Origin of the sequence: Millisia brevis NBRC 105863, from assembly GCF_001552615.1 — a bacterium.
GTDB classification, from domain to species: domain Bacteria; phylum Actinomycetota; class Actinomycetes; order Mycobacteriales; family Mycobacteriaceae; genus Millisia; species Millisia brevis.
On sequence record NZ_BCRN01000020.1, the window covers coordinates 1 to 57,671 of the forward strand.

50 protein-coding genes, 2 tRNA genes and 1 pseudogene (1 of these 53 running past the window's edge) are annotated in these 57,671 nt (G+C 69.0%); 35 read left to right on the top strand and 18 right to left on the bottom strand.

Annotation, left to right across the window (positions count from 1 at the left end; genetic code table 11):
* Positions 1-161: 161 nt before the first annotated feature.
* Both MB1_RS25315 and MB1_RS21665 read right to left on the bottom strand, forming a co-directional pair.
* Positions 162-2,600: a CHAT domain-containing protein gene (locus tag MB1_RS25315; protein WP_084352417.1), complete on the bottom strand. Its 2,439-nt coding sequence runs from the start codon at positions 2,598-2,600 to the stop codon at positions 162-164.
* A gap of 687 nt (positions 2,601-3,287) precedes the next feature.
* Positions 3,288-4,265, bottom strand: coding sequence for a nucleoside hydrolase (locus MB1_RS21665; RefSeq protein ID WP_066912726.1), 978 nt, complete (start codon positions 4,263-4,265; stop codon positions 3,288-3,290).
* 382 nt (positions 4,266-4,647) lie between these two features.
* Between MB1_RS21665 and MB1_RS25320 the strand changes: the two are divergent.
* From MB1_RS25320 to MB1_RS21680, 3 genes and pseudogenes are all read left to right on the top strand, one after another.
* Positions 4,648-4,797: pseudogene (locus tag MB1_RS25320) on the top strand (DUF4244 domain-containing protein); the annotation flags it as partial.
* 55 nt (positions 4,798-4,852) lie between these two features.
* On the top strand, positions 4,853-5,233 hold the full coding sequence (locus MB1_RS21675; RefSeq protein WP_066912728.1) for a TadE family type IV pilus minor pilin: 381 nt from the start codon (positions 4,853-4,855) through the stop codon (positions 5,231-5,233).
* Positions 5,230-5,622 carry an Rv3654c family TadE-like protein gene (locus MB1_RS21680; RefSeq protein ID WP_066912615.1) on the top strand — a complete coding sequence of 131 codons (393 nt, stop codon included), beginning with the start codon at positions 5,230-5,232 and terminating at the stop codon, positions 5,620-5,622. Before MB1_RS21675 ends, MB1_RS21680 begins: the two co-directional genes overlap by 4 nt.
* A 46-nt stretch (positions 5,623-5,668) precedes the next feature.
* On the opposite strand, the gene MB1_RS21685 is transcribed toward MB1_RS21680, so the two are convergent.
* On the bottom strand, positions 5,669-6,319 hold the full coding sequence (locus MB1_RS21685) for an ACT domain-containing protein (RefSeq protein ID WP_066912617.1): 651 nt from the start codon (positions 6,317-6,319) through the stop codon (positions 5,669-5,671).
* 275 nt (positions 6,320-6,594) lie between these two features.
* Between MB1_RS21685 and gatC the strand changes: the two genes are divergently transcribed.
* Positions 6,595-6,894, top strand: coding sequence for an Asp-tRNA(Asn)/Glu-tRNA(Gln) amidotransferase subunit GatC (gatC, locus tag MB1_RS21690; protein WP_066912619.1), 300 nt, complete (start codon positions 6,595-6,597; stop codon positions 6,892-6,894).
* 23 nt (positions 6,895-6,917) lie between these two features.
* Complete coding sequence (gene gatA, locus MB1_RS21695; protein WP_439646969.1) at positions 6,918-8,438, top strand: Asp-tRNA(Asn)/Glu-tRNA(Gln) amidotransferase subunit GatA; 1,521 nt, start codon at positions 6,918-6,920, stop codon at positions 8,436-8,438.
* Here the strand turns inward: gatA and MB1_RS21700 are convergent.
* Together MB1_RS21700 and MB1_RS21705 are read right to left on the bottom strand one after the other, a co-directional pair.
* A complete protein-coding gene (locus tag MB1_RS21700) occupies positions 8,357-9,742 on the bottom strand; it encodes an alpha/beta-hydrolase family protein (RefSeq protein WP_169801717.1) in 1,386 nt (461 codons plus the stop codon). The genes gatA and MB1_RS21700 overlap by 82 nt on opposite strands.
* Positions 9,743-9,828: 86 nt before the next feature.
* Entirely contained in the window at positions 9,829-10,455 is a 627-nt protein-coding gene (locus MB1_RS21705) for a hypothetical protein (protein WP_157084248.1), read from the bottom strand.
* Between the two features lie 107 nt (positions 10,456-10,562).
* Between MB1_RS21705 and MB1_RS21710 the strand changes: the two genes are divergently transcribed.
* The 9 genes from MB1_RS21710 to gatB all read left to right on the top strand — a co-directional run bounded on the left by MB1_RS21710 (position 10,563) and on the right by gatB (position 22,581).
* Positions 10,563-11,765: a sensor histidine kinase gene (locus tag MB1_RS21710; protein ID WP_066912625.1), complete on the top strand. Its 1,203-nt coding sequence runs from the start codon at positions 10,563-10,565 to the stop codon at positions 11,763-11,765.
* 93 nt (positions 11,766-11,858) lie between these two features.
* On the top strand, positions 11,859-12,521 hold the full coding sequence (locus tag MB1_RS21715; protein ID WP_066912628.1) for a response regulator: 663 nt from the start codon (positions 11,859-11,861) through the stop codon (positions 12,519-12,521).
* Positions 12,522-12,711: 190 nt separating this feature from the next.
* Positions 12,712-13,743, top strand: coding sequence for a 6-phosphofructokinase (locus MB1_RS21720; RefSeq protein WP_066912630.1), 1,032 nt, complete (start codon positions 12,712-12,714; stop codon positions 13,741-13,743).
* 58 nt (positions 13,744-13,801) lie between these two features.
* On the top strand, positions 13,802-14,620 hold the full coding sequence (locus MB1_RS21725; RefSeq protein WP_066912632.1) for a HugZ family pyridoxamine 5'-phosphate oxidase: 819 nt from the start codon (positions 13,802-13,804) through the stop codon (positions 14,618-14,620).
* 177 nt (positions 14,621-14,797) lie between these two features.
* Complete coding sequence (locus MB1_RS21730; protein ID WP_066912634.1) at positions 14,798-16,303, top strand: cytochrome ubiquinol oxidase subunit I; 1,506 nt, start codon at positions 14,798-14,800, stop codon at positions 16,301-16,303.
* Positions 16,304-16,375: 72 nt separating this feature from the next.
* Positions 16,376-17,461, top strand: coding sequence for a cytochrome d ubiquinol oxidase subunit II (gene cydB, locus MB1_RS21735; RefSeq protein WP_066912636.1), 1,086 nt, complete (start codon positions 16,376-16,378; stop codon positions 17,459-17,461).
* Complete coding sequence (gene cydD, locus MB1_RS21740) at positions 17,458-19,155, top strand: thiol reductant ABC exporter subunit CydD (protein WP_066912638.1); 1,698 nt, start codon at positions 17,458-17,460, stop codon at positions 19,153-19,155. Before cydB ends, cydD begins: the two co-directional genes overlap by 4 nt.
* A gap of 74 nt (positions 19,156-19,229) precedes the next feature.
* Entirely contained in the window at positions 19,230-20,996 is a 1,767-nt protein-coding gene (gene cydC, locus MB1_RS21745; RefSeq protein ID WP_066912731.1) for a thiol reductant ABC exporter subunit CydC, read from the top strand.
* An 88-nt stretch (positions 20,997-21,084) separates the two neighbouring features.
* The gene (gene gatB / locus MB1_RS21750) at positions 21,085-22,581 is read left to right on the top strand and encodes an Asp-tRNA(Asn)/Glu-tRNA(Gln) amidotransferase subunit GatB (protein ID WP_066912642.1); all 1,497 of its coding nucleotides are present in this window, start codon (positions 21,085-21,087) and stop codon (positions 22,579-22,581) included.
* Positions 22,582-22,665: 84 nt separating this feature from the next.
* Here the strand turns inward: gatB and MB1_RS21755 are convergent, their stop codons facing one another.
* A complete protein-coding gene (locus MB1_RS21755) occupies positions 22,666-23,850 on the bottom strand; it encodes a PQQ-dependent sugar dehydrogenase (RefSeq protein ID WP_084352407.1) in 1,185 nt (394 codons plus the stop codon).
* Positions 23,851-24,130: 280 nt separating this feature from the next.
* Here MB1_RS21755 and MB1_RS21760 point away from each other — a divergent pair, with 280 nt between their 5' ends.
* A complete protein-coding gene (locus tag MB1_RS21760) occupies positions 24,131-24,886 on the top strand; it encodes a DoxX family protein (RefSeq protein WP_066912644.1) in 756 nt (251 codons plus the stop codon).
* Between the two features lie 94 nt (positions 24,887-24,980).
* On the opposite strand, the gene ilvD is transcribed toward MB1_RS21760, so the two are convergent.
* The 6 genes from ilvD to MB1_RS21790 form a co-directional block, all read right to left on the bottom strand.
* Complete coding sequence (ilvD, locus tag MB1_RS21765; protein ID WP_066912647.1) at positions 24,981-26,822, bottom strand: dihydroxy-acid dehydratase; 1,842 nt, start codon at positions 26,820-26,822, stop codon at positions 24,981-24,983.
* A 17-nt stretch (positions 26,823-26,839) separates the two neighbouring features.
* Entirely contained in the window at positions 26,840-27,361 is a 522-nt protein-coding gene (locus MB1_RS26130) for a PH domain-containing protein (protein ID WP_169801718.1), read from the bottom strand.
* A gap of 82 nt (positions 27,362-27,443) precedes the next feature.
* The gene (locus MB1_RS21775) at positions 27,444-28,133 is read right to left on the bottom strand and encodes a metal-dependent transcriptional regulator (RefSeq protein ID WP_066912651.1); all 690 of its coding nucleotides are present in this window, start codon (positions 28,131-28,133) and stop codon (positions 27,444-27,446) included.
* 41 nt (positions 28,134-28,174) lie between these two features.
* Positions 28,175-29,209: an ABC transporter ATP-binding protein gene (locus MB1_RS21780; RefSeq protein WP_066912653.1), complete on the bottom strand. Its 1,035-nt coding sequence runs from the start codon at positions 29,207-29,209 to the stop codon at positions 28,175-28,177.
* Positions 29,193-30,740, bottom strand: a complete 1,548-nt coding sequence (locus tag MB1_RS21785; protein ID WP_218000293.1) for an ABC transporter permease — start codon at positions 30,738-30,740, stop codon at positions 29,193-29,195. Before MB1_RS21785 ends, MB1_RS21780 begins: the two co-directional genes overlap by 17 nt.
* A gap of 8 nt (positions 30,741-30,748) precedes the next feature.
* Positions 30,749-31,807 carry an iron ABC transporter substrate-binding protein gene (locus MB1_RS21790; RefSeq protein ID WP_066912655.1) on the bottom strand — a complete coding sequence of 353 codons (1,059 nt, stop codon included), beginning with the start codon at positions 31,805-31,807 and terminating at the stop codon, positions 30,749-30,751.
* A 106-nt stretch (positions 31,808-31,913) separates the two neighbouring features.
* Here MB1_RS21790 and MB1_RS21795 point away from each other — a divergent pair, with 106 nt between their 5' ends.
* The 10 genes from MB1_RS21795 to MB1_RS21840 all read left to right on the top strand — a co-directional run bounded on the left by MB1_RS21795 (position 31,914) and on the right by MB1_RS21840 (position 42,448).
* The gene (locus MB1_RS21795; protein ID WP_066912657.1) at positions 31,914-32,507 is read left to right on the top strand and encodes a response regulator transcription factor; all 594 of its coding nucleotides are present in this window, start codon (positions 31,914-31,916) and stop codon (positions 32,505-32,507) included.
* Positions 32,508-32,572: 65 nt separating this feature from the next.
* The gene (locus tag MB1_RS21800) at positions 32,573-33,853 is read left to right on the top strand and encodes a sensor histidine kinase (protein WP_157084250.1); all 1,281 of its coding nucleotides are present in this window, start codon (positions 32,573-32,575) and stop codon (positions 33,851-33,853) included.
* 283 nt (positions 33,854-34,136) lie between these two features.
* Positions 34,137-36,089: an acetolactate synthase large subunit gene (locus MB1_RS21805; protein WP_066912661.1), complete on the top strand. Its 1,953-nt coding sequence runs from the start codon at positions 34,137-34,139 to the stop codon at positions 36,087-36,089.
* Entirely contained in the window at positions 36,086-36,589 is a 504-nt protein-coding gene (gene ilvN / locus MB1_RS21810) for an acetolactate synthase small subunit (protein ID WP_066912662.1), read from the top strand. Before MB1_RS21805 ends, ilvN begins: the two co-directional genes overlap by 4 nt.
* A 61-nt stretch (positions 36,590-36,650) precedes the next feature.
* A complete protein-coding gene (gene ilvC / locus MB1_RS21815) occupies positions 36,651-37,652 on the top strand; it encodes a ketol-acid reductoisomerase (protein WP_174531994.1) in 1,002 nt (333 codons plus the stop codon).
* Between the two features lie 154 nt (positions 37,653-37,806).
* Positions 37,807-38,280: a hypothetical protein gene (locus MB1_RS21820; protein ID WP_157084252.1), complete on the top strand. Its 474-nt coding sequence runs from the start codon at positions 37,807-37,809 to the stop codon at positions 38,278-38,280.
* 130 nt (positions 38,281-38,410) lie between these two features.
* Complete coding sequence (locus tag MB1_RS21825) at positions 38,411-38,872, top strand: hypothetical protein (RefSeq protein ID WP_066912668.1); 462 nt, start codon at positions 38,411-38,413, stop codon at positions 38,870-38,872.
* Positions 38,873-39,069: 197 nt separating this feature from the next.
* Positions 39,070-39,522: a hypothetical protein gene (locus MB1_RS21830; RefSeq protein ID WP_157084254.1), complete on the top strand. Its 453-nt coding sequence runs from the start codon at positions 39,070-39,072 to the stop codon at positions 39,520-39,522.
* A 240-nt stretch (positions 39,523-39,762) separates the two neighbouring features.
* Entirely contained in the window at positions 39,763-41,358 is a 1,596-nt protein-coding gene (gene serA, locus MB1_RS21835; RefSeq protein WP_066912672.1) for a phosphoglycerate dehydrogenase, read from the top strand.
* A gap of 76 nt (positions 41,359-41,434) precedes the next feature.
* Positions 41,435-42,448, top strand: coding sequence for a 3-isopropylmalate dehydrogenase (locus MB1_RS21840; protein ID WP_066912736.1), 1,014 nt, complete (start codon positions 41,435-41,437; stop codon positions 42,446-42,448).
* A gap of 23 nt (positions 42,449-42,471) precedes the next feature.
* On the opposite strand, the gene MB1_RS21845 is transcribed toward MB1_RS21840, so the two are convergent.
* Positions 42,472-43,752, bottom strand: coding sequence for an MFS transporter (locus tag MB1_RS21845; protein WP_157084256.1), 1,281 nt, complete (start codon positions 43,750-43,752; stop codon positions 42,472-42,474).
* A gap of 92 nt (positions 43,753-43,844) precedes the next feature.
* Here MB1_RS21845 and MB1_RS21850 point away from each other — a divergent pair, with 92 nt between their 5' ends.
* From MB1_RS21850 to MB1_RS21865, 4 genes are all read left to right on the top strand, one after another.
* Complete coding sequence (locus MB1_RS21850) at positions 43,845-44,666, top strand: fumarylacetoacetate hydrolase family protein (protein ID WP_066912674.1); 822 nt, start codon at positions 43,845-43,847, stop codon at positions 44,664-44,666.
* Positions 44,663-46,189 (top strand): glutamate--tRNA ligase, encoded by a 1,527-nt coding sequence (gene gltX / locus MB1_RS21855; RefSeq protein ID WP_066912676.1) that lies wholly within the window; start codon positions 44,663-44,665, stop codon positions 46,187-46,189. The genes MB1_RS21850 and gltX overlap by 4 nt, the downstream gene beginning before the upstream one ends.
* Positions 46,190-46,323: 134 nt before the next feature.
* Positions 46,324-46,395 (top strand) — tRNA-Gln (locus MB1_RS21860).
* Positions 46,396-46,487: 92 nt separating this feature from the next.
* Positions 46,488-46,560 (top strand) — tRNA-Glu (locus tag MB1_RS21865).
* Between the two features lie 147 nt (positions 46,561-46,707).
* On the opposite strand, the gene MB1_RS21870 is transcribed toward MB1_RS21865, so the two are convergent.
* Positions 46,708-47,412: an IclR family transcriptional regulator gene (locus tag MB1_RS21870; RefSeq protein ID WP_066912679.1), complete on the bottom strand. Its 705-nt coding sequence runs from the start codon at positions 47,410-47,412 to the stop codon at positions 46,708-46,710.
* 132 nt (positions 47,413-47,544) lie between these two features.
* On the opposite strand from MB1_RS21870, the gene leuC reads away from it, so the two are divergent.
* The 3 genes from leuC to MB1_RS21885 all read left to right on the top strand — a co-directional run bounded on the left by leuC (position 47,545) and on the right by MB1_RS21885 (position 50,496).
* Positions 47,545-49,005 carry a 3-isopropylmalate dehydratase large subunit gene (gene leuC, locus MB1_RS21875; protein WP_066912681.1) on the top strand — a complete coding sequence of 487 codons (1,461 nt, stop codon included), beginning with the start codon at positions 47,545-47,547 and terminating at the stop codon, positions 49,003-49,005.
* Between the two features lie 62 nt (positions 49,006-49,067).
* Positions 49,068-49,655, top strand: coding sequence for a 3-isopropylmalate dehydratase small subunit (gene leuD / locus MB1_RS21880; protein ID WP_066912684.1), 588 nt, complete (start codon positions 49,068-49,070; stop codon positions 49,653-49,655).
* 166 nt (positions 49,656-49,821) lie between these two features.
* Positions 49,822-50,496: an HU family DNA-binding protein gene (locus MB1_RS21885; protein WP_066912686.1), complete on the top strand. Its 675-nt coding sequence runs from the start codon at positions 49,822-49,824 to the stop codon at positions 50,494-50,496.
* Between the two features lie 73 nt (positions 50,497-50,569).
* Here MB1_RS21885 and MB1_RS21890 read toward each other — a convergent pair whose 3' ends face one another.
* From MB1_RS21890 to cofC, 3 genes are all read right to left on the bottom strand, one after another.
* Entirely contained in the window at positions 50,570-51,529 is a 960-nt protein-coding gene (locus tag MB1_RS21890; RefSeq protein WP_066912688.1) for an NUDIX hydrolase, read from the bottom strand.
* A gap of 3 nt (positions 51,530-51,532) precedes the next feature.
* Complete coding sequence (locus MB1_RS21895; protein ID WP_066912691.1) at positions 51,533-53,752, bottom strand: RNA degradosome polyphosphate kinase; 2,220 nt, start codon at positions 53,750-53,752, stop codon at positions 51,533-51,535.
* 90 nt (positions 53,753-53,842) lie between these two features.
* Positions 53,843-54,595 carry a 2-phospho-L-lactate guanylyltransferase gene (cofC, locus tag MB1_RS21900; protein WP_084352411.1) on the bottom strand — a complete coding sequence of 251 codons (753 nt, stop codon included), beginning with the start codon at positions 54,593-54,595 and terminating at the stop codon, positions 53,843-53,845.
* A 118-nt stretch (positions 54,596-54,713) separates the two neighbouring features.
* On the opposite strand from cofC, the gene MB1_RS21905 reads away from it, so the two are divergent.
* Positions 54,714-55,712, top strand: coding sequence for an NAD(P)H-dependent glycerol-3-phosphate dehydrogenase (locus MB1_RS21905; RefSeq protein WP_066912740.1), 999 nt, complete (start codon positions 54,714-54,716; stop codon positions 55,710-55,712).
* Positions 55,713-55,778: 66 nt separating this feature from the next.
* Positions 55,779-56,897: a D-alanine--D-alanine ligase family protein gene (locus MB1_RS21910; protein WP_066912693.1), complete on the top strand. Its 1,119-nt coding sequence runs from the start codon at positions 55,779-55,781 to the stop codon at positions 56,895-56,897.
* A gap of 48 nt (positions 56,898-56,945) precedes the next feature.
* Here the strand turns inward: MB1_RS21910 and MB1_RS21915 are convergent, their stop codons facing one another.
* Positions 56,946-57,554 (bottom strand): DUF3515 domain-containing protein, encoded by a 609-nt coding sequence (locus MB1_RS21915; protein WP_066912695.1) that lies wholly within the window; start codon positions 57,552-57,554, stop codon positions 56,946-56,948.
* A 75-nt stretch (positions 57,555-57,629) separates the two neighbouring features.
* Between MB1_RS21915 and MB1_RS21920 the strand changes: the two genes are divergently transcribed.
* Positions 57,630-57,671: the start of a thiamine-phosphate kinase gene (locus tag MB1_RS21920; protein ID WP_066912697.1), read on the top strand. The gene runs 984 nt beyond the window's last position; only the first 42 of its 1,026 coding nucleotides appear in the window; it begins with the start codon at positions 57,630-57,632; its stop codon lies off the right edge, out of view.

Below are 57,671 nucleotides of genomic sequence, written 5' to 3' on the forward strand. Positions count from 1 at the left end.
TCCCTGAGCCATGCTGCAACTCCTAGTGCGATGATTTGGCGATCGGTGTTCTTGCCTTAACGGCGGCGTTTGTGCGAGGCAATACTAGGCGGAAGGTCATGTGGAGGCAGTCAGTTTTGTCGCTGCTGAAGCTATTTGGGAGTGAGTCGCTTGGGACCGACTCACGTAATCTCTGGAGGAGTTCGCGCAGTTCCCGTCAGGTTTCCGTAGCAGAATGCAGAGTAGGCCAACCAGCTTGGGTCGGCGCCGTCAGTTCGGTCGCGTGCGGCTATCCTGGCCCTGCGTAAGGCTGATGGTACAGCTTCTCCGTTGATCGCTACTTTGAAAAACTCGTCCGCAAATATCCGGGCGACGGTTTCAGTAACCGGCCATCTTGTTCCGATGAATCCCGCTGCTCCCGATCTAAGGAGTTGCTCTGCCCAGGTGATTTCGCCTGTAATGCTTCGCTCGGTACTCGACGTATTGCAAGCATTCAGAAATACGAGTGAACCGATAGGGAATCTACTACTTACGCACAAGTCAGTGAGGGTGATTGCAGATTCTCTGTTAGGATCGTCGGTTTCCAATTCCAGCCGGCCGGTGAGCGCGTCTATTCGTCCGTCTGTGGCTAAGTACCAGATTCCAGTGTTGCTCTGGGCCCAGGATTCAAGGAACTGTCCTCTGGTTAATGGTACTTCATGCAGAGGCACCGGATGTATATGTGTTTCTATTTTCTGTTTGTCCTTTAGGAAGCGATCAGTTTTGACGGAGAACTCTGCGCCACTGCCTCCCTTAAATGCTCCGTAGACCGCTTCCAGGTAGAAGACTTCAGGAAGGGTACCTGAGTATGGGTAGACCGAAACATCGAACTGCTCCGCTAGATGCCGCGAACGGCCGTCCTTGGTTACTAGAGCGAGTTCCCACGGCATCGTGAGGTCATTGGTCAAGATGGAGAGGCTTGTAATTCCAGAATTTGTCGCACTTTCTAAGTATTCTTGCACTCGTGTGTCGACCAACATTTGCGTTATTGCTTGCGCTAAGCGATCGACCTGCAGTCCTAGATTGTTTTGATTAGTTTCATATGCCGATCTTATCCTTTCGATTTCGCCTTGCACGTATATCTTAGGGTTCGACTGTACCTGCAATCTTAGGAGTTCGTCTTGTCTAAATCCAAGCGACTCGCAAGTAGCAGTGAATACCCACTCAGTTCCCTGGTCTAGTATTGTGAGCGAGGCGGCACCAGGGTCACTGGCAGGTGTCGACGCAATGGTTTCCTTTTTCTCCACCAGTATCTGAGTTTTACTGTTGGGGTCGACGGCACTCATGATCTCGATCTCAGCGCTGTATCCGAAAGGTGCGGATCCGGGTGCGGAAAGGCTCACCCGAACCGTAGCTATGGGTGCATATCTCATGACAGTGAACTTTGCAATGGAACAGGCCATTTCGCCATCTCTGTTAGCAATTGTTGTTACAGTTTCTATAGCCACAGGTGGTTCGGCGTAGTAGGAGATGTCTGTTTCAGGCCCATCTGTTGCGATGTCCATTGCCATTACGATGATTTGAAATGATTTTCCTTCTACAGCGTGGTCATCATGGATAATCGTGAATCGGCCAGTCTCTGATTGTTCAATCTTGGTGAGGCCTCTGAGAGACGCAGTCGGTGCCGTTTGTTGAGGCAACAGGAAGTCAACTGCTGAGATAGAATCTAGCGTCTTTTGTAGAATATCTACCGAGTGCGCCTTTTCGGTGATCTCGACTATATCCATAGCTGAACCGATAGCCTCACGCCTATAGTCGGGGTCGCGAGTAGCTATCGATAAAGCAATGCATGTCTCGTTTAGTTGGCGAAGAAGTGTTTCTCGGTGAGTATTCGATCCTTCCGGGGCCTTAGCTTTGGCGAGCATTCGATGGGCATCCATATACAGCCGGAGTGAATCATGCTCTGTTTCGGCCGTTTCTGCAGCTCTTAGGAGCACCCATACATAGTTGCAGAGAGCGACGTGGCTCTCCAGCAGTTGATCCTGAAGTCGTATATTGTATTGGATGAGCCGTCTGTAAAGTTGAATTATTGGAGGGTGATGGTTCGGGAGATCGGCCCACGGCTTTGCTATTTCGCTTATGAACCACTCAGCGTCCTGGTCCTTAACTGTGTATGCCTCTGCAGAGGAGGTTGTGAATGTATCGTTGGTGCCTGTGTTGTTTGTAATGGCTACGAGTGTAATTAGGGCTACATCGCTAGTGTGTCTACGGAAGTGTAGAATACCGGACAGGTTTGGGTGACGAATTGGATGACCGCCGGTTGATTCAAGATATCGTAATGATAACGTTGCCAATGCCGGTAACTCCGGGTATCGCTTCGCTATGTGGCGGACGAGTCCTCCATTAATCTTCGATAGATTTCCCCTCTTGGAAATGTTCCAGTTCAGTTTTGTTAAGGCCTGACAGGCCTCGGTCAGATCGGCGACATCGAGAGACTGCAGTATTTCCTCATCGTGGACTGAGCTAGCGAGCGCATTGATGCTCATTGTGGCTTCTTCGATTTCTATATTCTTCCGGGCTAACAGCTTTTGGATCTTTTCGATCGAGGCCATTATCGCGGCAATGCTATTCCCTGCTGACATCTCGGTAGTTTCCTATTTAACTAGCTTTTCAATCTATGTACCCGTAGCCCGGACCAGTCGGGTGCCTGGGATCCGGCACTTACGTGACATCAGGCTCCGGTTCTGGGGTGTAGTAGGTCCCTGTCGGTTCGGTTCTGGATTGGATTCGACGTAGTGGTCACTCGCTGCAAGTTGCATTCTGGTCCTGCGGCTCCGACTGTTGGCTACGTTCGGTTGAGTCATCGGGGCGTGGAGGGTGCCGGAGGCTCCCTGCGTTTCGCCGGACTGACGTGATTGTAGCCTTCCGGAGGCTCGATGACATTGCTATGGAACCGCGCCTTTCTGTATCCGACGTAGTGTAGCCGGTGATTCATTTCTTAGGTCTGGCCAATCCCATTGCCTCTGTTTCGAGTATCCGATCGTTGTCATGACTGGAATGATAGGGCTTGCGGGCACTTCCGGTTGTAGAGATGGCGCGGAGGACATGGAGGCGGATTCGGGTCTGGAACTTCCGGCTGACTCGCCTCCTTCCTGACTGTTGGCTCGCATCGAAGGCTGCTTTGCGGCATTAGCACTCTATGTCTAGAGACTGGATCTTGTCGATTATGCCGTTCGTTAGCGACCGAAAGGGTCCGCTAAGCGATCAGATGCTGGTCGTGTCTGAGCATCGGGTTGCGCAGGGGCGCCGTGTCGACAGCACTCCGTAAGTCATTTCTGCAGGTTTACTTCAAAGTCTGTATTGGCTATCAGGCGGTCCAGCAGGTGCGGAGCGAACGGATCGGCGATGTCGAGCACCACGCGGGTATTGCCGCCGGGCACATCGGCGTAGCCGTCCGGCCCCTCGGTCAGTTCGCAGATCGTGCGGCCACGATCGAGACCGTCGGAAACGTCGACCGTGACCGGGACCGTCGGTCCGGAGGTGACCTCGATCGTTCCGCAGGCGAGCGCGGCGGCCAGCGGGTCGTGCAGGGCACAGCGACGCTCACCCAAGACGCCCGCGTAGAAGTCGAGGTAATAGTCGAGCATGTCGGCGACGCTGCGCAGCATCGCGCTCGATGCCGCTCCGAGTTCGGCGCGCTCCGCGTCCCCGAGGGTGTGCTGCATGGTCAGGTCCAGCGGTGCCAGGGTGATATGCCAGGAGGCGGCGAAGACCGCGGCCGCCGCCTCCGGGTCGTTGTGAATATTCGCTTCCGACACGGCAGTCACGTTGCCGGCCCGCAGGACCGCGCCGCCCATGACGATCACGTCGTCGATGCGGCCGGGAAGAGTGGGATCCAGGTCGAGTGCCACCGCGAGGTTGGTCAACGGCCCGATCGCCAGAATGCGCAGCGTGCCCGCGTAGCGGTGGGACAGCGCGATGATCATCTCGGCGGCCGACTCCGGAATCGGGTCCAGCGACGACGGTTCGAGCGTGACGTTGCCGATTCCGTTGCGCCCGTGGACGTGCGGCGCGCCGCCCCGGTACTCCCCGACCTCCGGATCGTACGCCCCGACCGCCACCGGGATCTCGGGATGGCCGGCCAGGTGCAGCAGGTCGAGGGCATTGCGCGCGCCGGTCACCGAGTCGATGTTGCCGCTGACCGTGCCGATGCCCACCAAGTCGATCTCCGGGGAGTTGAGCAGATAGGCCAGCGCCAGCGCGTCGTCGATGCCGGGGTCGGTGTCGAGATACAGCGGAATGGGCACGAAGGTCAACCTAGCGGCCCGGCCGGGGGATCGCAGCGGACCGAGCTTGCGAGCGGCGCCTCGCGCGGGCGGATTGTAGAGACTCGGACCGATCCGCGCACCCACTCCATCCACAGGGCGAATCGGCTATCCACAGGCGCGGATCTTCCCCGTCGAGCGGGACTCGGAGGCCGCAGACTTCGAGGCGTCATCGTTCGCAGCGCCCGGAGCGGGCGCGGGGAGGGGGATCGGAATGAGTGCCGAAGCGTGGGATAGCGCGGGGTCGGTCGACGGGGCCGTGGCGACCGAGGCCGTCGCCGAGACGGCGGGGGAGGAGGGGGATGCAGCGGCGGAGGTTGGGGATACAAACGACTCGCGATCGTGGTGGAGCCGTTGGTATGGGGACGATCACGGCATGTCGACCGCGGAGTACGCGATTGGCACAATCGCGGCGGCAGCGTTCGGGGCGATCCTGTACACGGTGGTCACCGGCGACGGCATCGTCGGCGCGTTGACCGACATCATCGACCGTGCACTGCGCACCTCGGTCTGACCGGCGGCACCCGGGGCGGTGCGCGGTGCGATCCGCGCGGCGGTACGAACGGTCGATGGCGGACGCCTCGTCGGGGCGAACGCGGGCGGGTCGCCGAGCATCGAGCGACGATACGGGAGCGGTCACGGTCGAGGCGGCCTTCGCGGTGGCATCGATCGTCGCGGTGGTCGTCCTGTGTGCGGCGGGGATCGCCACCCTCGTGCTGAACATCCGCTGCATCGACGCCGCCCGGGAGGTGGCGCGGGTATCCGCGCGCTCCGGGGAAACGGATGCCGGCGGCTGGGAAGCGGTGGTCCCCGACGGTGCGACGGTCACGGTGCGGATCGACGGGGACTGGGTGATCGCGCGGGTGGAGGCGCGCGCGCCGCTGCCGATCATCCGGGTGGTCGCCGAGTCGATCGTCCTGCTCGAGGACCCCCTCGGGGTCGAACGATGACGGTCCCGCCCGATGCCCTCCCGCCCGAAGCTCCCGTTATCGGAGACGGTGGGGCGGCCGCGATCCTCGGCGCCTTCGCCGCGGCGGCGGTCGTCGCGGTGACCGCGCTGATCCTCCAGGTCGCGGCCGCGGTCTCGGCTGCTCATCACCTGCAGGCCGCGGCCGATCTGGCGGCGATTTCGGCGGCCACGGCGTTGCACCGCGGCGATGCGGCGGCCTGCGAGGCGGCGGGCAGGGTCGCCGACCGTGCCGACGTCGACCTCCGGTCCTGTACGTCGATCGCGTGGGACGTCGAGGTAGTCGTGGCCGACGCTATCTCATTGGGACCGTTCGGTTCTCGATCGGCGGAGGCGGCGGCACGCGCGGGGCCGTCCGAGCGGGAGGAGTGACTGCGCACCTACCGACGCGCGCCGCCGCGCAGGGAACGGTCGAGGGTCAGAACAGTACGGTCGCGACCACGCCCGCCAGGAAGCCGAGCCGAGCGACCTCGGAGGGCCGGAACTCCGGGCCACCGGGACGACCGACCAGTAGGGCGCGGGTGGGCGAACCCAGCGGCGCCGCGGCAAGTTTGGTGTCGAGATCCCGCCACAGCTCGGGCACCCAGGGGGCCTCGACGTCGAGGGTGCTCGGGCCGTGCAGGGGCAGCCACGGCGCGTCGATCCGTCGAGTGCTCGGTGCGCTGTCGCTACCCGCGACCCGATAGCCGCCGCCGTCATCGAGCGAGATCACCAGGCACCAGGCCACCCGCATCGCCTTCGGCACGCCCTCGGCCAGCACCTGAACGCGGTCATTGGTGGCGCCGGCGACCCGATCGACCAGCTCGAGCTCGCGATGACCGTCGAGCAGGCCGGAGAAGGGACGGATCGAATCCACGTGCACATCGGTGAGGCGCTCGGCCGCGGTGATCAGCGTGTCCGGGAGCTTGCCGGGAGCGATGTCGACGACCAGATCGTCGACCACGATCCCGTCGCTGCGGTGGACCACATCGAAGGAAACGATATCCGCGCCCACGGAGCCCAATGCAACCGCCAAAGATCCCAGACTGCCGGGTCGGTCCGGTAGTTGCACTCGCAGCAGGTAGGACACTTTGCTCCCATCGACACGACCATTCCCCGACATTTCCTCGTCCGAGGGGGACGATTTCCGCGTTCCGGTGAGGAACGGTGGACTCGCCCGGAACATCTTCCCATCCTCCGTGCGCGCCCGCAGAATGTGCGCGCCGCCCCAGCGCGCTACGAATTCGTGTCCATTTGTGACCAACATGTGGCCGGCCGCCGGCCACGAGCCGGCCGGGCGCGCTCGCGGGGGTGCGCACCACTACGCTCGTGGGGTGGTTTCCCCGAGGCGAAGGAGTTCATCGCGTGTCTTCGATCTCGCGTGACGAGGTCGCGCATCTGGCCAATTTGTCCAGATTGGCGCTCACCGACGAGGAACTCGACGCCTTCGCCGGGCAGCTCGACACGATTCTCGGCTACGTGCGGACGGTTTCCGATGTGCCCACCGACGACGTCCCGCCGAGCGCGGGCCCGCACTCGGTGGTCAACGTCACCCGACCGGATGAGGTGATCCCCGGGGTCGACCGCGACGTCGTCCTCGAGGAGGCTCCCGCGTCCGAGCAGGACCGCTTTGCCGTACCGCGCATTCTTGGGGAGGAACAGTGACCGGCTCCACCACGCCGGATCGGGTGCTGCCGCCGGACGAGGGCGACCTCACCGCCTCCGGCGCCGCCGCGTTGGCCGATCGGATCCACCGCCGGGAGGTCTCCGCCGAGGAGGTCACCCGCGCCCACCTGGATCGGATCGAGGCGGTCGACGAGCGGCTGCACGCCTTCCTGCACGTCGCCGGTGATGCCGCGCTCGCCGCCGCACGCCAGGTCGACGCCGAACTCGCCGCCGGCGAGGAGCCGCGCTCGCCCCTGGCCGGTGTGCCGCTGGCGCTCAAGGATGTCTTCACCACCACCGACATGCCGACCACCGCCGGCTCGAAGATCCTCGAGAACTGGATGTCGCCCTACGACTCCACGGTGACCGCACGTCTGCGCGCGGCCGGCATCCCGCTGCTGGGCAAGACCAATATGGACGAGTTCGCGATGGGTTCGTCCACCGAGAACAGCGCCTACGGACCGACCCGCAACCCCTGGGACACCACCCGCGTCCCCGGCGGATCCGGCGGCGGTTCCGCGGCCGCGCTCGCCTCGTATCAGGCACCGCTGGCGATCGGCACCGATACCGGCGGTTCGATCCGGCAGCCCGCCGCGGTCACCGGCACCGTCGGTTGCAAGCCGACCTACGGCACGGTCTCCCGCTACGGGCTGATCGCCTGCGCGTCGTCGCTCGACCAGGGCGGGCCCTGCGCTCGCACCGTTCTCGACACCGCGCTGCTGCACGAGGTGATCGCGGGACACGATCCGCGCGACTCGACCTCGATCAAGGCTCCGGTGCCCTCGGTGGTCGCCGCGGCCCGCGCCGGCGCGGTCGGCGACCTGACCGGTGTGACGATCGGCGTGGTGCGCGAGTTGCGTTCCGATGCCTATCAGCCCGGCGTGATCGCCACCTTCGACGCGGCGGTCAAGACCCTGACCGACCTCGGTGCGACGGTCAAGGAGGTGTCCTGTCCCGTCTTCACCGACGCGCTGTCCGCCTACTACCTGATCCTGCCGTCCGAGGTCTCCTCGAACCTGGCGCGTTTCGACGCGATGCGATACGGGCTGCGGGTCGGTGACGACGGCACCCACAGCGCCGAGGAGGTCATGGCGATGACGCGGGCCGCGGGCTTCGGGCCCGAGGTCAAGCGGCGCATCATGATCGGCACCTACGCATTGTCCGCCGGCTACTACGACGCGTACTACGGGCAGGCGCTGAAGGTGCGCACCCTGGTCGCGCGCGATTTCGACGCCGCCTACGAGTCGGTGGATGTGCTGATCTCGCCGACCACCCCGTCGACCGCTTTCGCCCTCGGCGAGAAGGTCGACGACCCGATGGCGATGTACCTCTACGACCTGTGCACCCTGCCGACCAACCTCGCCGGGCATCCGGCCTTGTCGGTGCCGGCCGGACACGCGCCGGAGGACGGCATGCCCGTCGGACTGCAGATCATGGCGCCGGCGATGGCCGACGATCGGCTCTACCGGGTGGCCGCGGCGTTCGAGGTGGCCAGGGGAGCGGCCGAGACCGTCGGAGCCGTCACCGGGTCCGGGGTGCAGTAGAGCGGACCGTCCACCTGGTCGGTGCCGTACTGGTGGCCGTGACCGGGTCCGGGGGCCAGCGCCGAGAGCAGATCGACGCTGGTCTGCAGGAAGCCGAGGATCGGCAGCCAGCCGGGCTGGGGCGCATCGTCGCGCCGCGTCGTCGACGCGGGCGGCGTGACCAACAACCGCGGTGACCAGACGACCACCGGGTCCGAGCTGTTGGCCAGCACGTTGGCCCGCGCGGCGATCGGGGTTCCCATCGGCGGGCCCACCAGAAACTGCGCGCACAGCGGAGCGGCACCCGCGTCGTTCGACAGCCGGCGCGCCGCCTCCGCGCCGGCCACCGCACCGAGGCTCTGGCCGTAGAGCAGCACCGCGGGCCGCCGATCGACCGGCAGGGCGGCCACCCGCCGCTCGATCCCGGCGAGCAATGCGGTGGTCGTGGTGATCGCATCCCGACGCGAGACCACCGACGCCAACCAGCTCGGCAGCCGCGAGTAGGCGGCCGCGACCACGGCGGTGTCGGCGCCGAAGCGCTCGGTGAAGCCCTCGAGAGCGCGGGTATCGACCCACCCGGAACCGGTCGGCACCGCCACCAGGATCAGCGGTCGCTCCCACGCGCGGGTGCGATCGAGCTCCTCGAGGGCGAGCGCGGCCCGGCGGGATGGATCGGGGGCGGTATCCGGACTGACATATACCCGGATCTGCTCGGCGGGCCCACCGGTGACAAAGGTTCGACCGTGCCCGCGCAGATCGTCGAGGCGTACCGCCGAGTCGACCGAACCGGACCGGGTCGGGCCGGGCACGGCCGTGTTGTCCGCGGAGGCGGGGGAGGTCGGCACGAGCACGGTTCCGGCGACGACCAGCGCCACCATCGCGGCGGCGAGGGTCGCCAGCGATCGGGTCCACGAGCGGGGACGGCGCAGCCACTGCGCCGCGCCCACCACGCCGAGGACCGAGGCGGTGGCGACCACGATCACCGTCTGCCAGTAGTCGAGCCCGATCCTCGGGGCGCCGATCGCCTCCCGCAGACCGTTCTGCCACCGATGCGCCGCGACCAGGGTCGCGATCAGGAGGAAACCCCCGGCTCCCGCCGCGCCCGCACGCATGCCCGGTATCCGATCGAGCAACGACGCCCGCGCCGCCCCGATCCTCCGGGACCCGGGATGCGGTCGCACCCACTGGGCGAGCTGAGCGACGCCGCGCCCGGCGGCGAGTCCCAATAGAACCAGCAGGCCCGTGAACACACCCTGCAGCCAGGCCGGCCGGGGCAACATCGCCGGGGACAGGGACGCCGCGGCCGCCACGAGAACGACAATCATCGTGGAGGTATTCAGGTTCGCGACACGAGTACGAAAGTCGAAGAAACTCTTGTGCGACCACCGATCGCGCAATTCCACGCTGCCGATCATGTCGCAACGACCTTACGGACAAGCGACAGCAGAATGTCGGAAACGGATTCTTCCAATGGCGGCTCGCCGTCCTGTCGCCAGGTATTCACGCGAAGTCCACGAGAAATAGCTTCCACCAGAATTCGGCAACTCCAGTGTGCGCCTGTCGGTGGCGATGATTCCGCACATTGCTCGCCCAAACGGTCGATCAGTCGCATGTCGAGTTCGCGCCGCGCCTTGGACGATGCCGGTTCGACCGCGCGCAACAGGTCGTATCCGAAGTCGTGTGCGGCGCAGGGTGACCGGAAGGCGTCGGGGAGGGGGATCGGCGATGAACAGGCCCCCGCCGGTGCGACCGCCATCGCGTCCTGCCATTCCGGCGTATAGCCGAATCGGCCGACGAAGCTGCCGGAAACGGCGAGTGCGGCGGAGTCCTCGCCGGTAACCAGGGCGTCGAGCGCGACCCGATCCATCGTCCGGTCCCATTCGGGTTCGGCGACCGGTGTTGGGGCGGGATCGGATACGGCTCCGGCCGCCGGCGCCGCACTCATCGGCGCCGTCGAAACGGCCAACGCGAGAATCAGGGTCGACGTCGTGGAACGAATCATGCTGTCATGCTCGAATTGTCGTCCGCCGCGCCGCATCGGCCGGCCGGGCCGGCCGCTCGCCGGCCCGTAGCGCCCGCGGGGGACCCCAATATCCCTCTGCGGTATGACGCGCGGCGGCGGTCGTGCGACCTACCGTCGGACGGGTGACCACCATCTCCACCGGCCGACGCCGGATTCGCGACCGGCTGAGGAACAACTGGATCGACATCGGCGCGATCGCCGTGGCGGGCATCCTGTTCGCCTCGGGGTGGCCGACGCTCTTCGAGATCTACGACACGATGAGCCCGGTCGCCGCGCCCGTGGTCGCCGCGGCGATGTTCCTGCCCGTGGCGCTGGCCCGGTTCAATCCGCTGCTCGGCTGGGTGATCGTGATCGTGACGGCGATCGCGGTGCCGCTGCTGTGGGACAACACCGAGACCTATACCTATCCGTGGCATCCCGGTCAGCTGATCGCGCTGCTGGTGCTGCTCTTCGCGGTCGCGGTGCGCATGTCGCCGGCGGTCACCCTGATCGTCGTCGGTGTCACCAGCGGCGCGGCGCTGGTCTTCATGCCCGGCATGGACGGGCGCGGCTGGATGACCGGCTTCTTCTTCCTCGGATTTGCCGGCTATCTGGTGCAACGACTGGTCAGCTCCCGCCGCCAGCTCGCGGATCAGACCGCCCGCACCCGGGTCGAACGGGAACTGCGCGCCGGGCTCGAGGAGAAGGCCCGGATCGCCCGCGATCTGCACGACGTCGTCGCCCACCACATGTCGCTGGTGGTGGTGGCCGCCCAGACCGCGCCCTATCGGCACGCCGAGATCTCCGATCCGGTACGTGCCGAATTCGACACGATCGCCGAGACGGCGCGGACCGCCCTCGACGAGGTGCGCGGCATCCTGGGCGTGCTGCGGACCGACGAGGTGGCCGCGCCGCTGGCACCGCAGCCCGGCCTGGCGGAGCTCGACGACCTCGTCGAGGCGGCGCGCCGGGCGGGTGTCGAGGTGTCGGTCGCGGTCGAGGGCATCGTTCGACCGGTCGACGCATCGACCGGTCTGGCGGCCTACCGCTGCGTTCAGGAGGCGTTGGCGAATGCCGGGCGCCACGCACCGGGTCAGCCGGTGGCGGTGTCGATCGGCTACGGCCTGACCGAGCTGACCATCCGGGTGACCAACCCGATGGCGACGAGCCCCGTCGACACCGGTACGACCGGTGGTCACGGGGTGCGGGGAATGTCCGACCGCATCGGCGCGCTCGGCGGAGTGGTCTCCGCCGGCCCGGTCGAGCGGGACGGACGGTGGGTCTTCGGGGTCCTCGCGCATCTGCCGATCGCCCCGGTCGTCGGCGCGGCGGCGGCCGGGTTGTGACGGTCCTGCGGGCGAGACGTCGGCAATGTCACAGGGTCGTGAACGTCACCTCGACGACGGCGCGCCCGACCGCGCCTGCGGCAGGATAGGGCGGTGGCCATCACCGTGGTCGTCGTCGACGACCAGACCCTGGTGCGGGAGGGATTCGGCGCCCTGCTCGGTGCCCAACCCGACATCAGCGTGCTCGGCTCCGCCGGCGACGGCGTCGAGGCGGTCTCGGAGGTGATCCGGCTGCGCCCCGACGTCGTCCTGATGGACGTGCGTATGCCGCGGATGAACGGTCTGGACGCGGCCCGCCGGATCGTGGCCGCCAAGCTCGACCCCGGACCGCGGATCCTGATGCTGACCACCTTCGACATCGACGAATACGTCTACGAGGCGCTGGCGATCGGCGCGGCCGGGTTCATGCTCAAGGACGCTCCGGCCGAGGAACTGGTACGCGCGGTGCGGGTCGTCGCGGCGGGGGAGGCCCTGCTCGCGCCGTCCGTGACCCGGCGGCTGATCGCCGAGGTGGTCGGCCGGCGCAGCGCACCGACCACCCGCACCGCCGCCCTCGACAGTCTGACCCCGCGCGAACACGAGGTGCTGGTCTGCATGGCCCGCGGGCTGTCGAACAGCGAGATCGCCGGGGACCTGTTCGTCGCCGAGCAGACCGTCAAGACGCACGTCGGTCGGGTGCTGGCGAAGCTCGGGCTGCGCGACCGCGCCCAGGCGGTGGTCCTCGCCTACGAGAACGGTGTCGTGCGACCCGGCTGATCCGTTCGGTTACCGGCCGGTCGAATCGCCCTTTCCGGGCGTTCATCATCACGTCTCCGCGAGCCCGGCGCGCTCGGTCCTCGACGGGACGGACGCCTTCGGGGCATCTAGATTGATCGGTGCACCCCTAGTCGAGCGCCCGCACCGATGGGCGCCCGTCTCCACCGATGCTCCGACGGAGGTTCACTCGATGACGCGTATTGGCATCCTCACCAGCGGTGGCGATTGCCCCGGGCTCAACGCGGTCATCCGAGGAGCGGTCCTGAAGGGGGAGACGCTCTACGACCAGGAGTTCGTCGGCTTCCTCGAGGGCTGGCGCGGCCTGGTCAAGGGCGAGGTGATCCCGCTCGACCGCAGCGTCGTGCGCGGCCTGTCCCATCAGGGCGGCACGATCCTCGGCACCAGCCGGTTCGGTCCCTACCAGGACGAGGAGGGCAGCGCCGAGTCGATCAAGGCGACGATGAAGCGGCTCGGCGTCGACGGGGTGATCGCGATCGGCGGCGAGGGCACCGCCTCGGCGTCCAAGCGGCTGCACAACGACGGCATCAACATCGTCGGGGTGCCCAAGACGATCGACAACGACCTCAACGGCACCGACTACACCTTCGGTTTCGATACCGCGGTCGAGATCGCGACCGAATCGATCGACCGCCTGCGCACCACCGGCAACTCGCACCGCCGCTGCATGGTGCTCGAGGTGATGGGCCGGCACGCCGGCTGGATCGCGCTGCACTCCGGGACCGCCGGCGGCGCCCACGCGATCCTGATCCCCGAGCAGCCCGAGACGCTCGAGCAGATCTGCGAGTGGGTCAGCAGCGTGCGCGACCGCGGTCGTTCGCCGATGGTCGTCGTCGCGGAGGGCTTCAAGCTCGCCGGCATGGACCACGCGTACTCGGACAAGGGCCTCGACGGTTTCGACCGCCCCCGGCTGGGCGGCATCGGCGAGGTCCTCGCCCCGATGATCGAACGGCAGACCGGCATCGAAACCCGCGCGACGGTGCTGGGTCATATCCAGCGCGGTGGCGTGCCGACCGCCTTCGACCGGGTGCTGGCCACCCGCCTCGGCATGGCGGTCACCGACCTGGTCGCCGACGGGGAATGGGGCAAGATGGTGGCCCTGCACGGCACCGACATCGTGCGCGTCGGTTTCGACGAGGCCCTGGCCGACCACAAGGTCGTGCCCGCCGATCGGTACCAGGAGATGCGGGTCATCTTCGGCTGACCGAGCCCACCACCGGCGACGGCCTCCACCGGGGGCCGCGCGCCGGTAGGTTGTGCTCATGGGCACCCTCGAGCACGGCGACCCGTCCGCCGGACCCGCCTCGGTACCTCCGACCGCCGACGTCGCCACCGCTCCCGAGGCATCGGCCGCGGAGATCGCGCGCACGATCATGGCCGGATCGACGACGGCGACCCTGGCGTCGTTGACCCGCGACGGCGATCCCTGGGCGTCGCTGGTCGCCTACGGGTTGCTCGGCGGGGCGCCGGTGCTCTGCGTCTCCCATCTGGCCGAACACGGTCGCAACCTCGCGGCCGATCCGCGCGCCTCGCTGTGCGTGGCCGTGCCGGATCGCACCGAGGACCCACTGGCCACCGGCCGGGTGACCGTCGCCGGGCACGTCGAGATCCCGACGGGCGAGGAGTTCGAGGCGGCTCGGGCCGCGCATATCGCCGCGGTCCCGGCCGCCGGCACCTATATCGACTACAAGGACTTCACCCTCTGGGTGCTGCGGGTCCGGCGGGTCCGCTGGGTCGGCGGCTACGGTCGGATGTCCTCGGCGACCGCCGCCGACTACGCCGCGGCCGCGCCCGATCCCATCGTTCCCCTGGCCGGTCCCGGTATCGAGCACCTCAACGCCGACCACGCCGATTCGCTGCTCGAGATGGCGCGTGCGCTCGCCGGTTTCCCCGATGCGCGGTCCGCGGTGTGCACCGGCGCCGATCGGTACGGACTCGATCTGGTGGTCTCCGACGACCGGGGTACCGGCTACACCCGTGTCGGTTATGCGAAGCCTCTCGATTCGATCGACGGGCTGCGCGCGGCGACCGTCGAACTCGCACGTCGTGCCCGCTCCACGGCCGCGGCCAAACAGTCGTAGTATCCGCTTGAGATGACCCACCGGGCAGCCCGCCGGTGATGGCGGTCACTCGCGGTCCGGGAGCCGGAATTGTCCACATGATCGTGCTCTCGACCGGATCGGAGCAGGGGTACTACACTCAGTAGTAATACTGGCGGCTGTAGCCCACACCTGCCGGAAAGCGTGAGCGGAGTTGCCATGGATGTCCTCGACCTGTCGCGATGGCAGTTCGGAATCACAACGGTCTACCACTTCATCTTTGTCCCGCTGACCATCGGCCTCGCGCCCTTGGTCGCGGGGATGCAGACCGCCTGGGTGATCACCGGAAAGGACCACTGGTATCGGCTGACCAAGTTCTTCGGGAAGCTCTTCCTGATCAACTTCGCCCTCGGTGTCGCCACCGGCATCGTCCAGGAATTCCAGTTCGGCATGAACTGGAGCGAGTACTCCCGATTTGTCGGTGACGTCTTCGGAGCGCCGCTCGCCCTCGAGGGTCTGGTCGCCTTCTTCCTGGAGTCGACCTTCCTGGGTCTGTGGATCTTCGGCTGGACCCGGTTGCCGAAAGCCGTTCACCTGGCCTGCATCTGGCTGGTGGCCATCGGTGTGAACGCGTCGGCGTACTTCATCATCGTCGCCAACTCGTTCATGCAGCATCCGGTCGGCGCGGTCTACAACCCGGAGACCGGGCGCGCCGAGCTCAGCAGCATCACCGAATTGCTCACCAACAACACCGCCGTCGCCGCCTTCCCGCACGCGGTGGCCGGCGCATTCCTCACCGCCGCAACGTTTGTCGCCGGAATCGCCGGCTGGTGGATGGTCCGCTCGATGCGGATGGCCGCGCAGGAGGAAGCCGACGGCGGGGACGTCGAGGTGATCGAGCACCATCGCGACGAGGCGCGCACCCTCTTCCGCCCGGCCGCCCGCATGGGCCTGGTGGTGATGATCCTGTCCGGTATCGCCCTGATCTGGACCGGAGATGTGCAGGGCAAGCTGATGTTCGAGCAGCAGCCCATGAAGATGGCCTCGGCCGAATCGCTCTGTCGCACCGAGGTCGACCCGGCCTTCTCGATTCTGACCATCGGTACCCACAACAACTGCGACAGCGTCATTCACCTCATCGAGGTGCCCTTCGTGCTGCCCTTCCTCGCCGAAGGCAGGTTCACCGGGGTCGAACTGCAGGGCGTCGAGGATCTGCAGGCACAGTACGAGGAGCAATTCGGTCCCGGTAACTACCGGCCGAACCTGTTCGTCACCTACTGGGCCTTCCGCGCGATGATCGGCCTCGGCATCGGCTCGGCGATCCTGGCGATCCTCGGACTGTGGGTCACCCGCGGCGGCCGTGTGCCGGACCAGAAATGGTTCGGATGGGTCTGCCTGATCGCGATCCCGACTCCGTTCCTGGCCAACAGCGCCGGCTGGATCTTCACCGAGATGGGCCGTCAGCCCTGGGTGGTCCACCCGAATCCGACCGGCATAGATCTGATTCGCCTCACGGTGGACCAGGGTGTCTCCGATCACTCACCCTGGCTGGTGGTGACATCGTTGGTCGCTTTCACCATCGTCTACGGCGCCCTGGGTGCGGTCTGGTTCTGGTTGATCCGCCGCTACACGATCGAGGGACCGACCGAACACGACGCCGAGCCCCCCGGCTCGTCCGACGACGACGAGGATTCCGATGAGTCCACGCTCTCGTTCGCGTACTGACCTCCTCCACCGACCGGGTAGTCCGCTACACCGCCGCACGGGCCGACAGCCGGCCGAAGGGAAGACGACGTCATGGAATTGACGCTGCTGTGGTTCATCGCGATCGCGGTGTTGTTCATCGGCTACTTCGTGCTCGAGGGGTTCGACTTCGGTGTCGGCATCCTCATGCCGATCATCGGCCGGCGGGGTCGCACCCCCGAGGAGAAGGAGGCCCGCCGCCGGGTCGTGCTCAACACGATCGGACCGGTCTGGGACGGCAATGAGGTCTGGCTGATCACCGCCGGCGGCGCGCTCTTCGCCGCCTTCCCGGAGTGGTACGCCACCCTCTTCTCCGGCTTCTACCTGCCGCTGCTGCTGATCCTGATCGCGCTGATCGCGCGCATCTGCGCGATCGAATGGCGCGGCAAGATCAACTCGGACCGCTGGCGGTACTGGGCCGATATGGGCATCGGCCTCGGCTCGTGGCTTCCCGCGATCCTCTGGGGCGTCGCCTTCGCGAACATCGTCAACGGCGTGGCGATCGACGCCGACCGCAAGTATGTCGGCGGATTCTTCGCGCTGCTCAACCCGTACGCGCTGTTGGGTGGCCTGACCACGCTGAGCCTGTTCATCTTCCACGGCGCGGTCTTCCTGGCGCTCAAGACCGCCGGCGAGGTGCGCGTCGAGGCGCTGGCGATCGCCCGGCTGATGATCGCCCCGGTCCTGGTGATCAGCGGCAGCTGGCTGCTGTGGACCGGCTTCAACGCCGGCGAAGCGGTCGTCTGGGCGCTGATCGCCGCCGCGGTCGTCGCGCTGCTGATCGCGTCGGCAATGGTGATCATCGACAGCGAGGGCTGGGCCTTCCTGGCCACCGTCAGCACGCTGATCCTCGCGTTCTCGGCGGTGTTCGTCGCGCTCTACCCGAACGTGATGCCCTCGACGATCGACCCGGCCTACTCGCTGACCGTCGAGAATGCCTCGTCGAGCCACTACACGCTGGTGGTGATGACCTGGGCGGCGGCGTTCATGCTGCCGATCGTGTTGGCCTACCAGGGCTGGACCTATTGGGTCTTCCGCAAGCGGTTGTCGATCGAGCAGATCCCGCCGTCGATCGGCCTGAGCCCGCAGAGCCCGGGGACCGCCACAAGCCCGGGGACACAGAGCGCCACCACACCATGACCGCGGCTGTGGAATCGGGTGCGCGGCCGGCGCGAGCCGGCCGCGGCCCGATCGATCCACGGCTGTGGCGCTACTCGCGGGGTACCCGGCGGTATCTGGTGGTCACCGCGATCGCGGCCCTCGTGTCGACCGCGGCGATCCTGCTGACCGCCTACGCGATCGGCGACGCCGTCGCCGGCGTCCTGGTCGACGGACTGTCGGCCGCCACGCTGGGCCCGGCCCTCGCACAGATCGCCGCCGCGGTGGTGCTGCGGGCGGCCGCCGGCTGGTTGCACGGACGATACGCCCAGCGAGCGGCCGGTCGGGTCATCGCGGAACTGCAGACCTCGGTCACCGCGGCCGCCGCCGGCCGCCCCGATCGGGTGGCCCGCGCCGAACGTGACCACACGGTCACCGTGGTGACCACCGGCCTGACGGCGCTGTCGGACTACCTGACCGGATACCTGCCGGCGCTGGTGTCCTGCATCCTGGTCACCCCGATCGTCGTGGTGGCCATCGCGCTGGTCGATCCGACATCGGCGGCGATCGTCGTGGTGACCCTGCCGCTGATCCCGCTGTTCATGGTGCTGATCGGGTTGTTGACCAAGGGACGCTCCGACCGCACCCTCACCGCGTTGACCGCGCTGTCGGCGCGGCTGTCCGATCTGATCGCCGGCCTGCCCACCCTGCGCGCTCTCGGGCGCGAGGAGGGACCCGCTCCGTTGATCGTCGAGGTCGGCGACCGGCATCGGCGCACGACGATGGCCGGGCTGCGGGTGGCCTTCCTCTCCGGCGCGGTGCTCGAGATCCTGGCGACCCTCTCGGTGGCGCTCGTCGCGGTCACGATCGGCATGCGCCTGGTCTACGGGGAGATGGACCTGTGGCCGGGCGTGGTGGCGCTCGTCCTCGCTCCGGAGGCCTATCAGCCGTTGCGAGCGGTCGGCGCCCGTTTCCACGCGGCCCAGGACGGTGTCGCCGCCGCCGACCAGGCGTTCGGCCTGCTGGCCGAGGCGCCCGGCAACCGGGCGGTCGCGGCGCATCCGGTCGCGGCGTCCGATCCGCGCGGGGTCGACCTCGCCGTCGATCGGCTGACCGTCGCATCGCGGTCGGGTCCGGCGCCCGACAGCCTGACCGCGACCTTCGCGGCCGGTCGATGGACCGTGCTCACCGGCCCCAACGGGTCGGGCAAGTCGACGACCCTGATGGTCCTGCTCGGCCTGACCGCGCCGGACGAGGGGCTCGCGCTGGCGGACGGATCACCGATCGTCGGCGACCCCGCCTGGTGGTCGCGGGTCGCGTGGCTTCCGCAGCGGCCGGTCCTGGTCGCCGGCACCCTGGCCGACAACCTCGGCCTCTACGGCGTCACCCCCGACGATCCGGACCTGCCCGCGATCTGCGCGGCCACCGGATTCGACGAGGTCCTCGCCGGCCTGCCCGACCGCTGGCAGACCACGATCGGCACCGGCGGAGTCGGCCTGTCGCTCGGCCAGCGGCAGCGCCTCGCGCTGACGCGCACCCTCGCGGCGCCGCGCGGTGTCCTGTTGCTCGACGAGCCCACCGCACACCTGGACGGGGAGACCGAGGCGCGGGTGCTGACCACCCTGCGGGAACTGGCCGACGCCGGACGCACCGTGATCGTCGTCGCCCACCGCCAGGCGGTGCTCGCCGCCGCCGATCGCGTGATCGAGGTCCGCGGGGCGGTGGTGCCGCAGTGAAGCCGGGCGGCTTTGCCGGGGTGAAGCGGGGCGGCTTTGCCGGGGTGACACCGACGCACAGCGAGGGAGGCGCGGTGACGGAGATTCGACGGGCGATCGGGCTGTTGGGCCTCGACCGCACGCGGCTGACGCGTTCGATCGTCGCCGGTAGCGCCACGCAGGCGTCGGCGCTGTTCCTCGCCGCCCTGGCGGCGTGGTTGATCGCGCGGGCCTGGGAGATGCCGCCGGTGCTCGACCTGACCGTCGCGGTGGTGACCGTGCGGGCCCTCGGCATCGGCCGCGGCATCTTCCGCTACCTCGAACGCCTCGCCTCCCACGACGTCGCGCTGCGCGGATCGACCACCGCCCGCGCCACGCTGTACCGCATCCTCGCGCGGGGCAACCCCGCGGCGGTGACCGCCTCGCGGCGCGGCGACCTGGTCTCGCGTACCGGCAGCGATGTCGACACCGTCGCGGCCGTCGTCGTGCGGGCGATCGTGCCGATGGCGGTCGCGGTCGTCGCAAGCGTCGTCGCGGTGGTCCTGCTGACGCTGGTGGTCCCGGCGGCCGGCCTGGTGCTGCTGATCGGGGTCGTGGTCTGCGGGGTGGTGGTTCCGCTGCTGGTCGCCCGGGGCGCCGCCCGCGCCGAGCGCGAGTCGGTCGAGGCCGACGCGGTCCTGACCGAGCGGGTGGTCACCGTCGTCGACCATGCGCCGGAGCTGCTGGTCGCCGGACGGCTCGATCGCGAACTCGACGAGGTCCGCGCGGCGGCCGACCGGCGCACCGAGGCCACCGACCGATCGGCGGCGGTCTCGGCCTTCGGGCCCGTGGCGCCGCCGCTGGCCGCGGGACTCACCGTGCTCTGCTCGATCCTGGTCGGTGCGGCCGTCTACGCCAACGGTGGTCTGTCGGCGCCGGCCTTCGCGGTAGCGGTGCTCTTCCCGCTCGCTGCCCTCGAGGCCGCCGCGGCGGTGCCGGAGGCCGCGGTCGCGTTGGTGCGCGCCCGGGCCGCCGCCGGCCGCGTGGTCGCCCTCGTCGACGCCGCCGGGACCGACGACACTCGGATCGACGGCGGGACCGACGCTGCGGGGCCGGTAGGCGAGGCCGGGGTGTCCGCCACCGCCGATCGGCCGGTCGCGACGCCCGAATTGCGGGCGCGCGGCCTACGCGCCGCCTGGCCGGGCGGCCCGGGCGGGATGGAGGTCGACATCGACCTCGCGCCGGGGGACCGGCTTGTCGTGGTCGGCCCCAGCGGGGCGGGCAAGAGCGCCCTCCTGGCCACCCTCGCGGGGCTGCTGGCTCCCGCGGCGGGCACCGTCACGCTAGACGGGCACGCCATCGACGATCTCGACCCGCACGCGGTGCGGCGCGACGTCGTCTACTTCGCCGAGGACGCGCACCTCTTCGAGACGACCGTGCTCGAGAACCTGCGCGTCGCCCGCGGCGACCTCGACACCGCCGAAGCGGAGCGGGCGCTGCGCGACGTCGGACTCGGAACCTGGCTCGACGGTCTGGCCGACGGCCTCGACACCGTTCTGGTCGGCGGCGCGGCCGCGGTCTCCGCCGGCCAGCGCCGCCGCCTGCTGCTGGCCCGCGCGCTGATCAGTCCGGCGCGCATCCTGCTGCTCGACGAGCCGACCGAACACCTGGACGACGCCGACGGGCTGCGCCTCCAACGCGCCCTGCTCGACCCTCGATCGGGGGTTGTCGACCGCGACCGCACGGTCGTGGTGGCCGGCCATCGCGACCCGGATCGCGAGGACCGGGTGCTCGAGGTCCATCCCGCCGCGCGCTCGGTCGACGAACCCGCCGTCGAGGGGGTACCGACCCGCGCTCAGCAGCCTGCCGGGCACCCCGCATGAGCGGAGTGCCGATGACGATCGAGGGAGACGACCGGCCGGGCGGTGCTCGGCACGGCGCGGCCCGGAGGGGGCGATAAACTTGCCGGTCATGGACGAGTTGCTCGACTACGACGAGGTCACCACCCGCTTCGACCCGGTACTGGGGATGGAGGTGCACGTCGAGCTCGGCACGACCACCAAGATGTTCTGCGGCTGCCCGACCGCCTTCGGCGCCGAGCCGAATACGCACGTCTGCCCGGTCTGCCTCGGCATGCCCGGTGCGCTGCCGGTGGTCAACTCCGCCGCGGTCGAGTCGGCGATCCGCATCGGCCTGGCGCTGAACTGCACGATCCGGCCGTGGGGCCGCTTCGCCCGGAAGAACTACTTCTACCCGGATATGCCGAAGAACTACCAGATCTCCCAGTACGACGAGCCGATCGCCTCCAACGGGTATCTCGATGTCCCGCTCGACGACGGCACGACCTGGCGGGTCGAGATCGAGCGGGCCCATATGGAGGAGGACACCGGCAAGTCGCTGCACGTCGGTGGCGCCACCGGCCGCATCCACGGGGCCACCCACTCGCTGCTCGACTTCAACCGGGCCGGGGTGCCGCTGGTCGAGATCGTCACCAAGCCGATCGAGGGCGCCGGTGAACGCGCCCCCGAGGTCGCCCGCGCCTACGTCACCGCGCTGCGCGAGCTGCTCTTCGCGCTCGGTGTATCCGACGTGCGGATGGACCAGGGATCGCTGCGCTGCGACTGTAACGTCTCGCTCAAGCCGACCGGAGCGACCGAGTTCGGTACCCGCACCGAGACGAAGAACGTCAACTCGCTGCGCAGCGTCGAGGTCGCCGTCCGCTACGAGATGCGCCGCCAGGGCGCGATCCTCTCCGACGGCGGCACGATCATCCAGGAGACCCGCCACTTCCAGGAAGCCGACGGATCGACCAGCGACGGTCGTCGCAAGGAGACCGCCGAGGACTACCGGTACTTCCCGGAGCCGGACCTGACCCCGGTCGCCCCGGCCGCCGAGTGGGTCACCGAGCTGAAGCAGACGATCCCCGAGCTGCCGTGGCTGCGTCGGGCCCGCATCCAGCAGGAGTGGGGTGTCTCCGACGCGGTCATGCGCGATGTGATCAACGCCGGCGCACTCGAACTGATCCTGCAGACCGCCGCGGCCGGGGCGCCGGCCGAGTCGGCGCGCAGTTGGTGGGTCGCCTACCTGACCCAGCAGGCCAATGATCGCGGTATCCCGCTCGCGGAGCTGCCGATCAGCCCGACCCAGGTCGCCGAGGTCATCGCGCTGGTCGGCGCCCGGACGATCACCACCGCCGGTGCGCGCACCGCCGTCGACGGGGTGCTCGCCGGGCGCGGCAGCGTCGCGGACGTCGTCGCCGCGGAAGGTCTGGCGATCGCGATCGACGAGTCCGCGCTCGAACAGGCCGTCGCCGAGGCGATCGCCAACAACCCCGACATCGTCGAGAAGATCCGCGGCGGCAAGACCAAGGCCGCCGGCGCCCTCGTCGGTCAGGTGATGAAGGCGATGAAGGGCAAGGCCGACGCCGCCCGGGTCAACGAATTGGTGCTCGCCGGCGTCGACAGCTGACGTCGGACACAGCCGCGATCGGGGCCGCCGGAAACGGCGGCCCCGACGTCTGTCCGCAGCCTGTCGAGGATCCGACCCGCGGCGTCAGTCCCGTCCGGAGCCGGCCGGGGCGGGAACGATGATCGCCACCCGATCGTCGGTGGGCGCCGGGGTCGGGTTCGGCTCGTCCCGATTGACGGTCGTGACCCAGACCTCGCTGGGCGAGGCCGCGGCGATCCCGGAGAAGCGGCCGTACTGGTTCTGGGCGATCAGCCCGGGCGCGGTACCGACCACCCCGGTCTGCGGGTCGATCGACAGGATGGCGAGCGCCCGCCCGGCGTCGAGGGCGACCACGACATCGCTCTCACCGGCGGCGCAGCCGGCCACGCCGGGAGCATCCGGCCAGGTCCACACCGGCACACCGACCACCCCGTCCGAGCCGACCCGGTGCAGCCGGTCGATCCCTCCGGTGGTGTCGGTCACCCACATGGTCCCGTCGATACCCGGGCACAGACCGCCCGCCCGTCCGATGCCCGGCATCACGACGCGGGTCGGCTTCGACTGTTCGGAGATGCTCAGATCGGACAGCAACAGCAGCTTCCCGGCCTGCGATGACGGGTCCGCGGCCGCAGCCGGCGACCCGGCGTCGCCGGTGAGGACCAGCAGCTCGTTGCGGCCGACGAAGGCGATCGCGCCGGCGTTGTTCCGCGATCCGCGGGGCAGGCCGACCAGGACCGGCTTCGGGGTGTCGCCGCGCGCGATGCGCACCACCCGATTGTCGGACGAGGTGGAGATGTAGGCGTAGATCAGCCCGTCCTCGGCGTAGGTCGGGGACAGCGCGAGATCGAGCAGGCCACCGTCGGCGCTGCCGTCGACGGGGATGGTGATCACCGACTCCGGTTCGCGCCCGTCGCGGTAGACCTGGACGATCCGGCCGGTACGACGCTCGGCCACCAGCGCCGACTCCGAGCCCGGCAGCATCGCGATGCTCGTCGCGATGTCCAGGCAGCCGGCGATCACCGCGGGATCGGGATCGGGGCAACTCGAATCGGCGGTCGGCGGCGGCGTCGGCTCGTCCGGTGTATCGGATTCCGGCGCCTCCGGCGGCGGCGGGAGGATCTCCAGGGGCTGCACGCTGGGCGCCGGCCGGAACGGGCTGTCGACCGATTCGTCGAAACGTGCGCAGCCGCCGGCCGCCACCACGACCGCCAACGCGATCGCGAGGAGGCGTCGCGTCGACCGAGGCGACGACGGTCGGGAGCGGTCACCCGAACGGGCGCGGCGGTGCATCCCACGACCGTAACGGGCCGGCCGCCACCGCTGCCACGTCGGCCCGGTCGTTGTGCGGGTCACGTGGCCGGGGTCACCGGGCGGGCAGCGGCCGCGCTCACCGGCGCGTTCGCGCGCGGGGCCCGCCTCGCCCCGCCATGCCGAAATCCTGCCGCTGCGGTGTCCGACCGGCTCGGATTGGTACCGTGGCCACAACTATTCGGACGAGCCATTTCTGCGGGCGGGTGCCCAGCGAGACACCGAAAGCAGGGTGACCCCGGGGGAGATTAGGGGAGCGACGGTGTCCACACAATCCGGCGACGGTACCGGGAGCGGTTCGAGTTCGTCGAAGTCCGGCTTCGGCGAGGATTTCCCTACCGGGACCTACGAAACCACCGCACCGGTGGGCAACGACTACCGCGGGCCGGACGGCGGCTACGGCGGTTCCAACGACTCGACCGCGCTGCTCGGGGCGCTGCCGACCGATTTCGGTGTCGGTACCGCGCCCCAGCCGGTCGCCACCGCCGAGCCGGTCGATCGGCGCGGCACGATCAGCCTCGGCCTGCTCGTGCTGCGGGTGGTCACCGCGCTGATCTTCATCGCCCACGGCCTGCAGAAGGTCACCACCGGTTTTGCCGGCGGTATGGGCCCGAGCGGATTCGAGCAACTCCTGGTGGCCGCCGGATTCGAACAGGCCCGCCTGCTGACCTACCTGACTATCGCCGCCGAGATCGGCGGCGGACTGATGCTGCTGCTGGGCTTGGTGACGCCACTGGCGGCGGGGGCGTTGCTGGTCGTGGCGGTCAACGCCTGGATGTTCCTGCAGTCGCTCGCGCCCGGTATCCAGATCCTCGGTGAGGGCGGCGTCGAGTTCGAAACCCTGCTGGTCGCGGCGCTTATCGCGCTGATCCTCACCGGGCCGGGCCGGATCAGCCTCGACTTCTCCAGACAGTGGACGCGGCGCCCGCGCTACGGCTCGTTCGTGATCATGCTGGTCGGCATCGCGGCTCCGATCGCCATCTGGGCGCTGCTCAACGGCAGCAATCCGCTGGGCTGAGCCGCCACCCGCTCCCACCCACAACCACCGAGGGCGGTGGTCATCCGGAGGAAACCGGATGGCCACCGCCCTTCGGCATGGGGGTGGGCGTCGATCAGGGGACGTGCCGGACGGCGCCCTTGTCGGCGGAGGTCGCCAGCGCGGCGTAGGCGCGCAGCGCGGTCGTCACCGGCCGGATGCGATCGACCGGCTGCCAGGGCCGCTCGGAGGCTTCCATCTTCGAGCGTCGCTCGGCCAACGTCGCGTCGTCGACGAGCACCTCGAGGGTGCGGGTCGCGACGTCGATGCGGATCCGGTCGCCGTTTTCGACCAGGCCGATCACCCCGCCGCGGGCCGCCTCGGGCGAGATATGCCCGATCGACAGGCCCGAGGTGCCGCCGGAGAAGCGGCCGTCGGTGATCAGCGCGCACTTCTTGCCCAGGCCCGCGCCCTTGAGGAAGGCGGTGGGATGCAGCATCTCCTGCATGCCCGGACCGCCGGACGGGCCTTCGTAGCGCACCACGACGACGTCGCCCGGTTGGACCTTCTTCTTGAGGATGACCGAGACCGCCTCCTCCTGGGACTCGACCACCAGGGCCGGACCCTCGAAGGAGAACAGATCCTCGTCGATACCGGCGGTCTTGAGGATGGCGCCGTCCGGGGCGATATTGCCGCGCAGCACCACCAGGCCACCCTCGACGGTGTAGGCGTGTTCGATGTCGCGGATGCAGCCCTTCGCGGCGTCCGTGTCGAGCTCGTCCCAGCGGTTCTTGGTGGAGAACGGCTCGGTGGTGCGAACGCCGCCCGGGGCGGCGTGGAAGAGTTCGATCGCCTCGTCGGAAGCGGTGCCCGAGCGGATATCCCACTCGTCGAGCCACGCGTCGAGGGTCGGGGTGTGCACGGTGGTCACGTCGGTCTCGAGCAGGCCGGCGCGGCGCAACTCGCCGAGGATCGCCGGGATGCCACCGGCCCGGTGCACATCCTCCATGTGGTAGTCGGAGTTGGGGGAGACCTTCGACAGACAGGGCACCCGCCGGCTGATCGCGTCGATGGTCGACAGGTCGAAGTCGACGTCACCCTCCATCGCCGCGGCCAGGGTGTGCAGCACCGTATTGGTCGAGCCGCCCATCGCGACGTCCAGGGCCATCGCATTGCGGAACGCCGCCGGCGAGGCGACATTGCGGGGGAGCACCGACGCGTCGTCGTCGCGGTACCAGCGGGTGGCGATGTCGACGATCACCCGGCCGGCCTTCTCGAACAGCGCCCGGCGTGCGGCGTGCGTCGCCAGCGTCGAACCGTTGCCCGGCAGGGACAGGCCCAGCGCCTCGGTCAGGCAGTTCATCGAGTTGGCGGTGAACATGCCCGAGCAGGACCCGCAGGTGGGGCAGGCGCTCGCCTCGACGGTGGCCAGACCGGCGTCGGAGACCGCGGAGCTCGCGCTCGCGGAGATCGCGGTGATCAGGTCGGTGGGGGCGTGGGCGACGCCGTCGACGACGACCGCCTTGCCGGCCTCCATCGGGCCGCCGGACACGAAGACCGCCGGGATGTTCAGCCGCATGGCGGCGTTGAGCATGCCCGGGGTGATCTTGTCGCAGTTGGAGATGCAGACCAGGGCGTCCGCGGTGTGCGCATTGGCCATGTACTCGACCGAGTCGGCGATGATCTCGCGGCTGGGCAACGAGTAGAGCATGCCGCCGTGGCCCATCGCGATGCCGTCGTCGACGGCGATCGTGTGGAACTCGCGGGGGACGCCGCCGGCTGCGCGGATCCCGTCGGCGACGATCTCGCCGACGTTCTTCAGGTGGACGTGGCCGGGCACGAACTGCGTATAGGAATTGGCGATCGCGATGATCGGCTTACCGAAGTCGCTGTCGGTCATTCCGGTCGCGCGCCAGAGGGAGCGGGCGCCGGCGGCCTGGCGGCCGATGGTGGTGGTACGAGACCTCAATGCGGGCATGGTGGGCTCTCTGAGAACTAGGAAGAAGCGGAATTCGAGGGGGCTGCGGTCCCGGTGGCCGCGGTCTGTTCGACCGCCTCGGCGTCGGTGTCGGCGTCATCGGTGTCGGAATCGACCGGCGCTGTGGCCACCGGGTTGGGTACTCGACCCCCGCTGGCGATCGACAGCAGCGCGATCCGGTCGACGGTCACCATCGGCAGCACGGCCTCGGTGTCGTCCTCGAGGACCGCTCGCCCCCACCGTCGGCTGAAGCCACGATCGCCCGCGCGCCGGGGGAACCGGATGCCGCGGACCTCGGACCAGTCGATGGTCCGGGACCCGACGAGGGTCCGGGTGCGCAGCGCCTCCGGGGACACCACGGTGCGAAGCCGCAGCACCCAGTAGAGCGCGAGCGGCGGAAGAACCCACAGCCAGGCGAACGCGGCGGGCCATGCCAGCGCCGGAGCGCTGACCCCGAGCGCCAGCATCCCCACGGCGATCAGGGCCATACGGGGGACACGGAAGACGACGCGTGCGCCACCGGGAAGCGGGCTGGACATGGTTCCATTGTTGCACCGTCGATTATCGGCGTTTGCCGCGCCGTCGCTCGCCGGTAGCTCCGGCACCCTGTGGCGAGGGCTGTCAGGCGGGTAGCGCGACGATCTGAGCCGCCACGGCCCGGGGAAGATCGACCGCTCCGCTCCGCGAATCGAGGACGAATCGGACGAACGGGCCGCAGGGTTCGACCGTCCCGGTGGCGTTGGGCAGGACGCCCCGGTGGAAGAGCGTCCCGAGGGTGGCCGCGTCGCATTGGGCACGTTCGGTGATCCACAGGATGCGGCCGGAGGTCGGGCTCGTCGCGGTCGCGGCCAGGTCGAGCAGGGTGGCGGCGCCCGGCGGATTGCGCGGCGGCCATCGCACGGCGCCGGGTTTCGGGATCGGATTGCCGTACGGCGAGTGGGTCGGGTTGCCCAGGACATCGGTCAGCCGGGCTGCTGCGCTGTCGCCGATGACGTGCTCCCACTGGGACGCCTCGGCGTGCACCTCGATCCAGTCCAGCCCGATGACGTCCGCGAGCAGGCATTCGGCCAGCCGGTGCTTCCGCAGGACGGAGATCGCCCGTCGCAGGCCGGCCGGGGTGAGCGAGAGGTGCTTGCCGCCGGCGGGGTCGAGAAGCCCGTCGCGGGTCATCCGTCCGACCGTGCCCGATGCGCTGGCGCCGCTCTGGTTGGCCCGCTCGGCGAGCCGGGCGCGCAGCGGCGCGACCCCGCTCTCCCGGCATTCGAGAACCACCTTGAGAAACGTATCGACCGTGTCGACCAGCTTGTCCATCCTCGATTCCTTCCGACAGTGATGACGCCCGGCTCCGCCGATCACGGCGCGGCGGCGGTCGCCGGATAGGCCCGAACGGCGCCGTCGACGGCGACCGCGATTCGGCTTCCCGGCAGGGGCATCGGCGTTGCGGTGATGCGGGCCAGCGCCGTGACGGACCGGCCGAGGTCCAGCGCGACGATGCCGCCGTGGCCGACGTAGTGCGTCGAGCGGACCGTTCCCGGGATGCCCGCGGCGGCGCCGGGATCCAGGCGCAGTTGCTCGGGCCGCACCAGGACCGTCACCGGACCGGGGGCTACCGCCTGGTGGCGCAGGGGTCCGAGCGGTGTGTCGGCGACGGTGCCGTCGGAGACGCCGTCGAGGATGTTCGCGTCGCCGAGGAACCGTCCGGTCCACACGTCGACGGGTTCGGAATAGAGCTCGTACGGGCTGCCGGCCTGCCGAATCCGCCCATCGGACAGGACCACGAGCCGGGTCGACAGCGACAGCGCTTCGTTCTGGTCGTGAGTGACCAGCAGGGCGGTGGTGCCGGTATCGGCCAGTGCGGCGCGCACACCGTCGCGGACCTCGCCGCGCAGGGCGGCATCGAGCGCCGAGAAGGGCTCGTCGAGCAGCACCAACGCCGGCGCCGGGGCGAGGGCGCGAGCGACGGCAACCCGCTGGGCCTGGCCGCCGGAAAGCTGGTGGGGGAACCGATCGGCATAGCGGCGCAGCCCCAACAGATCGAGCATCGCGGCGGTGCGCCGGCCCCGGCGGTCGGTGCGGCGCAGTCCGAACTCGATGTTCTCGGTGACCGTCAGGTGCGGGAAGAGGGCGCCGTCCTGGGGGACCAGGCCGATACCGCGTCGCTCGGGCGGCAGCTCGTCGATCCGGTCGCCGCCGAGCCGGATGCTGCCGGAGGCATCCCGGTGCAGCCCGGCGACCACGCGCAGCAGCGTGGTCTTGCCGCTGCCGCTGGGGCCGAGCACCGTGCCGAAGCTGCCGGCGGGCAGCGCCACCGTGACCCGATCGAGCACCCGGGTGTGGTGCGCGCCGGCCGAATGCCACGCGCTCAGGCCGTCAATCGTCAGTTCCATCGAGCTCCGCTCGGGACAAGAGGTACGCCGGGATGCTCGCGACCACGACCAGCGCGATCGCGTAGGGGGCGGCGGCCGCGTAGGCGGTGGTTGTCGTATGCCGCCACAGTTCGGTGGCCAAGGTGTTCGCGCCGATCGGCAGCAACATCAGCGTCGCCGGCAGTTCCTTCATCGCGGTGACGGCCACCAGCAGTCCGCCGGTGGCGATGCCGGGTGCGGACAGCCGCGCGGTGACGGTCGCGGCGGTGTGCACCGGTCCGCGCCCCGAGCTGCGGGAGACATCCTCGAGCGCTTCGGGGACCTGCCCGATCGCCGAACGGGCCGACCCGATCGCCTTCGGTAGGAAGATCACGGCGTAGGCGAGGCACAGCGCGAGCGAGGTCTGATAGAGAACCGGAACGGTGTTGAGGGTGAAGAACACCAGCGACAGCCCGACGACGAGCCCGGGCACGCCGCTGCTCAGGTAGGTGATCGATTCCGGAATCGCGATCACCCGGGAGCGATGGCGCGCGGCGAGTACCGCGATCGGCAGGCCGAGGGCGACCGCGAGAACCGCACCCCCGACGCTCACCCCGAGGGTCGTGATCGCGCTCTGGATGAGCCGCTGCCAGTCCACCCCCGCCACGCGACTGTCGAGCCCTCGACGCCACAGCGCCGCGCCGGGCACACCCAGTCCGAAAGCGGCGACCACCGCCATGCCCACCATCGCGGTGATGCGGGTGTACGTGGCTGATGTGCGAACGATGGGACCGATCCGCGCGGACGGTGCGCCGTCACGGTGGGCCCGGGCCCGCACCACCCGCTCGATCAGCACCAACGTTATGGCCAGGACCACCAGAACCGCGGCCGTAGCGGCGGCCAGTGTGCGATTGAGACCCCCCTCGAAGGCGGCGTAGACCGCCCAGGTGAGGGTCTGGACGCGCAGCAGGCCGGGGGAGCCGAAATCGGACAGCGTGTAGAGCGCCGCCAGCAACGCGCCCGCCAGCGCCGCCGGAGCTATCTGCGGCAACGTCGCCGCGCGAAACGCGCCGAGCGGGCCACGCCCCAGGGTGCGGGCGACGTCCGCGGTGCGCCGGTCGGCGAGTCGGAACGCCGCGGCGACCGGCAGCGTGACGTAGGGGGTGCACGCCAGGATCATGATCGCCACCAACGGCCAGAACCCGGACAGTCCCGGGCGGGTGGACACCCAGGCGAAGGCCATCAAGTAGGACGGGATCGCCAGCGGCAGCGCGGCGAGCACGCGCCACAGCCCCGGCGCCGGCAACCGCACGCAGGCGAGCGCCCACGCCATCGGAATGCCCAGGATCAGGCAGCCGATGGCGACGATGACGGACAGCGCCAGTGAGGTGAGCGCGAGGGTCAGGGTTCGCTCGCGCAGGACGGCGCCGAGCACATCGCTACCGCCGGCGCGCCCCAACTGCACGACCAGGTAGATCAGAGGGAGCGCGGCTACCGCGGCGCCGAACGTACCGGCGAGCAGCAGGAGCAGGGGAGGTCGACGGGTCGACGACCTCCCCTTTCCGGAATGCACGACCCGACTCAGATCAGGCCGGTCTTCTGCAGCAGCGCGACGGTGCCGTCGAGATCGGCCAGTTCGGAGTAGTCGAGCTGCGGACCGTTCAATTCGTCGAGTGTCGGCACATCGGCGGGCGACGGGGCTCCCGGCAGCAAGGAGTACTCGCCGGTCTCCTCGACGAAGTAGCTCTGGGCCTGCTCGCCGACCAGGAAACGCAGGAACTCCTCGGCCTCCGGCGAGCCCTCGGAGCCGGTCATGATGCCCGCTCCCGTGACGTTGACCAGGGCGGAGACGGTATCGGGGGCGCCGAATCGCACCCCGGCGCGCATGGCGTCGGGGCCGCCCGCCTCGGCGGCGGCGGTGACCCAGTAGTAGTGATTCAGCAGCCCGAGATCGAGGGCGCCGGTGTTGACGGCCTCGAGAATGGGGGCGTTTCCGGGGAAGATCTGCGCGTCGTTGGCCTTGAGCCCGTTCAACCACTCCTCGGTCGCCGCCTCGCCGTCGAGCACGCGCATGGCGGTCACGAAGGACTGGAAGGAGGCATTGCTGGGGGCGAAGCCGACCTGCCCGCGCCATCTGGGGTCGGTCAGGTCGCGCACATCGGCGGGTACCTCCGCTGCGTCGAGGTCCTGCGAATCGAAGACGACCACCCGCGCCCGCCCGGTCAGGGAGACCCAGGAGTCGTCGGTCGAGTTGTAGCGGGGGTCGGTCGCGCCGGCGATGTCCTCCGGGAGCGGGACGAGCAGGTCGGCATCCCGCAGCGCGCCGAGAGCGCCGGCCTCCTGGGACAGGAATACCTGCGCGGGGGTGCGCTCGCCCTCCTCCAACAGCTGCGCGGCCATCTCGATGCTGTTGGCGTAGCGGACGCGAACGTCGATGCCCGACTCCTGCTCGAACTGTTCGATGATCGGTCCGACCAGGTCCTCCGAACGACCCGAGTACACAACCAGGGACCGTTGCCCCTCTGCTGTGGAGGTCTCGCCGGCGGCGGAGGTGTCGGCGCCGGACGAACAGGCGCTCAGGGCGAGAGCGGGCACGGCCAGCGCCAGGAGCAGTGCCGTGCGGGTGCGGGTGAGGCGCATGGTGATGGGTCGTCCTTTGGGAGGGGGAAATTCCGAAGTGGGGCCGGCGCCGACCAAAGGCAGCCTAAGCTTGGTAGCGGGCTCTCGATTTCCCTAAACTTCGGGGATGCGCACCCCCGTTCTCGTCGTGGACGATCACCGAACGTTCGCCGACCTGATGCGGCTGGGTATCGACGCTCAACCCGATCTGGAGTGCGCGGCGGTGGCGCACTCGGTCGACCAGGCGCGGCGGATGGCCGCGGCCGTTCCCTTTTCGGCGGCGGTGATCGACCTCGGCCTTCCCGACGGGGACGGGGCGCGGTTGGTCGCCGAACTCAGCTGCGCGGTACCCCACGCGCGGCTCGTGGTGCTGACCGCGCATCCGCGCTCGGATACCGCCCGGCGGGCATTGGCTTGCGGCGCGCGGCGGGTGCTGCCGAAGCACGGGCGCTTCGACGAGGTCTTGAACGCGCTGCGCGAGCGCGGACCACGTCCGACGCAGCCGATCCCGCCCGGTGCGCTCTCGCCGCGCGAGCAGGAGGTGATCGAACTGCTCGCCGAGGGCCTGGACGTACGGAATGTCGCCAATCGGTTGAACCTGTCGGTGTACACGGTGCGCGACCACGTCAAGGCGATCCTCGGCAAGCTCGGCGCCCGCACCCAACTCGAGGCGATCGTCGTGGCCGCGCGAGCCGGCATCGTCCTGCTGGAACCTCGATGATCGGACGCGGGTTGCACCGGCCGGTTCGGCGGGCCCTGCTCGTGCACGCCGTATCCACTCTTGTGGTGACCGCGGCCGTCGCGATCGCGTCGACGTTCATCTCCGCCGCGATCGCCGCCGAATCGGCGCGCAGCAGCGCAGCCGCGGCTGCGGCCATGGTGGCCCAGGCGATCGTGGCCCCGCTCAGTGTCGTCGACATCGGCGCCGCCGATGCACAGGCGCGGTCCATTCTGCTCCGGGAGATCCGGGCCTTCATGGATGCCGGGGTGGTGCAGCGGATCAAGATTTGGCAGGTCGAGGGCGACGAGGCGGTCGTGCTCTACTCCGACGAACCGCGCAACGAAGGCGCGCGCAGCCCCTACGCCCCCGAGCTCGCCGCCCGGCTGGACGCCGGCGAGGTCGTCGTCCTCGACGTCCCCGACGACTACGAACACGAGCACGAGTACGGCCCGGAAGGCCTGCTGGAGGCGTTCATCGGATTCAGCGATGCGGCCGATCGCGCCATGCTGCTCGAGGTATACCTGCCATCGACCGCTCCCCAGTCGTTGGCGAACCTGCTCGGCGTCGTGCGGCCGATCGCGCTGTTGGGTCCGCTGGTCCTGGGAGCGGCGACCCTGCCGTTGGCCCTGCGTCTGGCGCGTCGAATCGCCGAGGGGGAGATCGAGCGCCGGGAGTTGCTACAGACCGCCCTGGCCGCGTCGGACCGGGAGCGGCGGCGCCTGGCGACCCGGCTGCACGACGGCATCGTTCAGGACCTCGCGAGCGTCGGGCTCACCCTCGACCACCTCGGTCCCGATGCGTTCGGGGACGATCCCGATCGGGTGGCACTGCTGAGCCGCGCCGGCGATCTGCTCGACGCCGACCTCGCCGAACTGCGCGGCCTGATGACCGAGCTCGCTCCGCCCGACTTCGCGGGGTCGCTGGAAACCGCGCTGCGCGACCTCGTCGACGACCTGCGCGGCGCGGGCACCCGGATCGAGCTCGGTCCGATCGAACCGGTCGACGCGACGCCCGAGTGCGCGGCCCTGCTCTACCGGGTCGCCCGTGAGTTGCTGCGCAATGCGATCGCGCACGGTGGCTCCACGATCGTGCGGGTCGACCTGCGATCGGAGGGGGAGCACCTCGCTCTCGACGTCGTCGACGACGGAGGCGGCTTCGATCCTTCCGCGCCGGCGCCCGAGGGGCATCTCGGGCTGAGCCTGATCCGCCAGGCGGTCCTCGACAGCGGCGGCGACCTGCGGATCAGCAGCGATGCGGGCGGCACCCGGGCGCGGGTACGGGTGTGCGCGAACCTCCACGACCACGGGATCCGGCCGGCGCCGGAATCGCGGCTGACCTCCCGCTGAGCCGGGCGGCGCGCCCGATCGCGATGTCCACGAAATGGGATTTGACGTTTCGTCTGATGGGCCCTAATGTCAACCGAGTGCATACAGGGACCCTTCTCGTAATCGGCAGGCGCGCCGCCGCCTGAGTCGATTCGACGAACCTTCTCAGCACGCGACGCGCCACCCTCGCCCGGCTCAGCCGGCGAGGGTTTTTTGTTGCCCAGGGGCGAATCGCACCATGTCGACGAGCCACTACCAGCCGGAGAAACAACATGACCACGACACCAGGTGAGGATCGATAGCGGTGAGTGCACCCACAGCACGGCCATCGACGGCGGATCGCGCCGCCGAACGCAACGGTCGACCCACGTCCGCGGCGCCGGGCCAGCCCGACGCCGACCGCGGCGCCCGGCGCCGCGCCCCGGAGACGATGACCGGCGCACAAGCGGTTGTCCGAGCCCTCGAGGAGCTCGAGGTCGAGGCGGTTTTCGGTATTCCCGGCGGTGCGGTCCTCCCGGTGTACGACCCGCTGCTCGACTCGTCCAAGGTTCGGCACGTGCTGGTGCGCCACGAGCAGGGCGCCGGCCACGCCGCGACCGGATACGCGCAGGCGACCGGACGCGTCGGCGTGTGCATGGCGACCTCGGGTCCCGGTGCGACCAACCTGGTCACCCCGCTCGCGGACGCCCAGATGGATTCGGTGCCCATCGTCGCGATCACCGGTCAGGTCGGTCGCGGCTTCATCGGCACCGACGCCTTTCAGGAGGCTGACATCTGCGGCATCACCATGCCGGTGACCAAGCACAACTTCCTGGTCACCGACGGTGACGACATCCCGCGCGTGCTCGCCGAGGCCTTCCACATCGCGGCCTCCGGCCGACCGGGCGCCGTCCTGGTCGACCTGCCCAAGGACGTCCTGCAGAACAAGATGACCTTCGTGTGGCCGCCGGAGCTGCGGCTGCCCGGCTATCGGCCGGTCACCACACCGCACGGCCGTCAGGTGCGCGAGGCGGCGCGGTTGATCGCGGCCGCCAAGCAGCCGGTGCTCTACGTCGGTGGCGGCATCATCAAGTCCGAGGCCTCCGCCGAACTGCTGGAGCTGGCCGAGCTGACCGGAATCCCGGTGGTGACCACCCTGATGGCGCGCGGCGGCTTCCCCGACAGCCACGTGCTCAACTACGGCATGCCCGGTATGCACGGCACCGTGGCCGCGGTGGCCGCGCTGCAGCGCAGCGACCTGCTGATCACCCTCGGCGCGCGCTTCGACGACCGGGTGACCGGGCGTCTCGACTCGTTCGCACCCGACGCCAAGGTGATCCACGCCGATATCGACCCGGCGGAGATCGGCAAGAACCGGCACGCGGACGTCCCGATCGTCGGTGACTGTCGCGAGGTCATCCTCGGACTGATCGAGGCCGTGCGCGCCGGCAAGTCCGAAGGCACCGACTTCGAGTACTCCGCCTGGCGCAGCCAGCTCGACGACGTCCGGCGGACCTATCCGCTGAGCTACACCCGCGCTGCCGCGGGCGAGCTGATGTCGCCCGAGTTCGTGATCCAGTCGATCGGTCGCGCCGCCGGCCCGGACGCGGTCTACTGCGCCGGCGTCGGACAGCACCAGATGTGGGCGGCGCAGTTCGTCAGCTACGAGAAGCCCCGCACCTGGCTCAACTCCGGCGGCCTGGGCACGATGGGCTACGCGGTGCCCGCCGCGATGGGAGCCAAGCTCGGCCGCCCCGAGGCCGAGGTTTGGGCGATCGACGGCGACGGCTGCTTCCAGATGACCAACCAGGAGTTGGCGACCTGCGCGGTCGAGGGCATCCCGATCAAGGTCGCGATCATCAACAACGGCAACCTCGGCATGGTCCGCCAGTGGCAGACCCTGTTCTACGAGGAGCGCTACTCCAATACCGACCTGGCCACGCACAGCAAGCGCATCCCCGATTTCGTGCTGCTGGCCGAGGCGCTCGGTTGCGTCGGCATCCGGTGCGAACGCGAGGCGGACGTTGACGAGGTGATCGCCCGCGCCCGTGCGATCAACGACCGTCCGGTGGTGATCGACTTCGTCGTCGCGCCGGACGCCCAGGTGTGGCCGATGGTCGCCGCGGGCATGAGCAATGACCAGATCGAGGCCGCCCGCGGTATCCGCCCGCTGTTCGACGAGGACGACGTCGTCGCCGAACCGGCCGTGCTCAACCGGGTGACCGAGAAGGCCTTCGCCGAGGGCGACAACACCGCCGAGGGAGACACTGCCGAATGAGTACCACCCACACCCTCAGCGTCCTGGTCGAGGACAAGCCCGGCGTGCTCGCGCGCGTGGCGAGCCTGTTCTCGCGGCGCGGCTTCAATATCGAGTCGTTGGCGGTCGGCGCGACCGAGCTGCCCGACGTCTCGCGGATGACGATCGTGGTCAAGGTCGACGAGCAGCCCCTCGAGCAGGTCACCAAGCAGCTCAACAAGCTGGTCAACGTCCTCAAGATCGTCGAGCAGGACAACGAGTTCTCCGTCGCTCGCGAACTGGTCCTGATCAAGGTGCGCGCGGATGCCTCCGTGCGCGGCGAGGTCATCGAGGCGGCCAACCTCTTCCGCGCCAAGGTCGTCGACGTCTCCCCGGAGGCGGTGACCATCGAGGCCACCGGAACGCGATCGAAGCTCGACGCATTGCTGCGCGTGCTCGATCCGTATGGTGTACGCGAGCTGGTGCAGTCCGGCGTGGTGGCGCTCGGACGCGGACCGAAGGCGATCACCGCCGCGCGGTGACCGCACACGACATACAGACAGTTATTCAACGAGAGAGGCTTACAGCACAGTGGCGGTTGAGATGTTCTACGACGATGACGCCGATCTGTCGATCATTCAGGGTCGCAAGGTCGCGGTCATCGGTTATGGCAGCCAGGGACACGCACATTCGTTGTCGCTGCGGGATTCCGGCGTTCAGGTGCGCATCGGCCTGAAGGAAGGGTCGAAGTCGCGCGAGAAGGCCACCGAGCAGGGCCTCGAGGTCGGCACGCCGGCCGAGGTCGCCGAGTGGGCCGACGTGATCATGTTGCTCGCGCCCGACACCGCGCAGGCGAAGATCTTCACCGAGGACATCGCCCCGAACCTGAAGGACGGCGACGCGCTGTTCTTCGGACACGGCCTGAATATCCACTTCGGTCTGATCAACGCACCGGAGAACATCACCGTCGCCATGGTCGCCCCGAAGGGCCCCGGCCACCTGGTGCGCCGGCAGTTCGTCGACGGCAAGGGCGTTCCGGCGCTCATCGCGGTCGACCAGGATCCGACCGGCGAGGGCCAGGCGCTCGCGCTGTCCTACGCGAAGGGCATCGGCGGCACCCGCGCCGGCGTCATCAAGACCACCTTCAAGGAAGAGACCGAGACCGACCTGTTCGGTGAGCAGGCCGTCCTCTGTGGTGGCACCGAGGAACTGGTCAAGACCGGTTTCGAGGTCATGGTCGAGGCCGGGTACGCCCCGGAGATGGCCTACTTCGAGGTCCTGCACGAGCTCAAGCTGATCGTCGACCTGATGTACGAGGGCGGCATCGCCCGCATGAACTACTCGGTCTCCGATACCGCCGAGTTCGGCGGCTACCTCTCCGGCCCGCGGGTGATCGACGCGGACACCAAGGACCGCATGCGCGCGATCCTGTCCGATATCCAGGACGGCACCTTCGTCAAGCGACTGGTCGCCAACGTCGAGGGCGGCAACGTCGAGCTCGAGAAGCTCCGCAAGGAGAACGCGGAGCACCCGATCGAGGTCACCGGCAAGAAGCTGCGCGACCTGATGAGCTGGGTCGATCGGCCGATCACCGAGACCGCCTGATATACAGGCGCATTCGATTCTCGCCCGGTCGCCCCACGAGGGTGGCCGGGCGAGCGTCGTCGAGGGGCGACCCACCCGATCGCCGGCGGCGGGGTGGTTGCTTTTCCGGCCCGAGGCGAGCAACGTGAGTCCCGACAGTGAGGGGAGTCACATCATGAACCGAGGAATGAACACCCGCAACCCGCTTCGACTGCTGGCCGGGGCCGCGCTGACGGCGGCTGCCGGCGCGGCGCTGATTCTGTCTCCCGGGGTGGCCGGCGCCGCTCCGTACTACGGGGATTCCGACGCGACCTGCACGTACGTCGGCGGACGGGAGAAGGTCAAGGTCACCGTCACCGGCGAATCCGGGCTCTACCGCGTGGTGTCGATCGCGCCCGGCGGTGCCCGCGAGATCCTGGGCACGGTCGATGTGGCCGCCGACGGCACCGGAACGGCGGTCCTGGCGGTTCCGGAAGCCGGTAACTGGGGCTTCGAGGCCTTCGAGGACAGCCTCGGCAGTGCCGGCGGCGCCGAGGGCTGCCGCGGGTCGGCCGATATCGCGGCCGCCGACCCGACCCTCGACACCATCGATTCGCTGTTATCGGCGGTCGGCAGCAGCGCGCTGTCCACCGACCCGGCCGAGCGCTGATCGCCCGTCCACCCGCCGCGACCGGCGCGGGAGTGGACGGTGGGGTCGATAGGGTGTGTCGCACAGGAATGGGCGTTCGTGGGCGGCATCGGCTCGGTGCGGCGCGAGCCCGACGACCAGTGGGGGACCCATGCAGATCGCCCGAATCGGCACCGCGGCATTGCTGCGAAATATGTTGGTGGCGTTGATTGTTGGGGTTCATGCGGTAGCGACGGGGGTATCGGCGGAAGCGCAGCCCGGCGCCGACCCCACCGAAGCGACGTGTCAATGGGTCGCCGGCCGACAGAAGGTCGAGCTGACCATCACCGGCGCGCCGGGCGACTACGGGGTGGGCGCCTTCACTGCGCCGTCGGCGTTTCTGTTGGCCGAGGTCGAGGTCGGCCCGTCGGGTGCGGCCACGATCGTTCGTTCGCTGAATCTGCCGGGCGATCACCACTTTTGGGTATACGTCGCCCGCCCCGGCACTCCGCCGGTGCCCGCCTGCTCCATCGACCTGTCCATCGCGCCCTCCGATCCGCTGCTCGATGCCCTCGACGGTGCGTTGGCGGGAGTCGGCAGCAGCGCGCTGTCGACCGACCCCACCGCGCGCTGAGCGAACCGTCGCGTTCTTCGACCCGTCGGCTCGACACGATAGGGTGACGGGCGCGTGGCCGGGCGGGCCATCGGTGCACCCGATTCCCGCAGTCGTCCGCGGGGTCGGTGGCAGCAAGCGCACACGGGCGGCACGGGGTCGGCGCCGCACGCTGTGCGGAAGTGGCATGTACGGCGAAACCCAGAGGGGTACAACGGATGAAGTCAGTGGCCAAGCGTCGGTGGAGTGTCGGGCTGATCGTGGCGGCGATCGCCGGCGCATCGATGATCGGAACCGCCTCCACGGCGTCGGCGCAGCCGACGGGGGATTCGACCGCAACCTGCACCTGGGTCGGCGGCCGCGAAAAGGTCAAGGTCACCATCGACGGTGACCCGGGCCTGTACACGCTGGTGACCGTCACCAACCCGCCGGTGGTTCTCGGACAGTTGGAGGTCGGCGAGGACGGGACCGGCACCGAGGTGCTGCCGTTCGCCCCGGCCGGCGGCTACGGCGTCACCGCCATCGAGAACGCGCTCGGCGCCCGCGGTATCGCGGAGGGCTGCCGCGAGCCGATTCAGGTCGGCGCGTCCAATGTGCAGCTCGACCTGCTCGACAACCTGCTGTCCGCCGTCGGCAGCAGCGCGCTGGTCACCGATCCGACCGAGCGCTGACCCGCGACACTCACCGCGGCGGCGTGACGGTCGACACGCGATCATCGAGCCCGCCGCTTCCGGGTTCCCGGCCCCGTTCACCCGAATACAGGCGGTGAGCGGGGCCGATCCACGTCGTACGGGCCGGCGCCGGTGCGCGTCCTACCCGCTCGGGGGCAGGGGCCGCTCCCGGCCCGGGTAACAACCCAATTAAGCTTTAACACCGTCATATCCCCCGACCCGAACCCGGAGTTGCTTCCCGTGAGCCAGCCAGGCCGCCCCATTGTTCTGATCGCCGACAAGCTTGCCCAGTCCACCGTCGATGCGCTGGGTGAAGGCGTCGAGGTCCGTTGGGTCGACGGAACGGACCGGGAGGCCCTCCTCGACGCCGTGCCGTCCGCCGAGGCGCTGTTGGTGCGCTCGGCCACCACCGTCGACGCCGAGGTCCTCGCCAAGGCCGAAAGCCTCAAGATCGTCGCGCGGGCCGGTGTCGGTCTGGACAACGTCGACGTCCCCGCCGCCACCGAGCGCGGCGTTCTGGTCGTCAACGCGCCGACGTCGAATATCCACACCGCCGCCGAACACGCTCTGGCGCTGCTGCTCTCCGCGGCCCGGCAGATCCCCGCCGCGGACAAGACCCTGCGCGAGCACACCTGGAAGCGCAGCAGCTTCAACGGCGTCGAGATCTTCGGCAAGACGGTCGGCGTCGTCGGGCTCGGCCGCATCGGTCAGCTCTTCGCGCAGCGCATCGCCGCCTTCGAGACCCGTGTCATCGCGTACGACCCCTACGTCTCGGCCGCCCGCGCCGCCCAGCTGGGCATCGAGCTGGTCACCCTCGACGAATTGCTCGAGCGGGCCGACCTGATCTCGATCCACCTGCCGAAGACGCCGGAGACCGTCGGGCTGATCGGCGCCGCGCAGCTCGCGCGCACCAAGCCCGGCCTGGTGATCGTCAACGCCGCCCGCGGTGGCCTGATCGACGAGCAGGCCCTCGCCGATGCGGTGCGCAGCGGCCACGTCCACGGCGCCGGCATCGACGTCTACGCCACCGAGCCCTGCACCGACAGCCCGCTGTTCGAGCTGCCGCAGGTCGTCGTCACCCCGCACCTCGGTGCGTCGACCTCGGAGGCGCAGGACCGCGCCGGTACCGATGTCGCCCGCTCGGTGCTGCTGGCCCTGGCCGGCGAGTTCGTTCCGGACGCGGTCAACGTCTCCGGCGGTGTCGTCGACGAGGAGGTCGCCCCGTGGCTCGAGCTCGTCCGCAAGCAGGGCGTGCTGACCGCCGCGCTCTCGGACCAGCTGCCGGTCTCGCTGGCGCTCGAGGTGCGCGGTGAACTCGCCTCCGAGAACGTCGAGATCCTGCAGCTCTCGGCGCTGCGCGGACTGTTCTCCGCGGTGATCGAGGAGCAGGTGACCTTCGTCAACGCGCCGGCGCTGGCCGCCGAGCGGGGCGTCACCGCTCAGACGACCACCGCGAGCGAGTCGCCCAACCACCGCAGCGTCGTCGACCTGCGCGCGGTCTACGCCGACGGCTCGGTCACCAATGTGACCGGCACCCTCAGCGGCCCGACCCTGGTGCAGAAGATCGTCAACATCAACGGCCGCAACTTCGATATGCGTGCCGAGGGTCGCAATCTGCTGATCAGCTACACCGACACGCCCGGTTCGCTCGGCAAGGTCGCGACCGCACTGGGCGATGCCGGCATCGACATCCAGGCCGCTGCGCTGAGCCAGGACGCCGAGGGCGACGGTGCGACCCTGCTGCTGCGCGTCGACGGCGAGGTGCCGGCCGGCGTGCTCGACCGGATCAACGGTTCGGTGTCGCCGACGCTGCTGCAGCAGGTCGACCTCACCTGATCCGACCGGCACGGCGGATAACGGCGGTACCAACCGATCGGGGAACCCCCCGATCACACGAGAGGACATGGTGACCATGCGGTTGGCGGTAATCGGTGGCGACGGGATCGGACCCGAGGTGGTCGCCGAGGGCCTGAAGGTCCTGCGCGCGGTGGTGCCGGACGTCGAAACGGTCGACTACGACCTCGGCGCGCGGCGCTACAACGCGACCGGTGAACTGCTGCCGGATTCGGTGATCGAGGAGCTTCGCGGATTCGACGCGATCCTGCTCGGCGCGATCGGTGATCCGTCGGTTCCGCCGGGTGTGCTCGAGCGCGGGCTGCTCCTGCGGGCGCGGTTCTCGCTCGACCATCACGTCAATCTGCGTCCGGCCAAGCTCTTTCCGGGCGTGACCGGGCCGCTGGCGATCACCGATCCGATCGACCTGCTGGTGGTGCGCGAGGGTACCGAGGGCCCCTACACCGGCAACGGTGGGGCCATTCGGGTCGGCACCCCGCAGGAGGTCGCGACCGAGACATCGCTCAACACCCGCTTCGGTGTCGAGCGGGTGGTGCGCTACGCCTTCGATCGGGCGCGCGAGCGCAACAACAACCTCACCCTGGTCCACAAGACCAATGTGCTGGTGCACGGTGGGTCGTTGTGGCAGCGGACCGTCGACGAGGTCGCCGCCGAGTACCCCGAGGTCACCGTCGGCTACCAGCACATCGACGCGACGATGATCCACCTGGTCACCGATCCCGGTCGCTTCGACGTCATCGTCACCGACAACCTCTTCGGCGATATCGTCACCGACCTGACCGCGGCGGTCACCGGTGGCATCGGCCTGGCGGCGAGCGGCAATATCGACGCCTCCGGCACCAACCCGAGCATCTTCGAGCCGGTGCACGGCAGCGCCCCGGACATCGCCGGGCAGCAGAAGGCCGACCCGACCGCGGCGATCCTGTCGGCGGCGATGATGCTGCGGCATCTCGGACGCGCCGACGACGCCGGCGCGATCGAGACCGCGGTGGCGAAGGATCTGGCGGGCCGTGACGGATCGCCGACGTCGACCAGCCGTATCGGCGATCGGATTCTGGCTCTGCTGGGCTGATCGGTCGTCCGAGCGCGTTCGGCTCAGGGGGTGGTTCCGGTGGAACCGCCCCCCGAGTCGTTTCCGGGGCCCGCTTCGGTGGCCCGGGCGGCGCCGGTCGCCGTCGTGGGGTCGAGCGCCGGCGCGGCTGCGGGGTCGGGCCGTCGGGCCGGGATAACCGTGCGGGCCGCGGCGGCCAGCGCCGCGCATCCGACGAAGGCGATCGGATAGCCCGCCGCGGTGATCACCCAGCCGAGCACCGGCGGGACCGCCGCCGCGGCGACGAATTGGCCGGTGTTCTGCACTCCGAGCGCCCGCCCACCCCAGAACGGCCCGGCGGTTTCGGCGACCTCCGCGAACGCCGGACCGTTGGGTAGCACCGTCACCACCCCGGCGAGGGCGACGACGAGCACCGTCCAGCCGATCGCGTCGATGAACGGAATCGACAGCAGGACCATCGCGACCGCGATCACCGCGGCGATCGTCCGCATCGGCCGCAGATGGGAGCCGACCCGGTCCGACCACATCCCCACCGCGACGCGGCCGAGCGCGCCGACGATCTGGGTCACCGTGATCACCGCGCCCGCCGTCACCGGGTCGACCCCGTGCGCATCGATCAGCCACACCAACGAGAACGTCCAGACCGCGTACTGGGGAACGACCAGCAGGATCGACGCGGCGTGGATGCGCACCAGATGCCGCGAACCGCGATAGGGGTTGCGCGTCTGTGCCGGTGCCGCCGCATCACGCTGCGGCCGTGGGGGATCGGCGACGATCCACAGGCAGGCCAGCGCGCCGACCGCGCTGACCGCCGCCGGCATCAGCAGCGCCGCGTTGGCGCCGTGCGCGTCGGCGATGCCGGGCATGGTGGCCGCGGCGATCGCGACACCCGCCGGGATCGCCATCTGCCGAATGCCCATCGCCAGGCCGCGGCGGCGCTGGGGGAACCAGCCGACCACCGCACGCCCGGAGGCCGCGTTCGCCGAGGCGGCGGCCGCTCCGGCGATCAACAGCCAGACGCCGAGTTCCACCGATCCGGACGACCGTGAACCGGCCCAGGCGCAGGCCGCGGCGATCGCCGCGCCGATGATCAGCACCCAGCGCTCGCCGAACCGATCGGCCGCCGCTCCCCAGGCGACCAGCGTCAACATGATCCCGACCAGGGGCATCGCCACGACCACACCGGCCTGCGGCAACGTCAGTCCGCCGGCGCCCGTCAACTCCGGAATCAGGAAGGCCGCCCCATTGGACAGGACGGCGACCCCGGCCTGGGCGACGGTGGCCGCGGCCAGGATCAACCACGAACGTACGGGTACTCGATCCACGACAACTCCCACATAGTGAGACAACTATTTCGATATGTGGATAGCGTAGCCGGGCCGGGAAGGCTCTGTACACGCGGATAGACTCTGAAACCATGCGTCTCGGTCGTGTGGCAACCCCTTCCGGCGTTGCCTTCGTAAGTGTTGATGGGGTCGACGAGGAAGGGGCCACCGCCGCGTCGGGTACCCCGGCCGCCGGTGTCCCCGCCGGAGCGACGGTGCGGGAGATCGCCGAACACCCCTTCGGTGATCCGACCTATACCGGTCGGAGTTGGCCGCTGGCCGACGTACGGGTGCTCGCACCGATTCTCGCATCGAAGGTGATCTGCGTCGGCAAGAATTACGCGGCCCACGCCGCGGAGATGGGTGGCGTCGCGCCCGCCGACCCGGTGATCTTCCTCAAGCCGAATACCTCGATCATCGGGCCCGGCGCCCCGATCGTGCGACCCAAGGGGGCCGAACGGGTCGACTACGAAGGCGAATTGGCGGTCGTGATCGGTCGCCCCTGCCGCAATGTGCCCGCCCGATCCGCGGCCGACGTCATCCTCGGCTACACGATCGCGAACGACGTGACCGAGCGCGCCCAGCAGAAGGCCGATGGGCAGTGGACCCGCGGAAAGGGGTACGACACCTTCTGCCCGTTGGGCCCCTGGATCGAAACCGCCCTCGACCCGGGCGATCTGCGCATCAGTACGAGCGTCAACGGCGCGATCCGTCAGGACGGCCGGACGTCCGATCTGCTGCACGACATTCCGTCGATCATCGAGTGGATCTCCGCCGTGATGACCCTGCTGCCGGGCGATGTGATTCTGACCGGAACACCCGAAGGTGTGGGCCCGGTGGTCGCCGGCGACACCGTCTCGGTATCGATCGAAGGGATCGGCACGCTGTCGAATCCCGTGGAGGATGCGAAATGAGTGCCCAGTCCGATTCGGCCGCGCCCGAGTTCGCCGAGACCGACGCGACCGGGACGGACGTACGCGTCCGGTTCTGCCCGTCGCCCACCGGAACTCCGCACGTCGGGATGGTCCGCACCGCGCTGTTCAACTGGGCCTACGCCCGGCACACCGGCGGGACGTTCGTCTTCCGCATCGAGGACACCGATGCGGCACGCGATTCCGAGGAGTCCTATGCCGCCATCCTCGACGCCCTGCGGTGGCTCGGGCTCGACTGGGACGAGGGCCCCGAGGTCGGTGGCCCGCACGCCCCCTATCGGCAGTCGCAGCGCGGCGAGCTCTATCGGGACGTCGTGGCACGCCTGCTCGCCGCCGGTGAGGCCTACGAGTCGTTCTCGACGCCCGACGAGGTCGAGCAGCGGCACCGCGCCGCCGGTCGCGACCCGAAACTGGGCTACGACAACTTCGATCGCGATCTGACCGACGAGCAGCGGCAGGCATTCCGCGATGAGGGCCGCCCGCCCGTCGTCCGGCTGCGGATGCCCGATCACGACCTGATCTGGCACGACCTGGTGCGCGGGGAGCTGACCTCGCGGGCCGGTACCGTCCCGGACTTCGCCCTGACCCGGGCCAACGGAGATCCGCTGTACACCTTGGTCAATCCGGTCGACGACGCCGCGATGCGCATCACCCACGTGCTGCGCGGCGAGGACCTGCTGCCCTCGACCCCCCGGCAGATCGCGCTCTACGAGTCGCTGCGGCGGATCGGATTCACCGACCGCACGCCGCGATTCGGGCATATGCCCTATGTGATGGGGCAGGGCAACAAGAAGCTGTCCAAGCGCGATCCGGAGTCGAATCTGTTTCTGCACCGGGACCGCGGCTTCATCCCCGAGGGCCTGCTCAACTACCTCGCCCTGCTGGGCTGGGCGATCGCGGACGACAACGATCTGTTCAGCCTCCCGGAGATGGTGGCCGCCTTCGACATCGAGCGGGTCAACTCCAACCCGGCGCGCTTCGATCAGAAGAAGGCCGACGCGATCAACGCCGAGCACATCCGGCTGCTCGACACCGCGGACTTCGTCGGCCGGCTCTGGGACTACCAGCGCGCGCACGACCTGGTGCCCGCCGACGCCGATCGGCACGTCTTCGACGCGGTCGCGGCGCTGCTGCAGACGCGGATCGTCGTGCTGGGCGACGCCTGGCCGATGATGTCGTTCCTGTTCGCCTCCCCGGAGACGTTCACCCTCGACCCGACCTCGGCGGCCAAGAACCTCGGCCCGGACGCCGATCCGGTGCTGCGTGCGTCGATCGACGCACTCGCGGCGCTGCCGGAGTGGTCGGACACCGCGATCGAGCAGGCGCTGCACGCGGCCCTGATCGACGGTCTCGAGCTCAAACCGCGCAAGGCCTACGCCCCGGTGCGGGTCGCGGTGACCGGATCGCACGTCAGCCCGCCGCTCTACGAGTCGCTCGAGCTGCTGGGCCGCGAGACCACCCTCGCGCGGCTCTCCGCTGCCCTCTCGGTGCCCTCGCCGTCCTGAAGGTCGGAAAAACAGCGCTCTGACCAGCCGATTTGTAGTTGGGGGAGCGCCCAGTGTTAATCTCTACAACGGTTCGGCGCTTGCGGGTGGCCGTCGGTCGAGAGACCGGAGGACGTCCGGAAATGGCGAATCAATGGGGTATGGTGTAATTGGCAACACAGCTGATTCTGGTTCAGCCATTCTAGGTTCGAGTCCTGGTACCCCAGCGGACGCGCTGTTTGTGTTAGCGCGATCCGGAGGCTAAGCTTCACCACGCTTCGCTTCCACGAACCGCCGAGCAATTGGAGGTTCGAGTCCTGGCCCCGTCGTCTAGCGGCCTAGGACGCCGCCCTCTCAAGGCGGTAGCGCGGGTTCGAATCCCGTCGGGGCTACAACACGAGCGCCCCCGGTCGACAGACCGGGGGCGCTCGTCGTTTCCGGGGAACCGGCTCCCTGCACACGGCGGTCGACAGCGGACCGCCGAGGACAATAGGACCTCGGCGGCACTCCCTCGATCGTCCTGTGACATCCGAGCCGGACTACTCCATCCGGCGGGTGATCTCCGTCGCGGCGTCGAGCAGATCCTCGGCCCACCGCGCCCCCGGCCGCCGCCCGATCCGATCGATCGGTCCCGACACCGAAACCGCCGCCACCACCCGCCCGCCCGCATCGCGCACGGGGGCGGAGACGCTCGCGACACCGGGGGAGCGCTCCCCGATGCTCTGCGCCCAGCCGCGGCGCCGCACCTCCGCCAGGGCCTTCTCACCGAAGATCGCGTCCGGCAGGATCTCCTCCCGCAGCGCGGCGTCGGCCCACGCCAGCAGAACCTTGGCGCCCGACCCGGCGGTCAGCGGCAGCCGCGAATTCTCCGGAACGGTGTCCCGCAGCCCGGATTCCGGCTCGATCGCGCGAATACACACCCGCCGGGTGCCCTCGAGGCGGTAGACCTGAACCGACTCACCGGTGGCCTCGTGCAGCTTCGGCAGCACCAGATCGGCCGCCCGCTCGAGCCGATGGTCGAGGCGCGGCGCCAGCTCGCCGAGGGCGCCACCGGGCCGCCAGCGCCCCTGGTCGTCCCGCTCGAGCAGACGGTGCACCTCGAGGCCCACGGCCAGGCGATGTGCCGTCGCGCGCGGCAGCTCGGTACGCGCGCACAGTTCGGTGAGCCCACACGGCGATTCGGCCGTGGCTCGCAATACCAGCACCGCTTTGTCCAGAACGCCGATGCCGCTATGCTGTCCCATAAGCCGATACTAGCGTACCAATATGTGAGACTGCCCCTCCTGGTTGCGGTATCGGCAGCGCCGGCTTCGGCCGGACCACCGAGACGTCATCCGTGGGCGCGTCACCCACGCGCTGCGAAGGGGAGTGTGAGCATGGCCGAGTTGGAGAGTCGGGCGCTGGATGGTCGGGCGCCGCGCACGTTGGCGGAGAAGGTCTGGGACGAGCACGTCGTCGTGCGGGGGACCGGCGAGGGTGGCTCCCGCGAGCCCGACCTCATCTACATCGACCTGCACCTGGTGCACGAGGTCACCAGTCCGCAGGCCTTCGACGGTCTTCGCCAGGCCGGCCGCCCGGTTCGCCGCCCGGACTTGACGATCGCCACCGAGGATCACAACGTCCCGACGATCGATATCGACCGCCCCATCGCCGATCCGGTCTCGCGTACGCAGGTGGAAACTTTGCGGCGCAATTGTGAGGAATTCGGAATTCGTCTGCATTCGATGGGCGATGCCGAACAGGGCATCGTGCACATCATCGGCCCGCAGCTCGGTCTGACCCAGCCGGGAATGACGGTGGTATGCGGCGACAGTCATACCTCCACCCACGGCGCCTTCGGCGCACTGGCGATGGGCATCGGCACCAGCGAGGTCGAGCACGTCATGGCGACCCAGTGTCTGCCGCTGCGCCCCTTCCGCACCATGGCGATCACGGTCGACGGAGAACTGCAGGAGGGCGTGACGTCCAAGGATCTGATCCTGGCGGTGATCGCACGGATCGGTACCGGGGGCGGGCAGGGTCACGTGCTCGAGTATCGCGGCGAGGCGATCCGCAAGCTGTCGATGGAAGCCCGGATGACGATGTGCAACATGTCGATCGAGGCGGGCGCCCGCGCGGGCATGGTCGCCCCCGACGACGTGACCTTCGAGTACCTGAAGGGCCGCCCCCACGCCCCGCAGGGCGCCGACTGGGACGCCGCGGTCGCACACTGGCGCACGCTGGCAACCGATCCCGATGCGGTCTTCGATACCGAGGTTCATATCGATGCCAACGAATTGACCCCATTCGTCACCTGGGGGACCAATCCGGGCCAGGGTTCCCCGCTGGGCGACGTGGTGCCCGATCCGGCCCTGATGTCCGATCCGGAAGAGAGCGAAGCGGCCGAGAAGGCGCTGCGGTACATGGATCTGGAGCCGGGGATGCCGCTGCGTGACATCACGGTGGACACGGTCTTCGTCGGCTCCTGCACCAACGGTCGTATCGAGGACCTGCGGACGGTCGCCGGCATCCTCGACGGTCGCCGAATCGCCGACGGGGTGCGGATGTTGGTGGTCCCCGGATCGATGCAGGTGCGCCGGCAGGCCGAGGCCGAGGGTCTGGGACGCATCTTCATCGACGCCGGCGCGGAATGGCGTATGGCGGGCTGCTCGATGTGCCTGGGGATGAACCCCGACCAGCTCGACCCCGGTCAGCGCTGCGCGTCGACGTCGAACCGCAATTTCGAGGGGCGACAGGGCAAGGGCGGTCGCACACACCTGGTCTCGCCGGCCGTCGCCGCCGCCACGGCCGTTCGGGGAAGATTGTCCGCTCCGGCCGATCTCGAGGTCCTGGTCTAGCGCAAGCGCTTCGCCACCGGCATCTCGCCACCTCTCCCCACCATTCCCCGAAAGGCTTCATGATGGAAGCGTTCACCACTCACACCGGCATCGGTGTGCCGCTGCGTCGGTCGAATGTCGACACCGACCAGATCATTCCGGCGGTCTACCTCAAGCGGGTGACCCGCACCGGCTTCGAGGACGGGCTCTTCGCCGGCTGGCGTGCCGATCCGGAGTTCATCCTCAATCGTGCGCCCTATGACCGGGGTTCGGTCCTCGTCACGGGTCCGGACTTCGGCACGGGATCGTCCCGCGAGCACGCCGTCTGGGCCTTGATGGACTACGGATTCCGAGTCGTTCTGTCCTCCCGGTTCGGCGATATCTTCCGCGGCAATGCCGGAAAGGCCGGTCTCCTGGCCGCCCTCGCAGCGCAACACGACATCGAATTGCTGTGGAAGATCATCGAGGAACAGCCCGGTCTCGAATTGCGAGTTGATCTCGAGACGAAGACGGTCACAGCGGGAACGACCGTCGTGCGGTTCGAGATTGACGACGCCACGCGGCATCGCCTGATGGCCGGACTCGACGACATCGGACTGACATTGCAGCAGGTAGAGGACATTTCGTTGTTCGAACAGGAGCGTCCCCGATGGAAGCCGGTGACGCTCTAGCGGCATTGGCGAAGGCGGTCGAATTCTCCGAAAGCCGGTATTCGCAGGGCAGTCCGATGTGACGCGTCGCGATTGATTGAGCGAAGCTCGTGGACGACAGCCGTTGTCGGCATTACCGTATGTGGCAGTTGGTCCAGAGCGGGCCATCGCTACGCGGAGGAAATCAATGAACAAAGCAGAGCTGATCGATGCTCTCACCGAGAAGACGGGAGCCGATCGGAAGACGGCGACCGACGCCGTCGAGAACATCGTCGACATCATCGTGCGGGCCGTGCACCGGGGTGAGTCGGTAACCATCACCGGCTTTGGCGTGTTCGAGCAGCGCCGCCGGGCGGCGCGGGTGGCCCGCAACCCGCGCACCGGCGAGACGGTCAAGGTGAAGCCGACCTCCGTTCCGGCCTTCCGCCCCGGCGCTCAGTTCAAGCAGATCATCGCCGGCGGACTCCGCATTCCGGCGAGCGGTCCGGCGGTCAAGCGTGGTTCGGGCGCGACCCCGACCCGCCGGGGTGCGGCCGCTGCCGCCAAGAAGACGGCGGCGAAGAAGACCGTGGCGAAGAAGACCGCTCCCGCGAAGACCACGCGGACCACCGCGGCGGCGAAGAAGACCGCTCCGGCCAAGACCACTCGCGCGACCGCCACCAAGGCCGCGACGACCACGCGGGCCACGGCGGCCAAGAAGGTGCCGGCCAAGACGACGACGGCAGCCAAGACCACCGCCGCCAAGAAGGTGCCCGCGAAGACCACCGCCGTCAAGGCGACCGCAGCCAAGACCACCGCCGCGAAGAAGACCGTGGCGGCAAAGAAGGCTCCGGCCAAGAAGACCACGCGCGCGAAGCGCTGACGGCCGATCGGGCCGTTTCCGCATCACCGCGTCACGGACCTCGCGCATATCGCGCGAGGTCCGTCGGCGTTTGTCAGGTCGGCAGCGGTGAGTCGTAGTAGTCCGCCGCGACCAACCGCGGATGATCGACCGCGGGGTCGAGGCGGGTCGAGAGCACCCAGAGGCTGCCCTTGCGGGAGCGGGTCCGTGGCAAGGAGAGCCCGTCGCGGTCGGCCCAATCGGCCAGGACGAACGGAATGACCTTGCCCTGACTGCACACCACCGGCACGGTCTCCCGTGCCGCGATCCGGGTCAACCGGGTGAACGCGCGTTCCGGATCGGCGCTGTAGGCCTCCTCGGTCAGCGACGTCTCGATGGTGATCGTCACGCCGAGCTTGTCCGCATAGGGGCGGACCGTATCGACGCAGCGGACCCGATCCGCCGAATGCACAGTGCGGCCGCCGAAGACATCGAGCAGGGGAACCAGGGTCCGGCTCTGCCGAATTCCGACCGAGTCGAGGGGGCGCAGAGGGTCCGGACGGTCCCAACGAGCCTTCGCTCCGGCACGGGCGTGGCGGACCACCAGGAGGGTGTCGAGCCGCCCGGGCACGGACACGAAGCGGCTCAACACCTCCCGGTCGGTCTCATAACTCAGCTTCGCCGCCGCCTCCTCGACGTCGACCCATTCCATGCGGTCGACCTCGTCGTTGGCCCGGAACTCCCCGGACTGCCGCTCGGCGGCCCAGTAGTGGACCTCCTTCGGGACCAGACGCTTCTTGCGACGCTTGCCGCCGACCGGGACCTGATACGACACCGTTCCGAGCGAGCGTCCGAGGCGCGGCGTGATTCCGGTCTCCTCCACCGTCTCTCGGAAGGCGGCGACCGCCGGCACCTCGCTCGGCTCGAGCTTGCCCTTGGGCAGGGATATGTCGCCGCGATGCGGACGATGGATCACCGCGATCAGCGGGTTGGTGGAATCGTCGGCATAGCGGTACAACACCGTTCCGGCGGCGCAGATCGGTTCGGGCTCCGTTGCCTTCTTGTCGCGTGCCATCGTTCAGCGCCGCTGCGCCATCAGTTCGACCTGGTGATCGCGGACCGTCTCACCGCCGGCGGGGGAAGCCACCCACGCACCGTCCTCGTGCAGCACCCAGCAGCGGGTGGTCGGATCGAGAGCCGAGTCGAAGATCCCGGCCAACTGATCGGCCAGGTGCGGATCCGCGACGCGGGCCATCACCTCGACGCGCCGGTCGAGGTTGCGGTGCATCATGTCCGCGCTGCCGATCCAGTATTCGTCCTGCGCACCGAAGTGCAGCAGGCGGGAGTGCTCGAGGAATCGTCCGAGAATGGAGCGCACCTCGATGTTTTCGCTCAATCCGGGCAAGCCGGGGCGAATGGCGCAGATGCCGCGCACCACGATCTGCACCGGCACGCCGGCCTGGGAGGCTCGGTAGAGCGCGTCGATCACCTGTTCGTCGACCACCGCGTTGGCCTTGAGACGAATTCGAGCATCGGGATTGCCCTCCCGATGCGCGGCGATCTCGCCGTCGATCCGCTCGACGATGCCGGCCCGCACCCCGGTCGGTGCGACCAGCAGATTGCGGTATTCGGTCTTGCGGGAATAGCCGGTGAGCGAATTGAACAGATCCGTCAGGTCGGCGCCGATATCCGGGGAGGCGGTCAGCAGACCGATGTCCTCGTAGAGGCGGGCGGTCTTCGGGTTGTAGTTGCCGGTTCCGATATGGCAGTACCGGCGAATCGTCGATCCCTCGCGCCGCACCACCAGGCAGGTCTTGCAGTGGGTCTTCAGACCGATCAGGCCGTAAACGACGTGGACTCCGGCCTGTTCGAGCTTGCGCGCCCAGGCGATGTTGTTGTGCTCGTCGAACCGCGCCTTGATCTCGACCAGGGCGACGACCTGCTTGCCGGCCTCGGCCGCCTCGATCAACGCGTTGACGATCGGGGAGTCGCCCGAGGTGCGATAGAGCGTCTGCTTGATCGCCAGCACACGCGGATCGGCGGCCGCCTGCTCGATGAAGCGCTGCACGCTCGTGGAGAACGAATCGTAGGGATGCTGGACCAGGATGTCGCTCTCGCGCAGCATTCCGAACACACTCTTCGGAGTCTCGCGCTCACCGAACGCCGGGTGGGTCGCCGGCACGAAGGGGGCGTCCTTGAGCGCGGGGCGGTCCACCCCGTACACCTGGAAGAGGCAGGACAGGTCGAGCAGTCCCGGAACCTGAACGACGTCAGCGGGATCCACGTCGAGCTCGCGCAGCAGCAGTTCGAGCATGTGATCGGTCATGTCGTCGGCGACCTCGAGGCGCACCGGCGATCCGAACCGGCGGCGCGCCAGTTCGCGTTCGAGGGCCTGCAGCAGGTCCTCGTCGCGGTCCTCCTCGACCTCGAAATCGGCGTTGCGCGTGATGCGGAAGGCGTGGTGCTCGACGACGGGCAGACCCGGGAAGAGCGCGTCGAGGTGCGCGGCGATCAGATCCTCCATCGGCAGGAAGGCGTAGCTGCCGGCGGTATCCGGGTCCTCCGAGCGATGGATACGGACGAAGCGGTCGACATTGTCCGGCACCTTGACGCGGGCGAAATGCTCGCCGCCGCGGGCCGAATCGAGCACGGTCACCGCCAGGTTGAGGCTCAGACCGCTGATATAGGGGAACGGATGTGCCGGATCGACCGCCAGGGGGGTCAGGACCGGGAAGACCTGCTCGTGGAAGTAGGTGGTCATCGCCGAACGCTCATCCGCGTCGAGTTCGTCCCATTTGATGACGGAGATGCCATTGTCCGCCAATTCCGGGACGACGAGGTCGAGGAATACCCGCGCATGGCGAATCGCGATCTCGCGGCTGCGGCGGGCGATGATCGCCAGCTGCTCGCGGGGGGACAGACCATCGGCGGACCGCACCGACAGTCCGGTCTCGTCGCGGCGCTTGAGGCCGGCGACGCGGACCATGAAGAACTCGTCGAGGTTCGAGGCGAAGATCGCCAGGAATTTCGTGCGCTCCAGCAGCGGCAGCGAGGCATCCTCGGCGAGCGCCAGGACGCGGGAATTGAAGTCGAGCCAGCTCAGTTCGCGATTGAGATACCGATCCGGGGGGAGTGGGCTGCTCTCGGGATCGGGCGCGGTCGCCGCAGGTGGTGCGGTGGGAGCGGGGCCGGAAGCGGCGATCGGCTCGGAATCACCGCCGGCGGGCGGAGCGTCGTCCGCCTCGCGTTCGACGGTGGCGGCACGGGATGCACGGGAGGTCGCCTTGTTCTCGGTCACGGATCGATCATCCCCTACCGTGGGCGTTCGATCATCCGCCCGTGCGAAGAAATGCCGGGGTCGGTGAAAAAAGCGTCCCGCCGCCCGGAATCACGCTCCCCGCCGGCGCGGCCGATCGAGCCGGCCGATGCCGGCGAGCCGGTCGATCTCCCGCCGAGTGCGTTGTCCCACACCGATATCGATCACCCGGCGCAGATCGTCGAGGGTGTCGACGTCGGTGCGCAGGCCCGGCCAGGCCGCGCCGCCCAGGGCGGACGCGCCGGAGGCCAGATGTCGGCGCGCGGAGTTCGGCCCGAACATCGGGTCGAGCGCGACTCCCCGGCCGCGTGCGATCAGCGCGGTCGTCCCGATTCCGGTGTGGTCGACGACAACCGAACGGCCGCAGGGCGCGGCCCCGATCGCCGCATCCAGTTCGGCCGGCCGGACCGCCGGTAGGTCGGCTTGCAGGGCGATCACCACCGACGCCCCGGTCCCCGACGACTCAGCGGCCCGCCGGTAGGCGGCGTTGAGCGACGCCTCGGCGGTGGTGTCCTCGTCGGCGTCCGCGGGTTCGGCGATCACCAGCGCCCCGGCCCGCACGGCGACCGCCGTCACCCGGGGGTCCGGAGTGACCACCACGATGCGGCCGATCCGCCGCGTGGCGCGCACGGCCGTGATCGTGTCGGTGAACATCGCCAGCACCAGTCGTTCGCGGTCATCGGCGTCGAGATCCCCCGCGAGGCGGCTCTTGGCCCGCGCAAGATCCTTCACCGCCAAAACGGCGCAGGACGCCGCGACGGCGGAGGGCCCGAAGGCGGCGTCGAACCCGCGACACTCGTCGTCGGCGAGCGGATGCGTTCCCACCGCGCCGATTATCCGCGATCTTGCCGATCGGGCGGCGGCCGACCGGTTCCGGCCTGCGACGGCGGGGATTCGCGTTAGTGTCCAGGGGGTCGGACGGACGTGCGGAGGAATGATGGGCGTGGCGAAAGCTGCGGTGATGGGTGCCGGGTCCTGGGGGACCACCTTCGCGAAGGTTCTCGCCGATGCGGGCACCGACGTGACGATGTGGGCTCGGCGGCCGGAGGTCGCCGAAGCGATCAGCACCGAGAAGACCAATCCGGCGTACCTGCCGGATATCGCGCTGCCCCCCGGGATTCGGGCCACGGTCGACCCGGCGGAGGCCCTGTCGGGTGCCAACGTCGTGGTGCTCGCGGTGCCGTCGCAGACCCTGCGCGCCAATCTGACCGACTGGCGCGCGGAGATCCCGCGCGACGCGACATTGCTGAGCCTGGCCAAGGGCGTCGAGACCGGGACGCTGCTGCGGATGAGTCAGGTCGTCATCGACGTCACCGATATCGACCCCCACCGGGTCGGCTGCCTCTCGGGCCCGAACCTGGCGATGGAGATCGCGACCGAGCAGCCGACCGCCACCGTGATCGCCTGTCCGGACTCCGGACGCGCGGTCGCGCTGCAGAAGGCCTGCGCCACCCGATACTTCCGGCCCTATACCAACGCCGACGTCATCGGCTGCGAGGTCGGCGGGGCCTGCAAGAACATCATCGCCCTCGCCTGTGGTGTCGCCTCCGGACTCGGCTACGGCATCAATACCGTGTCGAGCATCATGACGCGCGGTCTCGCCGAGACGATTCGACTCGGCGTCGCCCTCGGTGCCCAGCCGGCGACCCTCGCCGGGCTCGCCGGTGTCGGCGACCTGATCGCCACCTGCTCGTCGCCGCTGTCGCGCAACCGCACCTTCGGCGCCCGACTGGCGGCCGGCGACACCCTCGAGCAGGCGCAGGAGGCGACCCACGGGCAGGTCGCCGAGGGCGTGAAGTCCTGTACCTCGGTGCGGTCGCTGGCCGAGGCCTACGACGTCGAGATGCCGATCACCGACGCGGTGCACCGGGTCTGCCACGAGGGGTTGTCGATCGACGAGGCGATCGACAGTCTCCTGGGACGGCGGCACAAGCCCGAGTAGGCCGCCCGGCGTCGAATCGGGTGCCGACGGGAACGGACGTCGAACTGCCGGTACGGTCTGTAGCTTGTGAACGACAGCAGAACGCGGGTGGTGGTGCTGTTCGGCGGCCGCAGCAGCGAGCACACGATCTCGTGTGTATCGGCGGCGAGCGTCCTGGCCCATCTCGATCCGCAGCGGTACGAGGTGATCCCGATCGGGATCACCCCCGACGGATCGTGGGTCAGCGGGCCCAAGGATCTCGCCGACCTCGAGATCGTCGACCGTCGGTTGCCGACGGTCGCCGCCTCGGACCGCACGGTGGCGCTGTCGACCGATCCGTCCCGCCTCGGCGAGATCATCGAACTGTCCGCCGTCGGGCCGGCCGGTGACGGCTACGTCCCCGAGCTGATCGGCAGCGCCGACGTCGTCTTCCCGGTCCTGCACGGCGCCTACGGCGAGGACGGCACCATCCAGGGGCTGCTCGAGATCGCTTCGCTGCCGTACGTCGGCTCCGGGGTCTTCGCCGGTGCGGCCGCGATGGACAAGGAGTTCACCAAGAAACTGCTCGCCGCCGCCGGGTTGCCGGTCGGCCGGCAGGTGGTGCTGCGCCGCGGGACCCCGACGCTGTCGGCCGCGGACCGCGAATCGTTGGGTCTGCCGGTCTTCGTCAAGCCCGCGCGCGGCGGCTCGTCGATCGGCATCTCGCGGGTCGACCGCTGGGAGGACCTCGACGCCGCCGTCGCCGAGGCGCGTCGCCACGACCCGAAGGTGATCGTCGAAGCGGGTATCGACGGACGCGAGGTCGAATGCGGCGTCCTCGAGAGCGCGGACGGATCGGTGCGGGCGAGCGTGCTCGCCGAGATCCGGCTGCAGTCCGGCAGCGGCTCGGAGTTCTACGACTTCGACAGCAAGTACCTCGACGACGTCTGCGAGTTCGACATCCCCGCCCGGTTGGACAGCTCGGTCTCGGATGCGGTGCGCGAGATGGCGATCGAGGCCTTCCGCGCGTTGGACTGCCAGGGTTTGGCGCGGGTCGACTTCTTCGTCACCGCCGACGGCCCGGTGATCAACGAGGTCAACACGATGCCCGGCTTCACCCCGTCGTCGATGTATCCGCGCATGTGGCAGGAGACCGGTGTGGACTACGCGACGCTGCTGACCACCCTGATCGATACGGCGATCGCCCGCGGCGTCGGCCTGCGGTAGCTCGCCCGCGCCCGCTCGGAGCCGGCCGGGCGCCGGCCGCGGCCCCGGTCAGCCGATCGGCGCCGGATCGATCGGCTGGGCCGGCAGCGTGGCGGTGATCGTGTCCGAGATCAGCTGAATCGGCTCCGGACCGGTCCCGGTGGGCAACGTCAGAGCGACGTAGACCTCCCGGTCGACCGCGAACCACGTCGACGCTTCGAAACCCTGCTCGGCGCCGGAGATCTGGAACCACTCCACGTCGTCCACCAGCTGAAGCGGTGCGGCGACGGTGAATTCGGACGGCCGATCGAGGCCGCAGCGCAGCACGATCTCCGTCGGGGCGGTCGGCGACTGCGAGGCGAAGCGCCACGCCGCGGCGGCGACCGGAGCGGGATCGGCGAGCGGGGCGCGCGGCGACTCGCTGCCGAGACTGTCCGGCACGGCGTCGAGCAGCCGGGTACACGCATCGGAGTCGGCCAGCGGCGCCTGCACGTAGCCCAGCGCGACCGGGGAGTCGTCGGGGGTTCGAACGAGCACACCGGCGATCGCCACCACCGCCACCACCAGCAGCACCGGCAGGGCCAGCACCAGGATCCGCAGCCGCGGACCGATCGTTGCCTCGGCCGACCCGGATGGGGACGGCCCGGGCTCGGAGGTCACGGTGGGTTCGCTGCTCACGTTCGACTTGTGCCTTTCCTCGGTGCCGGTGCCTTCCGTCGGTGCCGGCGATCACGACCGGTAGATTCTCCCATCATGCTCGAAGGCGATTGCGCCGACCCGGCCGCCGACCCCGGC

Bases quoted from the DNA above. Each gene is read 5' to 3' on its own strand.
- MB1_RS21725 (WP_066912632.1), top strand. From the start codon at position 13,802: ATGGGCACCCTCGAGCACGGCGACCCGTCCGCCGGACCCGCCTCGGTA.
- MB1_RS21830 (WP_157084254.1), top strand. From the start codon at position 39,070: ATGAAGTCAGTGGCCAAGCGTCGGTGGAGTGTCGGGCTGATCGTGGCG.
- MB1_RS21870 (WP_066912679.1), bottom strand. From the start codon at position 47,412: ATGGGACAGCATAGCGGCATCGGCGTTCTGGACAAAGCGGTGCTGGTA.
- MB1_RS21780 (WP_066912653.1), bottom strand. From the start codon at position 29,209: ATGGAACTGACGATTGACGGCCTGAGCGCGTGGCATTCGGCCGGCGCG.
- MB1_RS21825 (WP_066912668.1), top strand. From the start codon at position 38,411: ATGCAGATCGCCCGAATCGGCACCGCGGCATTGCTGCGAAATATGTTG.
- MB1_RS21850 (WP_066912674.1), top strand. From the start codon at position 43,845: ATGCGTCTCGGTCGTGTGGCAACCCCTTCCGGCGTTGCCTTCGTAAGT.
- MB1_RS21755 (WP_084352407.1), bottom strand. From the start codon at position 23,850: ATGCACCGCCGCGCCCGTTCGGGTGACCGCTCCCGACCGTCGTCGCCT.
- MB1_RS21840 (WP_066912736.1), top strand. From the start codon at position 41,435: ATGCGGTTGGCGGTAATCGGTGGCGACGGGATCGGACCCGAGGTGGTC.
- MB1_RS21890 (WP_066912688.1), bottom strand. From the start codon at position 51,529: ATGGCACGCGACAAGAAGGCAACGGAGCCCGAACCGATCTGCGCCGCC.
- leuC (WP_066912681.1), top strand. From the start codon at position 47,545: ATGGCCGAGTTGGAGAGTCGGGCGCTGGATGGTCGGGCGCCGCGCACG.
- MB1_RS21705 (WP_157084248.1), bottom strand. From the start codon at position 10,455: ATGCGGCGCGGCGGACGACAATTCGAGCATGACAGCATGATTCGTTCC.
- MB1_RS21790 (WP_066912655.1), bottom strand. From the start codon at position 31,807: ATGCGCCTCACCCGCACCCGCACGGCACTGCTCCTGGCGCTGGCCGTG.
- MB1_RS26130 (WP_169801718.1), bottom strand. From the start codon at position 27,361: ATGTCCAGCCCGCTTCCCGGTGGCGCACGCGTCGTCTTCCGTGTCCCC.
- MB1_RS21775 (WP_066912651.1), bottom strand. From the start codon at position 28,133: ATGGACAAGCTGGTCGACACGGTCGATACGTTTCTCAAGGTGGTTCTC.
- MB1_RS25315 (WP_084352417.1), bottom strand. From the start codon at position 2,600: ATGTCAGCAGGGAATAGCATTGCCGCGATAATGGCCTCGATCGAAAAG.
- ilvC (WP_174531994.1), top strand. From the start codon at position 36,651: ATGTTCTACGACGATGACGCCGATCTGTCGATCATTCAGGGTCGCAAG.
- ilvN (WP_066912662.1), top strand. From the start codon at position 36,086: ATGAGTACCACCCACACCCTCAGCGTCCTGGTCGAGGACAAGCCCGGC.
- MB1_RS21680 (WP_066912615.1), top strand. From the start codon at position 5,230: ATGACGGTCCCGCCCGATGCCCTCCCGCCCGAAGCTCCCGTTATCGGA.
- cydB (WP_066912636.1), top strand. From the start codon at position 16,376: ATGGAATTGACGCTGCTGTGGTTCATCGCGATCGCGGTGTTGTTCATC.
- gatB (WP_066912642.1), top strand. From the start codon at position 21,085: ATGGACGAGTTGCTCGACTACGACGAGGTCACCACCCGCTTCGACCCG.
- MB1_RS21730 (WP_066912634.1), top strand. From the start codon at position 14,798: ATGGATGTCCTCGACCTGTCGCGATGGCAGTTCGGAATCACAACGGTC.
- MB1_RS21820 (WP_157084252.1), top strand. From the start codon at position 37,807: ATGAACCGAGGAATGAACACCCGCAACCCGCTTCGACTGCTGGCCGGG.
- MB1_RS21720 (WP_066912630.1), top strand. From the start codon at position 12,712: ATGACGCGTATTGGCATCCTCACCAGCGGTGGCGATTGCCCCGGGCTC.
- MB1_RS21675 (WP_066912728.1), top strand. From the start codon at position 4,853: ATGGCGGACGCCTCGTCGGGGCGAACGCGGGCGGGTCGCCGAGCATCG.
- leuD (WP_066912684.1), top strand. From the start codon at position 49,068: ATGGAAGCGTTCACCACTCACACCGGCATCGGTGTGCCGCTGCGTCGG.
- gltX (WP_066912676.1), top strand. From the start codon at position 44,663: ATGAGTGCCCAGTCCGATTCGGCCGCGCCCGAGTTCGCCGAGACCGAC.
- cydD (WP_066912638.1), top strand. From the start codon at position 17,458: ATGACCGCGGCTGTGGAATCGGGTGCGCGGCCGGCGCGAGCCGGCCGC.
- ilvD (WP_066912647.1), bottom strand. From the start codon at position 26,822: ATGCCCGCATTGAGGTCTCGTACCACCACCATCGGCCGCCAGGCCGCC.
- MB1_RS21795 (WP_066912657.1), top strand. From the start codon at position 31,914: ATGCGCACCCCCGTTCTCGTCGTGGACGATCACCGAACGTTCGCCGAC.
- MB1_RS21700 (WP_169801717.1), bottom strand. From the start codon at position 9,742: ATGATTGTCGTTCTCGTGGCGGCCGCGGCGTCCCTGTCCCCGGCGATG.
- MB1_RS21885 (WP_066912686.1), top strand. From the start codon at position 49,822: ATGAACAAAGCAGAGCTGATCGATGCTCTCACCGAGAAGACGGGAGCC.